Source organism: Sphingomonas sp. SRI_018 (assembly GCF_057586275.1).
In genome coordinates this window covers 1-53111 of record NZ_JBYCZO010000003.1, presented here as the reverse complement: position 1 = coordinate 53111, position 53111 = coordinate 1, and the positions used below count along the sequence as shown (strand labels likewise).

The window sequence follows — 53111 nt, the reverse complement described above, 5'->3', positions numbered from 1 at the left end:
TGAGCTCACTCGCGTGCTGGCCGTTGAGCTCGGTGAAGACCTTCCGCTCCTGCCGCCCTGGCAGATAGGGGCACGGCGAGGGCGCGGTGACGAAGAAACGCGGAAAACGAAAAGGTGCAGTCACCGATCCAAACCCCGGACCCAACGCCCGATGCGTTGTTCGGAAGCTACTATGATACGGAGGAATCGTGATGAAAAGGCGCTTTACCACGAAAGAGGGTTAACAAGGCGCCGAAGGGAAGGTGGGCGCGCGAAACGGGGAACTGGCGCGCCCGCCATAATGTGCCCGAATCGCGATTCGGGCGGAAGAGTCGCGGGACTCGTTTCGTCGCGGATATGATTCGGTCCGACTCATATTTCCGACCGTCATCCCGACGAAAGCCGGGATCTCGTGCCATGAGCCGTTCGCCTGCCGATGGAGATCCCGGCCTTCGCCGGGATGACGGCAGGCAATTCTCAGGCGAGCTCGACCAGGCTCACCTCGTAATGCGCCTGCCGGAGTGCCGCGATCAGCCGGTCGAGATGCGTGCGGTCGCGCGTCTCGCATTCGATGTCGGTGATCAGCCCCTTGGCTGGCAGCGAGGTGAAGACGCGCTGGTGATAGACCTCGATGATGTTGACGCCTTCCTGGTCGAAGATGCGTGCGACATGATAGAGCGCGCCCGGCCGGTCCTGCAGCCGGATGCGCAGGCGCGCGAGCCGCCCCGAGCGGGCGAGGTCGCGCAGCAGTACGTTGGCGAGCAGGCGCGTGTCGATGTTGCCCCCGCACAGCACGATGCCGATCGTACGCCCGCGGAAGCGGCTGCCGAACGCGAGCAGCGCGGCGAGCCCTGCGGCGCCGGCGCCTTCGACCACGGTCTTCTCGATCTGGAGCAGCAGGCTCAGCGCCTCCTCCAGCCGCCGTTCGTTGACGAGCAGCACGTCGTCGACCAGCGCCTCGACGAACTGCGAGGTGATCACCCCAGGCTCCTTGACCGCGATGCCCTCGGCCAGCGTGTCGCCGCCGCACGCCATGCTGGTGCCGTGGAGGCGGTTGTACATCGAGGGATAGAGCTCGGCCTCGACGCCGATCATCTGGACCTCGCGCGGCGCCGCACGGGCCGCCACCGCCATGCCGGAGATCAGCCCGCCGCCGCCGATAGGCACGATCAGCGTGTCGATCTCGGGCGCGTCCTCGAGCATCTCGAGCGCGACGGTTCCTTGCCCCGCGATGATGCGCGGGTCGTCGAAGGGGTGGACGAAGGTATAGCCGCGCTCCGCTTCCAGCCTGCGGGCATGGGCATAGGCATCGTCGAAGCTCTCGCCTTCCAGGATCACCGTCGCGCCGTGGCTCTGCGTCTGCATCACCTTCACCGTCGGTGTCGGCTTGGGCATGACGATCGTCACCGGCACGCCGAGCCGGGCGCCGTGATAGGCGAGGCCCTGGGCATGATTGCCGGCCGAGGCGGCGATGACGCCCTTCGCCCGCGCGTCCGCATCGAGCTGGAGCAGCGTGTTGAGCGCGCCGCGTTCCTTGTAGGCGGCGGTGAACTGGAGGTTCTCGAACTTGAGGTAGACGGTCGCGCCCGTGAGGTCGCTCAGTGTCTTGCTGTGCAGCGTCGGCGTGCGCACCACCGCGCCCCGAATCCGCATCGCAGCCGCCCGGACATCCTCGATGGTGACGGGAAGCGGTTCGGAGCTGCGGACGGGACGAGTAGCCATCGGAGCCGCCTAGACCATCTGGCGCCGCGGGGGAATGCCGCTTATGCGGCCCATATGGCCGACATCGCATATCTCGGGCTGGGCGTGATGGGCGCTCCGATGGCCCGCCACCTCGCCGCCGCCGGGCACAATGTCACCGTCTACAACCGCACCCGCGCCAGGGCGGAAGCCTGGGTCGCCGAGCATGGCGGTACCCTGGCCGCGACGCCGGCGGAAGCCGCCAGGGGCAAGCAGGTGGTGGTGAGCTGCGTCGGGCGGGACGCGGACCTCGAGGAGGTGACGCTCGGCCCCGACGGCGCCTTCGCGGCGATGGCGCCGGGCGCGCTGTTCGTCGATCACACCACCGTCTCGGCGATCATCGCCCGCCGGCTCGCCGAAGAGGGCGCGGCGCGAGGGCTGCTCGTCGTCGACGCGCCCGTTTCGGGCGGTCAGGCGGGGGCGGAGAATGGCGCGCTCTCGATCATGTGCGGCGGCTCGGACGAGGCGATGGCGGCGGCGCGGCCGATCATCGACGCCTATGCCTCCCGCATCGTCCATGTCGGCGGTCCGGGTGCGGGACAGACCACCAAGATGGTCAACCAGATCGCGATCGCCGGAGTGCTGGCGGGCCTCAGCGAGGCGCTCCGCTTCGCCCAGGCGGCCGAGCTCGATCTCGACAAGGTGTTCGAGGCGGTCTCGGGCGGCGCGGCGCAGAGCTGGCAGATGGTCAACCGCTGGAAGACGATGGGCGAGGACAAGTTCGACTTCGGCTTCGCGATCGACTGGATGCGCAAGGACCTGGGGCTGGCGCTGGAGGAGGCGCGAGTGAACGGCGCGCTGCTGCCGGTCGCGGCGCTGGTCGACCAATTCTACGCCGAGGTGCAGCACATGGGCGGCGGCCGCCAGGACACCAGCGCGCTGGTGCGGCGGATTGCGCGGTAAAGCACGGAACCGTCATGCCGGACTTGTTCCGGCATCCACTGCTCCGCAAGGACCAGCGTTGAGGTCCCGGCTGGAACCGTGAAGCCAGCATCTGACCGCCCAGTGGACCCCGGAACAAGTCCGGGGTGACGAACAGTGGATCAATCTGTTCTTGCCCTTACCGCGCCGCGAAGGCGCTCCGATACTCCGGCTTCACCGCACGCAGCAGCGCCGGCGTGACCGGCAGCGTCACGTCGTACGATCCTTCGGCATAGGGCCCTGCGACATAGGGGCCGACCAGCAGGCCGATCCGGTCGACCGTCTGCCGGTTCGTCGATCCCAGGATCAGCGTCGCCTCCTCGACCTTGGGGCATTGGCTGAACGGATCGTCGGAGGAGCGATCCACCGCTTCGCCGCGCCGCTTCGCGCGCTCGGCGTCGATCCGCCTGCAGAAGGCATTCCCGATCGCCGTCTGGATCGCCGCCTTCGAGGTGAACAGCTCCGCCGGGTCGAGGCGGCGGTCGGCGGTCTTGTCCCACACCAACGAGCGGAAGCCCGGATTGCCGTGCGCGCCTCCGGAAAATTCGTAGATCTCCGCCGAAAGGCTCAGCAGGCGCGGCGTTTCGGTCACCACCTTCCATTCGGTGCTCGAATCATAGGGATTGAAACTGAAATCGCCGCTCTTGCTCTGCTCGCGGGCGTCGGCGCTGTCCTTGGCGAGGGTGGTGCGAAGCTCGTCCCGATCCTTTTCGAGCCATAGGCGGAGCGGCACGATCGCCGCCGCGGCGGCGGGATAGCTGTAGGTGAAGCTGTAATCCTCGGTCTTGAGCGTGGTCTCGCTCGCCGCAGCGGTCGGCGTGGGTGTCGGAGCCGGCGTCGCGGCTGTGACGTTGGCGGGCGTGGCGGCCACATTCGCGACACTTTCCGCGCTCGCGGCATTGCCGCCCGCAGGCGCTTTCCCGCCGCACGCCGTCAGTGCCAATCCGGCCAGGATCAGGGTCATCGAATGGGTTGCTCGCATCGCTCTCTCGTCAAACTCTCGCCAAATCGCCGGCTTCACCATATGGCGGAGCCATGCAGGTCTCCAGCCGCTTCGTGCATTCGACCGGATCGCGCAAATGGGGCGCGTCCTTCCTTGCCGCTCTCTCCCTCCTCGCCGCAGTGCCGGTCCATGCCGACGCGCTGGTCGACAATGTCGACGGCGTCACGCTCGACAAGGACGGACATCAGGTCCGCTTCACCGGCATTCTGATGTCGCCCGACGGCAAGGTGGTGCGGCTCCTCCAGAAGTTCGACAAGCGCCCCGACAAGCTCGACTGGCGCGCCGACATGAAGGGCCGCGTCGCCATCCCCGGCATGATCGACGCGCACGGCCATGTCATGGACCTCGGCAAGCGCGCGATGGAGCTCGACCTGTTCAGCTCGACCTCGCTCGCCGACGCGCAGCAGCGCGTCCGCGCCTATGCCGCCGCCAATTCGACGCGCGCCTGGATCGTCGGTGGCGGCTGGAATCAGGAGGTGTGGGGTCTCGGCCGTTTCCCCACCGCCGCCGATCTCGATGCCGCGGTCGCCGACAAGCCGGTGTATCTGGAGCGCGCGGACGGTCACGCCGGCTGGGCGAACGGCGCGGCGATGCGCGAGGCGGGCATCACCGCCAAGACCCCCAATCCGCCCGGCGGCCGGATCGAGCGCTTGCCGAACGGCCAGCCCTCCGGCGTGTTCGTCGACGCCGCCAAGGCGCTGATCGAGGCCAAGCTGCCGCCGCCGACCCCGCTCGACCGCAACATGGCGTTCCTGAAGGCGCAGGAGGCGCTGCTCAGCCTCGGCATCACCGCCACCGCCGACATGGGCACCAGCCTGGACGACTGGCTGGTCTATCGCCGCATGGGCGATGCCGGATATCTGCGCATCCGCATCATGTCCTACGGCAGCGGGGTGGAGACCGCGCTCAAGGTCGGCGGCACCGGGCCGACGCCCTGGCTCTACGGCGATCGGCTGCGGATGGGCGGGATCAAGCTCTATGCCGACGGCGCGCTCGGCTCGCGCGGGGCGTGGCTCAAGGCGCCCTATGCCGACGCGCCGGGCAACACCGGCCTCAATTTCCTCAAGGACGACCAGCTGCTCAACATGATGAGCCGCGGCGCGATGGACGGCTTCCAGATCGCGGTCCATGCGATCGGCGACCGCGCCAACCAGCAGGTGCTCGACGCGATCGAGGAGCTGTCGAACACCTACAAGGGCGACCGCCGCTGGCGCATCGAGCATGCCCAGATCGTCGACCCGCTCGACCTCCCTAAGTTCGGCAAGCACGGCACCATCGCCTCGATGCAGCCGGTGCACGAGGCGAGCGACTGGCGGATGGCCGAGACGCGGCTGGGGCCGCAGCGGCTCGGCGGGGCCTATGCCTGGGCTTCGATCCAGAAGACGGGCGCGCGGCTGGCGTTCGGTTCGGACTATCCGGTCGAGAGCCCCAATCCCTTCGTCGGCTGGGCGGTCGCGATCACGCGGGAGGATGCCAAGGGCGAGCCGGCGGGTGGCTGGCGTCCCGAAGAGAAGCTGAGCCGAGAGGCGGCGTGGAAGGCCTTCACCTCCGACGCGGCCTATGCCGGCTTCGCCGAGGACCGCTTCGGTACGCTCGCACCGGGAATGCGCGCCGACTTCATCATCGTCGACCGCGATCCGACGCTCGCCGGCCCCGCCGAGCTGCGCGCGATCAAGGTGCTCGAAACCTGGGTCGGCGGGGAGAAGGTGTGGGAGCGGAAATGATTCCACTTCCGGAGGCGATTCGCCTGAAATTTACTTTTCGTTAATCTTTCACCGACAAAATTTGTTTGCGGTAATCGCGTCCGAACCGGAGCCAATGGTGGCCCCCGGGGTACGCGGTCACCACGTGGATCGGCCGTGTTCGAGAATCTGAGGAACAGCGCGCCCGGCGGCATTGCTGCCGATGGTCATGGTGCGTCCGCCCCGGAACGGCGCGGCGATCGCCGGCACGTCACCGTGCTGCGCGTGGCGAAGGTGGTGCGCACGCACGGCGACGAGCTGTGCGTCATCCGCAACATCTCCTCGGGCGGCGTCATGGCCCATTTCTACTCGCCGGCGCGTGTCGGCGAGGAAGTGGTCATCGAGTTCAAGTCGGGCCGCAAGCTCAGCGGCATCGTCCGCTGGACGCGCGGCGAAGTCGCCGGCGTCGAGTTCGACGAGAAGCTGGAGATCGTGCGCTTCCTGGCCGGGGAGGACGACGTCGCCGGCCAGTTCGAGCCGCGCGCACCCCGGCTCGGCGTGGGCCTGCCGGCGATGATGCGCAGCGGCGTCCGCGTCTATCCCGTGCAGGTGTGCGACATCTCCCAAGGCGGCCTCAAGTTCCGTGCGCTGCCGACCACCGAGCAGGGACAGAAGCTGGTGTTCCGCGTCGCTGGCCTGCCGCCGCTCACCGGCATCGTCCGCTGGCGCGACGAGGAGCACGCCGGCGTCGCCTTCGAGATGCCGCTTCCGCTCGAGACGCTCGCCAAATGGGCGGCGGAGACCGAGCGCTCGCAATAGCGGCCGTCGGCGGATCGCGCGATTTCGGAGCCTTGCTTAAGGTTCCGGCAGGGTACGAAACCGAGTTTTGCGAGCCAGGCTCCGGCTGACCGCCGGCAGCGCGGAGCCACGGGAAAGGCTTCGCGGATGGACGAGCTACGCCAGGACCGTCGAGTGGCGCTGTTCAGCGGCCCCGGACGCGTGCCTGCGCTGTGCGATCGTCGCGCCGACCAGCGCTATGCCACCATATTCCGCGCCGCCCGCATCGTCTGCGGCGGCCGCGAGGGGCTCTGCCTGATCCGCAACATCTCGGCCGGTGGAGCAATGGCACGCCTCTATGCGCCGATCGCGGTGGGAGAGGAGGTGGCGATCGAGCTCAAGGCGGGACCGACGATCCCCGGCCACATTCGCTGGGTCCGGGGCAGGGATGCCGGCATTCAATTCACTGAGCATATCGACGTCGAGCGGCTGCTCGCGGGCGCGGCCCAGCCGCCGGACGGCCCGGTGCCGCGCCAGCCACGCCTGGCGGTCAGCGCACCGGCATTGATCCGCTGCGGAATCGTCTATCGGCCGGTGCTGGTGCACGACATCTCGCAAGGCGGCGCCAAGGTGGATGCCGCCGAATGGGCCGCGGTCGACGACCCGGTGGTGCTCCGTATCGCCGGCCTGCCGATCCTCGAAGGCGTCGTCCGCTGGTGCGACGGCCGCCGCGCGGGCGTGCGCTTCGACCGCCCGCTCGCGCTGGAGACGCTCGCGCGCTGGGCGGCCGAATATCCGGTCGGGGCCTGAACGGGAAGGGCCGCCGCTTCGGTGAAGAAGCGACGGCCCTTTTGAAGCGTCCTTGCGGAGAATGCGATCAGGCGACCTGCGTGTCCGGCATCGCCACCACCTGATCCTCCGGATCGCGCAGCACATAGCCGCGGCCCCAGACGGTCTCGATGTAGTTCTCGCCGTCGGTCGCCATGCTGAGCTTCTTGCGCAGCTTGCAGATGAAGACGTCGATGATCTTGAGCTCCGGCTCGTCCATGCCGCCGTAGAGATGGTTGAGGAACATCTCCTTGGTGAGCGTGGTACCCTTGCGGAGCGACAGCAGCTCCAGCATCGCATATTCCTTGCCGGTCAGGTGCACGCGGGCGCCGTCGACCTCGACGGTCTTGGCGTCCAGGTTCACCGCCAGCTTGCCGGTGCGGATCACCGACTGCGAATGGCCCTTCGACCGGCGCACCACGGCATGGATGCGCGCGATCAGCTCCTCGCGGTGGAACGGCTTGGTGACATAGTCGTCGGCGCCGAAGCCGAACGAGCGCACCTTGCTGTCCATCTCGCTGACGCCCGACAGGATCAGCACCGGCGTCTGCACGCGCGCGACGCGCAGCTTCTTGAGCACGTCATAGCCGTGCATGTCCGGCAGGTTGAGGTCGAGCAGGATGATGTCGTAGTCGTAGAGCTTGCCGAGATCCAAGCCTTCCTCGCCCAGATCGGTCGTGTAGACGTTGAAGCCCTCGGTGTTGAGCATGAGCTCGATCGCCTTCGCGGTCGTCGGCTCGTCTTCGATCAGCAGCACGCGCATCCGTTGGTCCCCTTGCCCGGACGACAACGGCCCCCCTCGGCCGCTGCGCATTGAGGCGAAGCATTAACCTAAGCGTGTCTGAAGGCAAAAGGTTAATTTCCCCCTAACCGGAGTTAACCGGCGAGTCGCGGGGTGCTGAGCGGGGCGGCGCACAATGTCCTGAACACCGTCGCGAAATGCTCGATCAGCGCCTCGACGCGCGCCGGGCGGAGCGCGCTCGGCGGCGTCAGCAGGTGGAGCGCGATGCCCATCGTCGCCCACTCCGGCAGGATCTCGACCAGCGTCCCGCGCGCAAGGTCTTCGTCGACGATGAAATCCGGCAGCCGCGCGATGCCGAGGCCCGCGCGCAGGGTCGGCAGCATCGCGTCGCCGCTGTCGGTGAGAAGGGGGCCGTGCGGGCGCACCGCCGCCTCCTCCCCATCGGCCTTGCGGAAATGCCACAGGTTGGGCTGGGCGAGATTGGCGTAGCGCAGGCACAGATGCTCGCCGAGTTCGGCGGGGTGGCGCGGCGTGCCGTGCTTCTCGAGATAGGAGGGCGCCACCACCGTCCGCCCCGCGATCGGCGCCAGCCGGCGGGCGCGTAGCGAACTGTCGGGCAGGTCGGCGATGCGCAGCGCGATGTCGAATCCCTCGGCGACGATATCGACCTTGGCGTCGGACAGGCGAAGATCGATCTCCACCGCCGGATAGGCCGCGAGGAAATCGGCGACCGCCTTGGCCACATAGCGGATGCCGAACGCCAGCGGCGCCGCCACGCGGATCAGCCCGGCCGGCGCGGTTGCCGCATCGTGCGCCGCCTCCTCGGCCGCCTGCGCCTCGGCGAGGATGCGCTGGGCGCGTTCGGCGAGCGCCTTGCCGCTCTCGGTCAGCGACAGCCGGCGCGAGGTGCGGTGGAACAATGTCGTGCCGAGCGACGCCTCCAGTCGTGCCACCGCCTTGGAGACGGTCGCCTTGCTGACGCCGATCGCCTCGGCCGCGGCGCTGAACGAGCGGTGCTCGACCACACAGGCGAACACCGCCCAGGCTTCGAAATCGGGAAGGCGCATCCGAAGAGGCTAGCGCAGAAACAATCTGTTTCCAACGTTTCCATTTACGCGATCCAGGCCTCGCCTATCTTGCCGGCAACCAACGGAGATTTGCGATGACCACCACCACAGCGGCCAGGATCGAACGGCGTCCGTTCGAGAGCTTGGGCCATGCCGATCATGGTTGGCTCAACGCCCGCCATCACTTCAGCTTCGCCAATTATTACGATCCCAAGCGCGAGAGTTGGGGCGCGATCCGCGTATGGAACGACGACGAGATCGCCCCGAACTCCGGTTTCCCGCCGCACCCGCACCGCGACATGGAGATCATCACCTATGTCCGGAAGGGCGCGATCACCCATCAGGATTCGATGGGCAACCAGGGCCGCACCAGTGCGGGCGACGTCCAGGTGATGAGCGCGGGCACGGGCGTGCGCCATGCCGAATATAATCTGGAAGGCGAGACGACGACGCTGTTCCAGATCTGGATCGAACCGAAGCGCGCGGGCGGCCAGCCCTCCTGGGGCGCCAAGCCTTTCCCCAAGGGCGATCGCTCCGGCCGGTTCGTGACGCTTGCTTCGGGCTTCGCCGACGATGAGGGCGCGCTGCCGATCCGGGCCGATGCCCGCGTGCTCGGCGCGACGCTCAAGGCTGGCGAGAGCGTGACCCACAGCGTCGGCGAGGGGCGCCATGCCTATCTCGTCCCCGCCGTGGGCGCGATCGAGATCGAGGGAACCCGCTTCGAGGCCCGCGACGGCGCGGCGCTCTCGGGCGGCCAGACCGTCACCATCACCGCGATCGAGGACACCGAGATCGTCCTGGTCGACGCCGAATAATCCGCAATGCCGTCGTGCCCGGCCGGTGCCGGCACGGCGGCTCTTTTCCAAGGGAGCACGTCACATGCCCAAGGTCCTGGTTCTCTATTATTCCTCTTACGGCCACATCGAGCAGATGGCTGAAGCGATCGCCGAGGGCGCGCGCGGCGCCGGCGCCGAGGTCGACATCAAGCGCGTGCCGGAAACGGCGCCGCAGGCGGTGGTCGAGGCGGCGCACTTCAAGACCGACAGCCCCCATCCGGTGATCGCGGGTCCCGACGTGCTCAAGGACTATGACGCGATCATCGTCGGCGCGCCGACCCGCTTCGGCCGCATGGCGAGCCAGATGGCGGCGTTCTGGGATACCGCCGGCGGCCTGTGGGCAACCGGCGCGCTGCACGGCAAGGTCGCCGGCGCCTTCACCTCGACCGCGACCCAGCACGGCGGGCAGGAGACGACGCTGTTCAGCATCATCACCAACCTGCTGCACTTCGGTCTCACCATTGTCGGCCTCGACTATGGCCACGCCGGACAGATGGACATCAGCGAGATCGTCGGCGGCGCCCCCTATGGCGCGACCACCGTCGCGGGCGGCGACGGCAGCCGCCAGCCGAGCGCCAAGGACCTCGACGGCGCCCGCTACCAGGGCCGCCGCATCGCCGAGGTCGCGGCCAAGCTGACCGCGTAACCTGCTCCCGCCCGGTCCCGTACCCTCGCGGGACCGGGAATCGGGGAGGTCCGGCTCCCCCCTCCGCAGGGCCTCCCCGAACCCCTCCCGCTTGCGGGAGGGGTTATGTATAGCGGGCCGATGCTAGCGGACCGCATCCTCTTCCTCGATGGCGAGGCGATCGTGCTCGACAAGCCTGCGGGCCTGCCGGTCGACCGCCCGCGCGATCGCTCGCCCAGTATCGAATCGATGGCGGACGAGCTGACCTTCGGCTTCCGCCGCCTGCCGGTCGCGGTGCACCGGCTCGACCGCGACACTTCCGGTTGCCTGCTGCTCGCGCGCAATCCGGGTGCGGTGAAGCGCTTCGGCCAGGCGTTCGAGGCGGGGCAGGTGACGAAGCGCTATCTCGCGGTGCTGGAGGGCGTGCCGGAAAGTGGGGAGGGTGTGATCGACCTGCCGCTCGCCAAGGTGAGTACGCGCGAGGCCGGCTGGCGAATGACGGGCAGTCCCAACGGCAAGAAGGCCGTGACGCGCTGGCGCACGGTCACCGTCCGCGATGATCGCGCGCTGGTCGAGTTCCTGCCCGAGACGGGCCGCACCCACCAGCTCCGCGTCCATGCCGCGGAGGGGCTGGGGCTGCCGATCGTCGGGGACCGCGTCTACGGCCGCGACGGTCCCTACTTGCTGCTCCACGCCGCGGAGATTCGCCTACCCCGACCGGGCAAGCCCGACGTCCATGCCGAGGCGCCCTTGCCGGCCCGTTTCGAGGGCTTCGCCGATGGTGGCTGAGGACCGCATCGCCGACGCGATCGTCGAGGAGAAGTTCCTCGCCGCCTCCGGCCCCGGCGGGCAGAACGTCAACAAGGTCGCGACCGCGGTGCAGCTGCGCGTCGACGTGTTCCGCCTCGGCCTGCCGCCCCATGCCTATCAGCGCCTGAAGCAGCTCGCCGGCACCCGCATGACCGCGGGCGGCGAGCTGGTCATCACCGCGCGCCGCTTCCGCACCCAGGACGCCAACCGCGAGGACGCCCGTGCCCGCCTCGCCGAGCTGATCGCCGAAGCGCACGTCCGCCAGGCCAAGCGGGTGAAGACCAAGCCCAGCAAGGCCGCGAAGGCGCGCCGCGTCGACGAGAAGAAGGGGCGCAGCGCGGTGAAGGCGGGGCGGGGAAAGGTGCGGCTGGATTAGCCCTAAAATTCGTCATGCCGGACTTGTTCCGGCATCCACGGCGCCGCACATGCAACGCTCGATCCGTGAGCAGTGCGCCTGCGGTAGATGGACCCCGGCAAGGCCGGGTGACGGGAAGAACAAGCAATGTACGAATTCGCCATTGCCGCCGGCAGCAAGACCGAGCTCTACCGCGATCTCGAAACCGCGCTCGACGCACTCACCGCGGACGAGCCGGATGCGATCGCCAACATGGCCAATGCCGCCGCGCTGATCTGGCAGTATCTGCCCGACCTCAACTGGGCCGGCTTCTATCGCGCGATCGATGGCGAGCTGGTGCTGGGTCCGTTCCAGGGCAAGCCCGCCTGCATCCGCATCCCCCTGGGCAAGGGCGTGTGCGGCACCGCCGCCGCGGCGCGCGAGACGCAGCTGGTGGAGGACGTCCACGCCTTCCCCGGCCATATCGCCTGCGATGCCGCCAGCCGTTCCGAGCTGGTGGTGCCGATCGTCCACCAGGGCGAGCTGCTGGGTGTCCTGGATCTGGACAGTCCGTCGCCCGCGCGCTTCGATGCCGGCGACGCGGCCGGCTGCGAGGCGCTGGTGCGCCTGCTCGCACCCCGGATGGTCTGACCCTAAACGGGACAGTCGTTAACCATCCATCGCCGTCGCCCCTGCGGCGGCGATGGCTTACACTCCGGCCAGGGATTAACCGTGGCTGCCGGGTGGGGAGGCTGGCGCCAGCAGGGGAGACGCTTTGACGATGCGTGCCTATTGGATCGCAGCCGCCGCAGTCGCCGCAATCGCCGTCGCCGCGCCCGCCGAGGCGCAGCGGGCGCCACGCGGCCAGTGGAGCGGTCCGCCGCGGACGACGCCGATGCCGGCGCGGCCGCAGGGCTGGCACGGCGGCAACTGGAACCGGCCGCGCCCGATGCCGGGGCACCACCGCTGGGGCGGTCGCGTCAACGGCCGCTGGTATGCCGGCGTCTATGCGCCCGGCGGCTGGGGGGCCTATCGCCGGCCGGTGCGCGGCTGGGTGCTGCCGCGCTACTGGTTCGCGCCGACCTTCTACGTCACCGACTTCGCGACCTATGGCCTCGGCGCGCCGCCCTATGGCTACAACTGGGTGCGCTATTACGACGATGCCGTGCTCGTCGACGGCTATGGCCGCGTCCAGGACAGCGTCGGCGGGATCGACTGGGACCGCTACGACGGCGACCAGGCCTATCCCGACGAGGGCTATGCCTATGACGAGGGTTATGCCGAACCCGGTGCACCCTATCCGCCGCCTCGGCCTCCCGAGCGTCGCGACGATGGCGTCGGCGGTGCGGTGATCGGCGGCGTGGTGGGCGGCGTCGCCGGCAATGTGATCGCAGGACATGGCGACAAGCTCGGCGGCACGCTGCTGGGGGCCGGGGTCGGCGCGCTCGCGGGTGGCCTGATCGACAAGGCCGAGGACGATCATCGTCGGCGCCGCGACCTGCCACCGCCACCGCCACCGCCTTATGGCGCACCTTATCCCGAGCCAGGCTATCCCGGGGGGGCGTATCCGCCTCCGCCGGTGGTGTACGCACCGCCGGCGGAGGTGGTGCAGCCGGCGCCCTATTACGGCGGACATCATGTCTACGCCGGCGGCGCCCAGCCCTACACGACGGTGGTGCCCGGTCCCTATGGCAGCGTCACCACGGTGACGGTGATCCCGGCGGTGACGACCACCACGACCACCACCGAATATGTCTATGAGGCCGCGCCGGTGCGCACCTACCGCAAGGTCGTGCGCAGAGCCGCTTGCAAGTGCAAGTACCTGCGACGTTGATCCGTTAGAGGGCGGGCCGTTTTCTCCTTTCCGGCCCAGCCCCACCGCCGGGCGCGCTCAGGGGGCAGCGCGCCCGGCGAACGTCACCAGGCTCTCGGCCCCACCCTCCGCCACCGCCGACACGCCGACGAACACGTCGTCGACGATCACGTCCTTGAGCTTGGTTCCCGTCTCGCCGCCCGCGACGTCGACGGCACGTTGCCAGTCCTGCGCATCGTTGCGGCGGATATGGACGCGGTAGCGCGCGGCGCCCGCGACCGGCTTCCATCGGACATCGGTATCGCTCGACAGCGCGCCGCCGATCACCACCTCCTCCGGTGCCGAAGGGGCTCCCGCCAGCCGCGCGATCGTCGCGACGTTGATCGCGGTCACCTTGGCCAGATAGGGGAAATCCATCTTGTCGAAGGTATCGCCATAAGCGATGCCGTTCTCGGTGCGCAGGTTCTGGTGCTGCTGGGTGTAGTTCTCGATCCCCACCGAAAAGCGCACCGCCGGATAGCCGAGCTTCAGGAACGGCTCATGATCGCCGCCGCGCCCGAAGCGGTCGGGCCGGCGGACCAGGAACGCGTCGAGCCCGCCCGGCAAGGTCGCCGCGACTCCGTCGATCGCCTTGGCCAGCGCGCGGCTGGGGCCGTCGTCCTCGCCGCCGTTGCCGCGCCGGGCGCGCTGGGCGGGCAGGTCCTCCGACGTCCTGATGCCTTCGGAGAAGACGCGCACCCGGTCCGCGACTCGCTGGCCGTTCTGGCCGATGGTGTTGCCGACGATGTCGTTGTTGAGCACCGCGTCGACCTTCCATCCGCGCGCCTTGGCCGTCTCGGCGAGCAATTGCCCACCGAACAGGCCCTGCTCCTCGCCGGAGAGCGCGGCGTAGATGATCGTCGCGCGGAATTTCTCCTTGGAGAGGATGCGCGCCGCCTCCAGCACCAGCGCGACGCCCGAGGCATCGTCGTTGGCGCCAGGCGCGTCGCTGGTGGCATCCATCACGTCGCTGACGCGGCTGTCGATATGGCCCTGGACGATGACGACGCGCCCGGGCTCGCTGCCCTGCTGCACGCCGAGCACGTCGACGATGTTGACCCCGTTCGGCGCGCGGGGGCCGGTGAAGACCTTCTCGATAGTCTCCACATGCAGGCAGCCGCCGCACGCCTTGCCGATCCGCTCGAACTCGCCTGCCGCCCAGCGCCGCGCGGCGCCGATCCCGCGCCTGGGATCGGTGGGGGATGAGAGCGTGTGGCGCGTGCCGAAGCTCACCAGCTTCTCGACGGAGGCCTTGAGCCGTTCCGGACTCGGCGCCTCGCGCGCGGCGGCGGGGAAAGGAAGGAGCGCGGCGGCGACGAGGACGATCCGCATGGCCTCAGCTCACCCGGTCGATGGCTTCGCGGTCCAGCGAGCCGGGGATGATCATCAGTGGCACCGGCAGCTTGCCGGCATCCGCCCCAGCGAAATGGGTGACGAGCGGCCCCGGCGCCCCGCTCGCGGCGGCGCCCAGCACCAGTGCGGCGATGTCGGGCGTGCTGGCGATCATCTCGCGCACGATCTTGGGCCCGTCGCCCTGCTTGACCACGATCGAAGGCACCACCCCCGATTCGTCGAGCAATGTCCCCGCGGCGCCGGCGACCAGCGCCTCGGCATGAAGTCGCGCCTCTTCCTCGATCGTCGCCTGGACGCCGCCCCATTGCACGAACTCGGCCGGCGGGATCAGCGCCAGGATCAGCACGTTGCCCCCGGTCTTGACCGCGCGCCGCGCCGCGAACCGCAACGCCGCCTCGGCTTCCGGGCTGTCGTCGACCACCACCAGATAGGTGCGCATGATCCTTCTCCCCCGTCTCAGGCGTTACGTGGCGCGGGTCGACTGTTCGCGCAAGTCTTGACCCGGAGCGGGTCGGGCGCAAAGGAGGCCTCGCCCCCAGGAGAAAGAAGAGTCACTCATGGCGATCGAACTCAAGATGCCCGCTTTGTCCCCGACCATGGAGGAGGGCACGCTTGCCAAGTGGCTCGTCAAGGAAGGCGACACGGTCAAGTCCGGCGACATCATGGCCGAGATCGAGACCGACAAGGCGACGATGGAGTTCGAGGCGGTCGACGAGGGTACGATCGCCAAGATCGTCGTCCCGGAGGGGACCGACGGCGTGAAGGTCGGCGCGGTGATCGCGATCCTGGCCGAGGAAGGCGAGGATGCCTCCGCCGCGGCATCGGCCTCGCCCGCGCCGGCGGCTGCTCCCGCCAAGGAGGAGGCCAAGGCGCCCGAACCCAAGGCCGAGGAGGCTCCGAAGCCGGCTCCTGCCGTAACCGAATCGAAGCCGGCACCCGCTCCCGCCGCGTCGGGCGACCGCGTGAAGGCCAGTCCGCTCGCCCGCCGTATCGCCGCGGACAAGGGCATCGACCTCGCCGCCATCGCCGGCTCCGGCCCCAACGGCCGCATCGTCAAGGCCGACGTCGAGGGGGCCAAGCCCGGCGCCGCTCCCGTCGCCAAGCCCGCCGAGGCGCCGGCCGCTGCCGCCGCGACTCCCGCCGCCGCGCCTGCCGAGCACAAGCCGGTCTGGTATGACGAGACCATCCCGCACGAGGTCGAGAAGCTCTCCAACATCCGCAAGACGATCGCGCGCCGCCTGACCGAGGCCAAGCAGACGATCCCGCACATCTACCTGACGGTGGACATCCGCCTCGATGCGCTGCTCAAGCTGCGCGGCGAGCTCAACAAGGCGCTCGAGCCGCGCGGGGTGAAGCTGTCGGTTAACGACCTGCTGATCAAGGCGCTCGGCGTCGCGCTGGTTCAGGTGCCGAAGTGCAACGTCACCTTCCTCGGCAACGAGATGGTCAGCTACCAGCGCGCCGACGTCTCGGTCGCGGTGTCGACGCCGTCGGGCCTCATCACCCCGATCATCCGCGACGCCGCCAATGCCGGCCTTGCCTCCATCTCGACGCAGATGAAGGAGCTCGCCGGCCGCGCGAAGGAAGGCAAGCTCAAGCCCGAGGAATATCAGGGCGGCACCGCCAGCCTGTCCAACATGGGCATGTACGGCATCAAGCAGTTCGAGGCGGTGATCAACCCGCCGCAGGGCATGATCATGGCGATCGGCGCCGGCGAGAAGCGGCCGTACATCGTCGACGACGCGCTCGGCGTCGCCACCGTCATGTCGGCGACCGGCAGCTTCGACCATCGCGCGATCGACGGCGCCGACGGGGCCGAGCTGATGAAGGTGTTCAAGGAGCTGGTCGAGGCTCCGCTGGCGTTCGTCGCCTGAGACGGCGTCCGGTGCCGGTCCTCCGTACCCTCATCGAGCTTCTCCACATCGCCGCGGGGCTGATGGCGACCGCGCTGATCACCGCGGTCGGCGCCTGGGCCTATCCGCTCGGGGGCGACACTATCCGTCTGGTCGGCTGGTGCGCCGGCGTCGCGGTGGTGTTGATGGGCATCGGCCCGCTGCGCCGTGCCTGGACGATCGACCGCGGAGGCCGCGACGATGACCGCAAGTGACTCCGCCGCGCCGCCGTTGGACGAGCCGACGATTCGCGTGGTCGCGATGCCGGCCGACGCCAACCCCTACGGCGACATCTTCGGCGGCTGGCTGCTGAGCCAGATGGACCTTGCCGCCGGATCGGTCGCCAGCCGCCATTGCGGCGGCCGCGCGGTCACGATCGCGCTCGACGGCATGGAGTTCCTCAACCCGGTGTTCGTCGGCGACGAGGTGTCGGTATTCGCCCGGCTGGTGAAGACCGGCCGCACCTCGATGACGATCGACGTCGAAGCCTGGCGCCGCCACCGCCACGAGCGCAACCATCACAAGGTGACGCAGGCGCACTTCACCTTCGTCGCCATCGACGCCGATCGCCGCCCCCGCGAGGTGCCGCCGTTGGCGGACGCCGGCGCGTAACCACATTCCTCCCGAAAGGACCTCCCCAGTGGCTGATACCTACGATCTCATCGTCCTCGGCTCCGGCCCCGGCGGCTATGTCGCGGCGATCCGGGCGGCGCAGCTCGGGCTCAAGACGGCGATCGTCGAGCGCGAGCTGCTGGGCGGCATCTGCCTCAACTGGGGCTGTATCCCGACCAAGGCGCTGCTGCGCTCGGCCGAGATCTTCCACTATATGCAGCACGCCAAGGATTACGGCTTGGTCGCTGACAAGATCAGTGCCGACCTGGAGGCGGTGGTGAAGCGCTCGCGCGGGGTCGCCAAGCAGCTCAATCAGGGCGTCACGCACCTGATGAAGAAGAACAAGATCGACGTCCACATGGGCGAGGGCAAGCTGACCGGAAAGGGCAAGCTCTCCGTCACCAAGGACGGCAAGACCACCGAGCTCACCGCCAAGAACATCATCGTCGCCACCGGCGCCCGCGCGCGCGACCTGCCGTTCGCCAAGGCCGACGGCAAACGCATCTGGACCTACCGCCATGCGCTGACGCCCGCCGAGATGCCGTCCAAGCTGCTGGTGATCGGCTCCGGCGCGATCGGGATCGAGTTCGCGAGCTTCTACAAGGACCTTGGTGCCGACGTGACCGTGGTCGAGATGCTCGACCGCCTGGTCCCGGTCGAGGACGCTGACGTCTCCGCCTTCCTCGAGAAGCAGCTCAAGAAGCAGGGCATGACGATCATGACCGGCGCCGGCGTCGAGAAGCTCGACGTGACCGACAAGGGCGTGAAGGCATCGATCAAGGGCAAGGACGGTAAGGTAACCGAGGGCGAGTTCAGCCATGTCATCGTCGCGATCGGCATCGTCCCCAACACCGAGAACATCGGCCTGGAGGCGCTCGGCGTGAAGACCGAGCGCGGCCACATCGTCACCGACGGCGCCTGCAAGACCAATGTCGACGGCCTCTACGCGATCGGCGACGTGACCGCGCCGCCATGGCTCGCGCACAAGGCCAGCCACGAGGGCGTGATCGCCGTCGAGTCGATCGCCGGCAAGCACCCGCACGCGATGGACCCGAAGAACATCCCCGGCTGCACCTATTGCCGCCCGCAGATCGCATCGGTCGGCCTCACCGAGGCCAAGGCCAAGGAAGCGGGCTATGAGGTCAAGGTCGGCCAGTTCCCCTTCATCGGCAACGGCAAGGCGATCGCGCTCGGCGAGGCCGAAGGTTTCGTGAAGACGGTGTTCGACGCCAAGACCGGCGAGCTGCTCGGCGCACACATGATCGGCGCCGAAGTGACCGAACTGATCCAGGGCTACACCATCGGTAAGACCGGCGAGTTGACCGAGGCCGAGCTGATCGAGACGGTGTTCCCGCACCCGACGCTCAGCGAGATGATGCACGAGGGCGTGCTCGCGGCCTATGGGCGCGTGTTGCATATCTGAGGGAATCCCGATCCTCCCCGGCACGGGGAGGGGGGCGTAGCGGCGATCAGCGACCTGCCGGGGGCAGGTCGCAGCCGCGGAGCCGGCTTGCGGAGCAAGCCGTGGCCGCAGGCTGGTGGAGAGGGTTAGCCTCCTCGGTGTCGCTTGCGGGGAGCCGCCTCCTTCGGCGGTTCCCCTCCCCGTGCCGGGGAGGAGCTAAGCGATCGACCGCGCGAACTCCGCCAGCAGTGGCTGATACTGTTCCATCGGCGGGAACTTCTCGAAGCTGTGTGCAGCGTCCACCCGCGCCCAGGGCAGCGCCTCGCTGGTGTAGTTCTCGATGAACGGCGTGAACCAGCTCGGATCGTCGAGCATGGTCGCGCGGACGTTGACGAAGCCGGTCGCCGGCTCGAAGGTCGTGAACAGCCAGCTCTTGCAGCGATCGCAATGCTGGTGGTGCAGCCGTTCGCCGTGGAGGCCGCCGATCGCCGTCTCGCCCTCGGTCACGGCGAAACCGTCCTGGGGCACCGCCAGCGTGGTCGAATAGGCGCTCGCCGTCATCCGCTGGCAGCCGGTGCAGTGGCAGACGGCGGTGAACAGCGGCGGCATGCTCACGCGGAAGCGGACCGCGCCGCAGCGGCAGCCGCCGTCCCAGGGGAGAGCAGGGAGTGGCATCGCGAACTCCTTCGGTTGCCGATTTGGACTAGCAGCCCGCGCGCCGCTCGGCCAAGCTGATTGCGTGACAAGGAGGATGTCGATGAAATCACCGTTCGCTGCCGTTGCCGCGCTCGTCCTCGTCGCCGGCTGCACGCCCGGGACCGAGAACGCGACCGAAGCCGCCAACGACAGCCCGATCGCCAACATCATCGCGCCCAGGCCCGAGCCGTCCAAGTCGCCCGACCAGACGTTCGTCGACAGCGTGGCGTCGCTCAACGCCTATATCGCGGGCGCGGGCTCGCTCGCCGAGCAGAAGGGGGCGAGTGCCAGGGTCAAGGCGTTCGGCAAGAAGCTGATGCTCGACCGCACCCAGTCGACGATGAAGCTCAAGCTCGCCGCTGCCACACAGCCGGACCTGCTGATCGACGCGTCGCTCGACGACGAGCAGAACGACAACATCGCGACGCTGCAGAAGGCGAACGGCGCCGCGTTCGACACGGCGCTCAAGGCGCAGATGGTCGTCGCGCTGACCAAGCTCGAGGCCCTGCTCAAGGAACGCTACCTCGCGAACGAAGGCGATCCCGAGCTCAAGAGCTTCGCGAGCTACGGCGCGCCGCCCGTCCGGGCCAATCTCGCTGCCGCCAAGGCGCTCTGAACCGTCAGGCGACGAGCTGCGTCTCTTCGATCTCTGCCTTGGCCGTGCTCGCCAGCAGCGCCGGCGCGGCGGGCGTCAGCGTGAGCGAGGTCACGCGGCGCAGCGCGCCGTCGATCTGGCCGCCGTTCTCGATGGTGATCGTCTCATATTCGATGTCGCCGGCGATTCGCGCCGTGCGCTCGACGAGGAGCTGGCGGACACGCACCGCACCCTCGATGCTGCCGCCGATGCGTGCGGTTTCGGCAGTGACGCCGCCGTGGATCGCGCTATCGGTGCCCTGGGTCAGCGCGCCGCACACGACGTCGCCTTCGACTCGCCCGTCGACATGCAGGTCGGCCGCCGCGACGATGTTGCCGGTGACCGTCACGTCCGGGCCGATCACGGAGAACAGGCCGCTGCCCGCCGCGGCGCGCTTGCCGTTCCCGTTTGCAGGCTGCGAGGAAGACGGCGCAGACTCGCGGCCGCGGTTCGACGAATTGAACATGTGGCTCACCCCCGTTCGGCAATCGATGCCGAGTCTCCTTCTAGCAGGCGGCGGGGTTCGGCGGCAGTCGGGAATCGACGAAGCGAGCAGGGCGGTACGCGGCTCTCGCGCGCCCATTGACCGCTCACCGCGCCATCGCTATAGGCCCGCTCCGTTCCGCGTGGGGAATGCCGGCTTTCGGCCGCGCTTTCGTTCATCCGCGGGGCAAGCAATGAACGTTGTCGGACGTTGGGCCCGGGGGGCTGCTTTGGCTTCCCCTGGCCTTTGCCGTTTGCGGCACCGACAAAGTAACCGCCGGACTGTTCCGGCAAGATAAGGTGAAGGGCTTCATGCCGACGATCAACCAGCTGGTCCGCAAGGGCCGCGACCCGCAGAAGGCCAAGTCGAAGGTCCCTGCGATGGAACAGAACCCGCAGAAGCGCGGCGTCTGCACGCGCGTCTATACCACGACCCCGAAGAAGCCGAACTCGGCGCTGCGCAAGGTGGCCAAGGTCCGCCTGACCAACCAGCGCGAGGTCATCAGCTACATTCCGGGCGAGGGCCACAACCTGCAGGAGCACTCGGTGGTGCTGATCCGCGGCGGCCGTGTGCGCGACCTTCCCGGTGTGCGCTACCACGTTCTGCGCGGCGTGCTCGACACGCAGGGCGTCAAGGATCGCCGGCAGTCGCGCTCGAAGTACGGCGCCAAGCGTCCGAAGTAATCACAGCCAGAGTAAGCGCCGGACGGGTTCCGGGTTCGCTGAAGATCAAGAAGGAAATCTGAGATGGCTCGTCGTCGTCGTCCCGAGAAGCGGGAAATCCTGCCTGATCCCAAGTTCGGGGATGAGGTGCTTTCGAAGTTCATGAACAGCGTGATGCTCGACGGCAAGAAGTCCGTCGCGGAGAACATCGTCTATGGTGCGCTCGACACCGTCGAGGCGCGCGCCAAGAAGGATCCGCTGGGCGTGTTCCATGATGCGCTCAACAATGTGAAGCCGGGCATCGAGGTCCGCAGCCGCCGCGTCGGCGGTGCGACCTACCAGGTGCCGGTCGAGGTCCGTCCGGAGCGCGCGCAGGCGCTCGCGATCCGCTGGCTGATCGCCGCGGCGCGCAACCGCAGCGAGCACACCATGGCGGCGCGCCTGTCGGGCGAGCTGCTCGACGCCTCGAACAATCGCGGCAACGCGGTGAAGAAGCGCGAGGACACGCACCGCATGGCCGAGGCGAACCGCGCCTTCAGCCACTACCGCTGGTAATCTCTGCCACCCGTCGGCCCCGGCCGGCGGGTAGCGCTGGTAATTTTCTTACCTACATATGGGGAGCCCGGATCGTCCGGCTCCCCACATCGCTAAGGAACTCAGGTCATGGCCCGCAGCCATCCGCTCGAACGCTATCGTAACATCGGCATCATGGCGCACATCGATGCCGGCAAGACGACGACGACCGAGCGCATCCTCTACTACACCGGCAAGTCCTACAAGATCGGCGAGGTCCATGAGGGCACCGCGACGATGGACTGGATGGAGCAGGAGCAGGAGCGCGGGATCACGATCACGTCCGCGGCGACCACCTGCAAGTGGCGCGCCGAAGAGGGCAAGGGCGAAGAGCACCTGATCAACATCATCGACACGCCCGGCCACGTCGACTTCACCATCGAGGTCGAGCGTTCGCTGCGCGTGCTCGACGGCGCGGTCGCCTGCTTCGACGGCGTCGCCGGCGTCGAGCCGCAGTCGGAGACGGTGTGGCGCCAGGCCGAGAAGTATCACGTGCCGCGCATGTGCTTCGTCAACAAGCTCGACCGCACCGGCGCGAGCTTCGAGCGCTGCGTCGAGATGATCAAGGACCGCCTCGGCGCGCGTCCGGCGGTGCTGTATCTCCCGATCGGCATCGAGGGCGGCTTCAAGGGCCTGGTCGACCTGGTCGAGAACCGCGCGATCATCTGGCTCGAGGAGAGCCTGGGCGCGAAGTTCGAATATCAGGACATCCCGGACGACATGAAGGATGCCGCCGCGGCTGCGCGCAACGAGCTCATCGAGCTCGCCGTCGAGCAGGACGATGCGGTGATGGAGAAGTTCTTCGAGGGCGAGGAGCCCGACGCGAAGACGCTCAAGAAGCTGATCCGCAAGGGTACGCTCAACTTCTCGTTCGTGCCGGTGCTGTGCGGCTCGGCGTTCAAGAACAAGGGCGTTCAGCCCCTGCTCGACGCCGTGGTCGACTTCCTGCCGAGCCCGCTCGACATCCCGGACGTGCAGGGCGTGAAGCTCGACGGCGAGACCCCGGATTCGCGTCCGGCCGCCGACAATGCGCCGTTGTCGCTGCTCGCGTTCAAGATCATGAACGATCCGTTCGTCGGCTCGCTCACCTTCGCCCGCATCTATTCGGGCACCCTCACCAAGGGTCAGTATCTGAACTCGGTGAAGGACAAGAAGGAGAAGATCGGCCGTATGCTCCTCATGCACGCGAACTCGCGTGAGGACATCGAGGAAGCGCGCGCCGGCGACATCGTCGCGATCGCGGGCCTCAAGGAGACCACGACCGGCGACACGCTGTGCGATCCGGCCAATCCGATCATCCTCGAGCGGATGGAATTCCCCGAGCCGGTGATCGAGCTCAGCGTGGAGCCGAAGACCAAGGCCGACCAGGAGAAGATGGGCATTGCGCTCAACCGCCTGGCCGCCGAGGACCCGTCGTTCCGCGTCTCGACAGACCACGAATCGGGCCAGACCATCATCAAGGGGATGGGCGAGCTCCACCTCGAGATCCTGGTCGACCGCATGAAGCGCGAGTTCAAGGTCGAGGCCAACGTCGGCGCGCCGCAGGTCGCCTATCGCGAATATCTCGCGAAGCAGGTCGACATCGACTACACCCACAAGAAGCAGTCGGGCGGCTCGGGCCAGTTCGGCCGCGTCAAGGTGACGGTGATCCCCGGCGAGCGTGGCTCGGGCTTCCAGTTCTTCGACGAGATCAAGGGCGGCAACATCCCGCGCGAGTATATCCCGTCGGTGGAGAAGGGCTTCCGCGAGACCGCGGAGACCGGTCACCTGATCGGCTTCCCGATCATCGACTTCGAGGTGCACCTGACCGACGGTGCCTATCACGACGTCGACTCGTCGGCGCTGGCGTTCGAGATCTGCGCCCGCGGCGCGATGCGCGAGGCGGCGGCGAAGGCGGGCATCAAGCTGCTCGAGCCGATCATGAAGGTCGAGGTGGTGACGCCGGAGGATTACCTCGGCGACGTCATCGGCGACATGAACTCGCGCCGTGGCCAGATCCAGGGCACCGACACGCGCGGCAACGCGCAGGCGGTGACCGCGATGGTGCCGCTCGCGAACATGTTCGGCTATGTGAACCAGCTCCGCTCGTTCACCCAGGGGCGCGCGAACTACTCGATGCAGTTCTCGCACTATGACGAAGTGCCGCAGAATGTTGCGGACGAGGTCAAGGCGAAGCTGGCGTAACCGCAAACATGCCGCTATGGGGCCGCGTTCTCGCGAGTCCCATCAGCGGTCCGGGAAATTTGATCAGAAGGTAGGGAAACAATGGCGAAGGCAAAGTTTGAGCGGACCAAGCCGCACCTCAACATCGGCACCATCGGCCACGTCGATCACGGCAAGACGTCGCTGACCGCCGCGATCACGAAGGTCCTGGCCGAGACGGGCGGCGCGACGTTCGTCGACTACGCCAACATCGACAAGGCGCCGGAAGAGCGCGAGCGCGGCATCACCATCTCGACCGCGCACGTCGAGTACGAGACCGACAAGCGCCACTATGCGCACGTCGACTGCCCGGGCCACGCCGACTACGTCAAGAACATGATTACCGGTGCCGCCCAGATGGACGGCGCGATCCTGGTCGTGTCGGCGACCGACGGCCCGATGCCGCAGACCCGCGAGCATATCCTGCTCGCCCGTCAGGTCGGCGTGCCGGCGATGGTCGTGTTCATGAACAAGGTCGACCTGGTCGACGATCCCGAGATCCTCGAGCTCGTCGAGCTCGAGATCCGCGAGCTGCTCAGCTCGTACGAGTTCCCGGGCGACGACATTCCGATCATCAAGGGTTCGGCGGTCAAGGCGCTCGACGGCAGCAACGACGAGATCGGCAAGAAGGCCGTGCTCGAGCTGATGGCGCAGGTCGACGAGTACATCCCGCAGCCGGAGCGTCCGCTCGACAAGCCGTTCATGATGCCGATCGAGGACGTGTTCTCGATCTCGGGCCGCGGCACCGTGGTGACCGGCCGCGTCGAGACCGGCATCGTCAAGGTCGGCGAGGAAGTCGAGATCGTCGGCATCACCGACACCCGCAAGACCACCGTCACCGGCGTCGAGATGTTCCGCAAGCTGCTCGATTCGGGCGAGGCCGGCGACAACATCGGTGCGCTGCTGCGCGGCATCGGCCGTGACGAGGTCGAGCGTGGCCAGGTTCTGGCCAAGCCGGGCTCGATCACCCCGCACACCGACTTCCAGTCGGAAGTGTACGTGCTGTCGAAGGAGGAGGGTGGCCGTCACACGCCGTTCTTCGCCAACTATCGTCCGCAGTTCTACTTCCGTACCACGGACGTCACCGGCACCGTCGAGCTGCCGGCCGGCACCGAGATGGTCATGCCGGGCGACAACGTCGCGCTGGGCGTCAAGCTGATCGCCCCGATCGCGATGGACGTCGGCCAGCGCTTCACCATTCGCGAGGGTGGCCGCACCGTCGGTGCGGGTGTCGTCAGCGGCATCTCGAAGTAAGCTGAAAATAAAAGCGCCGCCCGGCACTCCGAAAGAGTGTCGGGCGGTTGCTTTTTTACGGGGGCACCTGTAAGGGCCCGCCTCCAGTTTGAGTTTGAACCAGCAAGAGCCCCGGCAGCGGGGCCCGCTCTTTCGCATCGGTAGGGACATGGAAACGCAGAATATCCGCATTCGCCTGAAGGCGTTCGATCACCGCGTGCTCGATCAGGCGACCGGCGAGATCGCCGACACCGCCCGCCGCACCGGCGCGCTCATCCGTGGCCCCATCCCGCTTCCGACGAAGATCGAGAAGTTCACGGTCAACCGTGGTCCCCACATCGACAAGAAGTCGCGCGAGCAGTTCGAGGTGCGCACCTACAAGCGCATGCTCGACATCGTGCAGCCGACCGCCAACACGGTCGATGCGCTGATGAAGCTCGACCTCGCGGCCGGCGTTGACGTCGAGATCAAGCTCGCGTAAGGCGCCGCCTCACACGAGATTCGTGTCGCGGCCATGAGTCGCTGACGCTCCCTTCCTCGACTGGCCCTGGGCCGACGTAAGGAAGGACCGAGGGACCAAACCCCTCACAGACATAGAGATACCGCCGGAGTTCGCTCCGGGCTGCGTCTCCCGTCGCGTTCCTTGTCATGAGGAACATTCAGCCCGGACGGGGGCGCGCATCATTTTTGGGCTGAGGTTGGGTCCCATCGAAGTAATACTTCGATGGGTGCCCGTCACGCACCCGCGGAATCATCCGTCGGGTGCCTCTGTATGGGAGCAATGGATCATGCGCACTGGCGTGATCGCGAAGAAGATGGGGATGACCCGCCTGTTCCAGGACGATGGCCGCCATGTGCCGGTCACCGTCCTGCAGCTCGAGGCGTTGCAGGTCGTCGCCCGCCGCGAAATTGATCGCGACGGCTATACCGCCGTCCAGCTTGGCGCGGGCAGCGCCAAGGCCAAGAACGTCGCCAAGCCGCAGCGCGGCCACTTCGGCAAGGCCGAGGTCGAGCCCAAGGCGAAGGTCGTCGAATTCCGCGTGACCGAGGACAACCTCCTCGACGTCGGCGCCGAGATTTCGGCCGATCACTTCGTCGCCGGCCAGCTAGTCGACGTCCAGGGCGTGACCCAGGGCAAGGGCTTCGCCGGCGCGATGAAGCGCTGGGGCTTCGGCGGTCTGCGCGCGACCCACGGCGTGTCGGTCTCGCACCGTTCGCATGGTTCGACCGGCAACCGCCAGGATCCGGGCCGCGTCTTCAAGAACAAGAAGATGGCCGGCCACATGGGCGCGCGCAATCGCACCCAGCAGAACCTCGAGATCGTCTCGACCGACGTCGAGCGCGGCCTGATCTTCGTCAAGGGCTCGGTGCCCGGCTCGAAGGGCGGCTGGCTGCTCGTCAAGGACGCGGTCAAGGTCCCGGCCCACAAGGACGCGCCGTATCCGGCGGGCCTGAAGGCCGTCGCCAACAACAACCAGGCTCCGGCCGAGACGCCCGCGGAAGCGCCGGCGGCTCCCGAGGCCACCGAAGGCCAGGAGGGCTGAACGTGAAGGTCAAGGTTCAATCCTTCGACGCCAAGGCGAAGGCCGCGGACATCGAGCTCGCCGACGAGGTGTTCGGCCTCGATCCGCGCGCCGACATCCTGCACCGCGTCGTCACCTGGCAGCTCGAGAAGCGCCGCGGCACCGCCCGCGGCACCCGCGAGCGTTCGGACGTCGCGCGTTCGGGCAAGAAGTACGGCCGCCAGAAGGGCGGCGGCACCGCCCGTCACGGCGATCGCCGCGCGCCGGTGTTCATCGGCGGCGGTAAGGCGCACGGCGCCCGCGTCCGCGACTTCAATCCGTCGCTGAACAAGAAGATTCGCGCGCTGGGCCTCAAGATGGCGCTGTCGAGCCACGCCAAGGCGGGCTCGCTGATCGTCCTCGACAGCCTGACCGTGAAGGACAGCAAGGCCAAGACGCTGAAGGGCGATCTCGCCAAGCTCGGCTTCGGCAAGACCGCGCTGGTGATCGACGGCGACGCCGTCGAGACCAGCTTCGCGCAGGCCGCGGGCAACCTGTCGCAGATCAACGTGCTGCCGGCGATCGGCGCCAACGTCTACGACATCCTGAAGCACGACACGCTGGTGCTGACCCGCGCTGCCGTCGAGAAGCTGGAGGCGCGCTTCAATGGCTAAGGCATCGAAGAAGGCGGCGGTCGACAACCGCCACTACGACGTGATCGTCGCGCCGCACATCACCGAGAAGGCGACTCTGGTCTCGGAGGCGAACGCGGTGGTGTTCAAGGTCGCGAACGATGCGACCAAGCCCGAGATCAAGGCGGCCGTCGAGGCGCTGTTCAACGTCAAGGTGACCGGCGTCAACACGATCGTCCAGAAGGGCAAGACCAAGAAGTGGAAGGGCGCGCCCTACCGCCGCTCGGACATCAAGAAAGCGATCGTGACGCTCGCCGAAGGCGATCAGATCGACGTGACGACGGGAATCTGAGGCGATGGCACTCAAGCATTACAATCCGACGAGCCCCGCACGTCGCGGTCTGATCCTCGTCGACCGTTCGGGCCTCTACAAGGGCCGTCCGGTCAAGGCGCTGACCGAAGGCAAGACCAAGACGGGCGGCCGCAACAACAAGGGGCATGTCACGTCGCGCGGCATCGCGGGCGGCCACAAGCAGCGCTATCGCATCGTCGATTTCAAGCGCCGCCTGTGGGACGTCGTCGGCACGGTCGAGCGGATCGAGTACGACCCGAACCGCACCGCCTTCATCGCGCTGGTCAACTATGGCGCCGACGAGAACGGCAAGGACCGCCTGGCCTACATCCTCGCGCCGCAGCGCCTGGGCGTCGGCGACAAGGTGATCGCCGGCCGCAAGACCGACGTGAAGCCGGGCAACGCCATGGAATTGGGCCAGATGCCGGTCGGCACCATCGTCCACAATGTGGAGATGAAGCCGGGCAAGGGCGGTCAGATCGCGCGTTCGGCGGGCACCTATGTGCAGGTCGTCGGCCGTGACCGCGGCATGGTGATCGTCCGCCTGAACTCGGGCGAGCAGCGCTATATCCATGCGAACTGCATGGCGACGGTCGGTGCGGTGTCGAACCCCGACAACCAGAACCAGAACCTTGGCAAGGCCGGCCGCAACCGCTGGCTCGGCAAGCGTCCGCTGACCCGCGGCGTCGCCAAGAACCCGGTCGACCACCCGCACGGCGGTGGTGAGGGCCGGACCTCGGGCGGCCGTCATCCGGTCACCCCGTGGGGCAAGCCGACCAAGGGTGCGCGCACCCGTCACAACAAGGCGACGGACAAGATGATCATCCGTTCGCGTCACGCGAGGAAGAAGTAATGGCTCGCTCCGTCTGGAAGGGTCCGTTCGTGGACCTCAGCCTTCTCAAGAAGGCGGAAGCCGCTCAGGACGCCGGCACCCGCGCCGGTCCGATCAAGACCTGGTCGCGCCGCTCGACGATCCTGCCGCAGTTCGTCGGCCTGACGTTCAACGTCTACAACGGCCGCAAGCACGTGCCGGTGTCGGTCAACGAGGACATGGTGGGCATGAAGCTCGGCGAGTTCGCGCCGACCCGCTTCTTCCCCGGCCACGCCGCCGACAAGAAGGGTAAGCGCTGATGTCGAAGGATAAGGCTCCCCGCCGCGTTGCCGACAACGAGGCGCTCTCGGTCGGCACGCAGATCCGCGGTTCGGCGCAGAAGCTCAACCTGGTTGCCGGGCTCATCCGCGGCAAGAAGGCGGGCGACGCGATGAACATCCTCGCCTTCTCGAAGAAGGCGATGGCCGAGGACGCGCGCAAGGTGCTCGCCTCCGCGATCGCCAATGCCGAGAACAACCACAACCTCGACGTCGACGCGCTCGTCGTCGCCGAGGCGTCGGTCGGCAAGTCGATCACGATGAAGCGCTTCGCGACCCGCGGCCGTGGCAAGTCCACTCGCATCCTGAAGCCGTTCAGCCGTCTGCGCATCGTCGTGCGCGAGCAGGAAGAAGCATAATGGGTCACAAGAGCAACCCGATCGGTCTGCGTCTCCAGATCAACCGCACCTGGGACAGCCGCTGGTTCGCGGAAGGCCATGACTATGGCCGTCTGCTGCTGGAGGACCTCAAGATCCGCCAGTACATCGTCAAGACGCTGCCGCAGGCCGCGATCTCGAAGGTGGTGATCGAGCGTCCGGCCAAGCTGTGCCGCATCTCGATCTACGCGGCGCGCCCCGGCGTGATCATCGGCAAGAAGGGCTCGGATATCGAGAAGCTGCGCAAGACGCTCGGCGCGATGACCAGCTCGGACGTGTCGCTGAACATCGTCGAGATCCGCAAGCCCGAGATCGACGCCAAGCTCGTCGCGCAGGGCATCGCCGATCAGCTCGAGCGCCGTATCGCCTTCCGCCGCGCGATGAAGCGCGCGGTGCAGTCGGCGATGCGCCTGGGTGCCGACGGCATCCGCGTCGCCTGCGGCGGCCGTCTCGGCGGCGCGGAGATCGCGCGGTCGGAAGGGTATCGCGAAGGCCGGGTGCCGCTGCACACGCTGCGCGCCAACCTCGACTATGCCGAGGCCGAGGCGCACACCGCCTATGGCGTGTGCGGCGTCAAGGTGTGGATTTTCAAGGGCGAGATCCTGGGTCACGATCCGCTCGCCCAGGACCGTCTGATGGTGGAGGCGCAGACCTCCGGCGTGCGCCCCGCGCGCGACGACCGCGATCGCAGGAACTAAGCCATGCTGCAACCGAAGAAGACCAAGTTCCGCAAGCAGTTCAAGGGCCGCATCCATGGCGACGCCAAGGGCGGCACCGCGCTGAACTTCGGCTCCTATGGGCTGAAGGCGATGGAGCCGGAGCGGATCACCGCGCGCCAGATCGAGGCGGCCCGCCGCGCGATCACGCGTCACATCAAGCGTCAGGGGCGGTTGTGGATCCGCATCTTCCCGGACGTCGCGGTGTCGTCGAAGCCGGCCGAGGTCCGCATGGGCTCGGGCAAGGGCGCGCCGGAATTCTGGGCGGCGCGCGTCAAGCCGGGCCGCATCCTGTTCGAGCTGGACGGCGTGCCCGGCCCGCTCGCGGCGGAAGCGTTCGAGCGTGCGGCGATGAAGCTGCCGATCAAGACCAAGGTCGTGGCGCGTCTCGGCGACACGTCGCACCTGGAGGGTTGATAGAGATGACCAAGGCAACCGATCTTCGGGCGAAGACCGACGATCAGCTCACCGAGGAGCTGGGCAACCTCAAGCGCGAGGCGTTCAACCTCCGCTTCCAGGCGGCGACCAGCCAGCTCGAGAAGCCGAGCCGCGTGCGCGAGGTCCGTCGCGACATCGCCCGTATCAAGACGCTGCAGTCCGAGCGCTCGCGCTCGGCTGCCAAGTAAGGAGTCCCGAGACATGCCGAAGCGCGTGCTGACCGGGGTGATCGTGTCGGACAAGGCCGACAAGACGGTGGTGGTGAACGTCGAGCGCAAGGTGAAGCACCCGCTCTACGGCAAGATCATCCGCCGCTCGAAGAAGTATCACGCCCATGACGAGGCGAACGAGTTCAAGGCCGGCGAGACGGTGCGGATCGAAGAGACCGCCCCGATCTCCAAGCAGAAGACCTGGAAGGTGATCGAGCGGGTCAACACCCACACGACGCCCGAGATGATCGCGGCGGACGCTTAAGTCCGCATTGGAACGAAGGCGCGTCCCGGTCGGAATCGGGCGCAGTTGAGAAGGAACCGGATCGATGATCCAGATGCAGTCCAATCTCGACGTCGCTGACAACAGCGGCGCGAAGCGGGTGCAGTGCATCAAGGTGCTGGGCGGCTCGAAGCGCCGCACCGCCGGCGTGGGCGACGTCATCGTCGTCAGCGTCAAGGAGGCGGTGCCGAGGGGTCGCGTCAAGAAGGGCGACGTCCACCGCGCGGTGATCGTTCGCACGTCGAAGGACATCCGCCGCGCCGACGGCTCGGTGATCCGCTTCGACGGCAACGCCGCCGTCCTGGTGAACAAGAACGAGGAGCCGATCGGCACCCGTATCTTCGGCCCGGTGGTCCGCGAGCTGCGCTCGAAGGGCTATATGAAGATCATTTCGCTCGCGCCCGAGGTGCTGTGATGGCTGCTGCCAAGATCAAGAAGGGCGACCAGGTCATCGTCCTGTCCGGCAAGGACAAGGGCAAGACCGGCGAGGTCGTCAAGTCGCTGCCGAAGGACGGCAAGGTCGTCGTGTCGGGCGTCAACGTCGCCGTGCGTCACCGCAAGCCCTCGCAGGCCAACCCGCAGGGCGGCCTCGAGCGTTCGGAAGCGCCGCTCCACGTCTCCAAGGTCGCGCATGTGACCAAGGACGGCAAGCCGACGCGCGTCCGCTTCGAGGTGAAGGACGGCAAGAAGGTCCGCGTGGCCGTCAAGACCGGGGAGGTCATCAATGGCTGACAACTACACCCCGCGCATGCGTAAGCTGTACGACGACCGCATCGCCAAGGCGATGACGGAGAAGTTCGGCTACAAGAATGTGATGGAAGTGCCCAGGATCGAGAAGATCGTGCTCAACATGGGCGTGGGCGAGGCGACGCAGGACAAGAAGAAGGTCGAGCAGGCAGCGTCCGAGATGGAGCTGATCGCCGGTCAGAAGCCCGTCGTGACGCGCGCGAAGAAGTCGATCGCGCAGTTCAAGCTGCGCGAGGGCATGCCGATCGGCGCGAAGGTCACCCTCCGCCGCGAGCGCATGTACGAGTTCCTCGACCGCCTCGTCACGATCGCGCTTCCCCGCGTCCGCGACTTCCGCGGCCTCAATCCCAAGTCGTTCGACGGCCGGGGCAATTATGCGATGGGTCTCAAGGAGCAGCTGGTGTTCCCGGAGATCAACTATGACCGGATCGACAAGGTCCGCGGCATGGACATCATCGTCACCACCACCGCGAAGACCGACGAAGAGGCTCGCGAGCTGCTGCGCCTGTTCGGCTTCCCGTTCATCGGCATGACCGGTGAGCAGGCCCAGGCTGCGTAAGAGAAAGAGAGCTTAAGTCCATGGCGAAACTGAGTTCGATCAACAAGAACGAGCGTCGCAAGAAGCTGGTGAAGAAGTACGCCGGCCGTTATGCGAAGCTGAAGGCGCAGGCGAACGACGAGAGCCTCGGCGAGACCGAGCGCCTCATCGCGCGGCTCAAGATGGCGGAGATCCCGAGGAACGGGAACCCGACGCGCATCCGCAACCGCTGCGAACTCACCGGCCGTCCGCGCGGCTATTACCGCAAGTTCCGTCTCGCCCGCGTCATGCTGCGCGATCTGGCCAACAAGGGCCTGATCCCCGGCATCACCAAGTCGAGCTGGTAAGGGTAAAAAGATGGCAGTGACCGATCCCCTGGGTGACATGCTCACCCGCATCCGCAACGGCCAGCGCGCGCGCAAGGACTCCGTCCTGACGCCGGCGTCGAAGCTGCGCGCCCGCGTGCTCGACGTGCTCCAGCGCGAGGGCTATATCCGCGGCTACAGCGACGAGCAGATGGGCCCCGCCGCGGGCATCCGCATCGAGCTCAAGTATTTCGAGGGCCAGCCGGCGATCAAGCACGTCGCGCGTGTCTCGAAGCCGGGCCGCCGCGTCTATTCGGGCTCGCAGGAGCTTCCGCGCGTGCGCAACGGCCTGGGCATCACCATCGTCTCGACGCCGAAGGGCGTGCTCTCCGACGCGGAAGCGCGCGAGCAGAACGTCGGCGGCGAAGTGCTGGCGGAGGTGTTCTGATGAGCCGCATCGGCAAGAGGCCGGTTTCGGTCCCGGCGGGCGTCACCGCCACGATCGAGGGTGGCCAGCTCAACGTGAAGGGGCCGAAGGGTACGCTTTCGCTCCAGCTGCGTGACGAGATCAGCTACACGGTCGAAAGCGACGGGATCGTCGTCAAGCCGGCGAACGACACCAAGCAGGCGCGCGCCTTCTGGGGCATGCAGCGCACGCTGGTGCAGAACCTGGTGACCGGCGTGACCGAGGGCTTCTCGAAGCGCCTCGAGATCACCGGCGTCGGCTATCGCGCCAACGCGCAGGGCAAGAAGCTCAAGCTTCAGCTCGGCTACAGCCACGACGTCGATCTCGACGTGCCGGAAGGGCTCGAGGTCAAGACCCCGGATCAGACCACGGTCGAGATCTCGGGCAGCGACAAGCAGAAGGTCGGCCAGTTCGCCGCCGAAGTGCGTCGCTGGCGCAAGCCGGAGCCGTACAAGGGCAAGGGCATCAAGTACGCGGGCGAGTATATCTTCCGCAAGGAAGGGAAGAAGAAGTAATGACCAAGGGTCTCTCTCTCTTCGAGAAGCGGCGTCGCCGCAACCGCACCGCGCTCCGCGCGCGTGGCGGCGGCCGTCCGCGGCTGTCGGTGCATCGCTCGGGCAAGCACATCTACGCCCAGGTCATCGACGATGCCGAGGGCAAGACGATCGCGGCGGCGTCGACGCTCGGCGCCGACAAGACCGGCGCGACCATCGAGGCGGCCAAGGCCGTCGGCGCGAAGGTCGCCGAGGCGGCCAAGAAGGCAGGCGTCACCCAGGTCGTGTTCGACCGTGGCGGCTTCCTGTTCCACGGTCGCGTCAAGGCGCTGGCGGAAGCCGCGCGCGAGAATGGATTGGAGTTCTAAGGCATGGCTGACGAGAACACCCAGGTCGAGGGCGCGCCCGTCGAGGCCGGTGCCCCCGCTCCCGAGGGCGGTCGCGGTCCCCGTGGCGGCCGTGGCCGTGGCGGCGGTGACCGTGGCGGCGGTGACCGTGGCGGCCGTGGCGGCCGCGACGGCGGCCGTGGCCGGCGCGACGATCGTCGCGGCAGCGGCGAGGACGGTGGCGAGGAGCTGATCGAGAAGCTCGTCCACATCAACCGCGTCTCCAAGACGGTGAAGGGCGGCAAGCGCTTCGGCTTCGCGGCACTGGTCGTCGTCGGCGACGGCAAGGGCCGCGTGGGCTTCGGCCACGGCAAGGCGCGCGAGGTGCCCGAGGCGATCTCGAAGGCGACCGCTTCGGCCAAGAAGAAGATGGTTCGTGTGCCGCTCAAGGAAGGTCGCACGCTGCACCATGACGGCCGCGGCCACTTCGGCGCGGGTCGCGTCTACGTCCGTTCGGCTCCGGCCGGTACCGGCATCATCGCGGGCGGCCCGATGCGCGCCGTCTTCGAGAGCCTGGGCGTGGCGGACGTGGTGACCAAGTCGATCGGCACGTCGAACCCGTACAACATGATCCGCGCGACCTTCGAGGCGCTCGGCGAGCAGACCTCGCCCAAGAGCGTCGCGCAGCGCCGCGGCAAGAAGATCGCCGACCTGCTCGGCCGCGGTGGTTCGCAGACCGCCGAGGCGGATGCGGCCGCGATCGCGGAGTAATCTGAGATGGCAGCGAAGAAGGAAGCCGCGGCCGGCACGGTGAAGATCACCCAGACCGGCTCGCCGATCCGCCGGACCAAGGATCAGCGCGCGACGCTGATCGGTCTGGGCCTCAACAAGATGCACAAGACGGTCGAGCTCAAGGACACTCCCGAGGTCCGCGGCATGATCCGCAAGGTGCAGCATATGGTGAGCGTGGAGGGTTAACCTCCTAAACCCCTCCCCTTCAGGGGAGGGGCTTTAGTTTTTTCAGCGCGACAAAAGCGAAAGCGAGTGCACAGACATGAAACTCAACGATCTCCGTGACAACAAGGGCGCCCGTCAGGGCCGCGTGCGCGTCGGCCGCGGCATCGGCTCGGGCCTGGGCAAGACCGCCGGCCGCGGCCAGAAGGGCCAGAAGAGCCGCGAGGGCGTCTCGATCAAGGGCTTCGAGGGCGGCCAGATGCCGCTCCACATGCGCCTGCCGAAGCGCGGCTTCAACAACATCTTTGCCAAGGACTATGCCGAGGTGAACCTGGGCGCGATCCAGAAGGCGGTCGATAACGGCAAGCTGACCGGCACCGACATCGACCAGGCCGCGCTCAATGCGGCGGGCCTGACCCGCGGCGGCAAGGACGGCGTCCGTCTGCTCGGCAAGGGCGAGCTCAAGGCCAAGCTGAACTTCACCGTCGCCGGCGCGTCCAAGTCGGCGCGCGAGGCGGTCGAGAAGGCCGGCGGCACGGTGACGATCCCCGAGATCGTCCCCGCCGCCGAGAAGGCCGCCGCCAAGAAGAACACCGGCCGCGCCGGCAAGAAGCGGGCGGCGAAGTAAGCGTTATATCGCTTCCCCGGCGAAGGCCGGGGCCCAGCTTCGGGCCGCTCGCAACTGGGCCCCGGCCTTCGCCGGGGAAGCAATGGAGCTTGAGAGGTTAGACAACCTTCCAAGCGTGACTATATGAGCGGCGGCGGGCGGGTTTCGCGCTCGTCGCCGTTTCAGTTTCCAGGACCGCAGACACGATGGCATCCGCAGCCGACAGCCTCGCCAGCAGCATCAACCTGGCCAAGTTCAGCCAGGCGACCGATCTCAAGAAGCGCCTGTGGTTCACGCTCGGCGCGCTGATCGTGTTCCGCATGCTGAGCTACGTCCCGCTGCCGGGCATCGACCCGACCGCGCTCGGCCTGCTCAGCCAGCAGACCCAGGGCGGCGTGCTCGACTTCTTCAACACCTTCTCGGGCGGCGCTCTCACCCGCATGAGCCTGGTCGCGCTCGGCGTGATGCCCTACATCACCGCCTCGATCGTCGTGCAGCTCGCGACCTCGCTGTCGCCGACGCTCGCCGCGATCAAGAAGGAAGGCGAGAGCGGCCGCAAGAAGCTCAACCAGTACACCCGCTATGGCACCGTCGCGCTGACGGCGGTGCAGGGCTATTTCATCGCGGTGGGCCTGGAGGCGTTCGGCGCCAGCCAGGGCGTGCAGGCGGTGATCGCGCCGGGCATGCTGTTCCGCATCGCCGCGGTGATCTCGCTGATCGGCGGCACCATGTTCCTGATGTGGCTGGGCGAGCAGATCACCAGTCGCGGCATCGGCAACGGCATCAGCCTCATCATCATGGCCGGCATCGTCGCGCACCTCCCGACCACCCTCGTCCAGCTGTTCGAGGGCGGCCGCACCGGCACGATCGATACCTTCAAGCTGGTCGGCATCATCGTCGCGGTGGTCGGCCTGGTGCTGTTCATCTGCTTCATGGAGCGCGCCCAGCGCCGCATTCTGATCCAGTATCCCAAGCGCCAGACGCAGCGCGGCGTCCAGGCCGAGCGCAGCCACCTGCCGCTCAAGCTCAACACCGCCGGCGTGATCCCGCCGATCTTCGCCTCGTCGCTGCTGCTGCTGCCGCTGACGATCACCCAGTTCGCCGGCCAGCACGCTGCGGGCGAGAGCCGCCTCGGCGACTTCGTGATCACGCTGAACCAGTATCTCCAGCACGGCAGCCCGATCTACATGGTGCTGTACGGGCTCGGCATCGTCTTCTTCTCGTTCTTCTACACCGCGGTTGTCTTCAATCCCGAAGAGACGGCCGACAATCTCAAGCGCTACGGCGGCTTCATCCCCGGCATCCGCCCGGGCAAGAACACCGAAGCCTATTTCGATTACGTGTTGACCCGCATCACCGTGATCGGCGCGGCCTATCTCGCGGTGATCTGCCTGCTGCCCGAGTATCTGGTGTCGGCGCTGTCGATTCCCTTCTATCTCGGCGGCACCAGCCTGCTGATCGTCGTCAACGTGACGATGGACACGGTGACGCAGATCCAGTCGCACCTGCTGGCGCACCAATATGGCGACCTCATCAAGAAGGCGAAGCTGAAGGGCGGCCGACTGCGCTAAACGCAGCGCCTATCCAGGGAGACAGCGTTGAACATCATCCTGCTGGGACCGCCGGGGGCGGGCAAGGGGACCCAGGCGAGCCGCCTCGAGGCCGATCGCGGCATGGTCCAGCTCTCGACCGGCGACATGCTGCGCGCCGCGGTCAAGGCCGGCACGCCGACAGGCGTCAAGGCCAAGGCGGTGATGGAGGCCGGCGAGCTCGTCTCCGACGAGATCGTCTCGGGCATCATCGGCGAGCGGCTCGACATGCCGGATACGGCGAAGGGCGCGATCTTCGACGGCTATCCCCGCACCGCCGCCCAGGCCGAGTCGCTGGACGAACTGCTCGCCGAGCGCGGCCGTAAGCTCGACCATGTCATCGAGCTGACCGTCGACGAGGACGCGCTGGTCGAGCGCATCACCGGCCGCTTCACCTGCGCCAATTGCGGCGAGGGCTACCACGACAAGTTCAAGCAGCCGAAGGTCCCCGGCACCTGCGACGTCTGCGGCCACCACGAGTTCAAGCGCCGCCCCGACGACAATGCCGAAACGGTCCGCACCCGCATGGCCGAGTACCGCGCCAAGACCGCGCCGATCCTGCCGATCTACGAGGCACGCGGGATCGTCAGCCGCGTCGACGGCATGGCCGACATCGCCCATGTGACCGAGGCGATCGAGGCGATCCTGGACGGGAAAGCCTGAACAACTAGCCGTCATGCCGGACTTGTTCCGGCATCCACGCGTCAACAGGCCATGAAGCCGGTGGTACAGTGGACCCCGGACCAAGTCCGGGGTGACGTTGTATGTAGGGCGGGCTACTCTGTTCCTCTCAAATGGGAGGGGATCGATGAAGCACCTGTTCGCACTGGCGGCCCTGCTCGCCGCCACGCCCGCCGCGGCGGAGGTCACCGCCTCCGCCCCCGCCAGCTTCGTCGTCGAGCACACGCTCACCATCGATGCCCCGATCGCCACCGCCTGGGAGACCCTGCGCGCGCCGCAGAAATGGTGGGATCCGGAGCACACCTATTCCGGCGACAGCGCCAATCTCTACATGGACGCACAGGCGACCGGCTGCTTCTGCGAGCGATTGCCCGACAAGGGCAGCATCGAGCACGCCCATATCGTCTACGTCGCCCCCGGCCGCATGATCCGTATGGTTGGCGCGCTCGGCCCGCTCCAGGCGGAGGCGGTGGCGGCGACGCTCAGCTTCAAGCTCGACGGCGAGGGCGCCAACGCGACCAAGGTTACGCTCACCTATGTCGTCGGCGGCTACATGCGCCAGGGCGGCGAGACGCTGGCGCCGCTGGTCGACAAGGTGCTCGGCACTCAGCTCGCCCGCCTCAAGGCCGCCGCCGAGACGCCGCCTGCGCCCGAGCCGACCAAAACCAAGAAATAGCCGCGCCGCTGTCGAACATGACGCGATTTTCATCTCCCCGTCACCTCGCCGTGAGGTGAGGGGGGCTAGTCCTTCCCTCGACCCGGCGGCCCCTGCCGGGCCGGAGAGTTGAAGGAGAAATCGCCATGACCCGCCTGCTGCTGTCGACTGCCGTCCTTGCGCTGATCGCCGCCCCCTCGCTCGCCGAGGCGAAGAAGGCCGCGCCGGCCCCGGCCAAGCACCACCATGTCGTGAAGAAGGCCAAGACCAAGACCACGACGACCACGACCGCTCCGGCTCAGACCAAGGCGCAGTAATCATGGGTTCCCTCGGGGAGGCCCCTGCTCCCCGAGGGGGCGCGGCCGGCGGAGAGACTCCCCTCTCGCCGGCCGCTTCCGCTGCGGTGGACAGCGGTGCTATCCAGCGTCGGATGACGCGCAAGATCCTGGTCGTCGAGGACGACGCCTCCACCGCCGCCTATCTCGCCAAGGGACTTGGCGAGGCCGGCTATGCGGTCGAGGTCGCGAACGACGCGCGCGACGGCTTGTTCCTCGCCAGCGAAGGCACGTTCGACGTGCTGGTGGTCGACCGGATGCTCCCGGGCTTCGACGGTCTCGCGATGATCGGCGCCGCCCGCGCCGCCGGCATCACCGCGCCCGCGCTGGTGCTGTCCGCGCTGGGATCGGTCGACGACCGCGTCGGCGGTCTCAAGGCCGGCGCCGACGACTATCTCACCAAGCCCTTTTCCTTCGCCGAGCTGCTTGCCCGCGTCGAGGCGCTGCTGCGCCGCGCCGATGCCCGCAGCGCCGGCGCCCAGACGGCACGGCTCAGCGTCGGCGACCTTGAGATCGACCTGCTCGCCCGCACCGTCACCCGCGCCGGCCGCGCGATCCCGCTCGGCGCGCGCGAGTTCAGCCTGCTCGAGTACCTCGCCCGCAACGCCGGCCAGGTGGTGACGCGCACGATGATGCTCGAGAAGATCTGGAACTATCACTTCGATCCCGGATCGAACGTCGTCGACGTCCACATCGCGCGCCTCCGCCGCAAGATCGACGAGGGCTTCCCGACGCCGCTCCTCCACACGGTACGGGGCGCTGGGTACAAGCTCGCTGCCGCCTGATCGTCCACACTCGTCATGCCGGACTTGTTCCGGCATCCACGGTGCAGCAAGCTGACAGGCCATAGGATAAGCGGCACGGTGGACCCCGGCCCAAGGCCGGGGTGACGGAGTAGGGATGACACTGTCACAGCAAAGCCGCGCAGGAAGCTGGAGATGAGACTCTCCACCACCGCCCGCATGGCGCTCGCGGCGATCCTGCTGGCGCTGGTGTCGGGGCTCGTCCCGGTCGCCTTCCTCTGGCACGCCACCCACGACGACGCGATCGAGGAGCTGCGCCGCGACACCGTCGAGCAGTCGGAATCGCTTGCCGCCGTTGAGCGCCGCGCCGGCGAGGCCGCGCTTCGCGTCGCGATCGAGCAGGCCCGCGCCGCCGACGACGGCTCGCTCGTCGCCGCGATCGTCGACCGCAGGGGCACCCGGCTCGCCGGCGCCGGCCCCGACCGCTTCGACATCACGCTGACCGACCCCGCCTTCCGCATCGAGCGCCTCGCCGCCGACGGCCCCTGGTCGCAGCGGGAGGCCGGCTTCATCGCCCGCCGCATCGGCGCCGGCTGGCTGGTGAGCGGCCGCCAGCTCGACGATTGGGAGACCGCCCAACGCACCATCGAGCGCGCGCTGTTCCTGTCGATGCTGTTCTCCTTCCTGCTCGGCATCGCCGGCGGCCTGGTGCTGACCCGTTACGTCACGCGGCGCATCGACGCCGTCGCGACTACCGCCGATGCCGTCGCGGCCGGCGACCTTGCCCGGCGGGTCGTGGTGGCGGAGGGGCGGGGCGACGCCTTCGATCGCCTCGGCGGGCGGGTCAACGCGATGCTCGACAAGATCGAGCGGCTGATGGGCGAGCTGCGCATCGTCACCGACAGCGTCGCCCACGACCTGCGCTCCCCGATCGCGCGCCTGCGCGCCCGCGCCGAGGCTGCCCTCGCCGCGGAGGACCCGGCCCAGCGCGACGCCGCACTCGCCGGCCTCGTCACCGAGACCGAGATCGTGACGCGGATGCTCGCCGTGCTGCTGGAGATCAGCCGCTCCGAAGCCGCCACCCGCACCAGCTTCGCCGAGGCCGCTCCCGCCGAGCTGCTCACTGCGCTCGCCGAGCTCTACGAGCCGTTGGCGGAGGAGGATGGCGTGACGCTTCACCTCGCGCTCGACGCCGATCCGTCGCCGATGCCGCTCCATCGCGAGCTGCTGTCGCAGGCACTGGCGAATCTCGTCGACAACGCGCTGCGCCATGCCGGCGATAGCGGCGAGATCGTGCTGAGGCTGACGGCGGGGGAGGGGGAGATCCGTTTCCAGGTCGAGGATCGCGGCCCCGGCATCCCCGCCGAACAGCAGGCCGAGGCCCGCCGCCGCTTCGGCCGTCTCGACCCCGCCCGCAGCAAGCCCGGCGCCGGCCTCGGCCTCGCGCTGGTCGAGGCGGTGGCGAGGCTTCACGGCGGCCGACTCGACCTCGGCGACAACGGACCCGGCCTGATCGCCGCGATCGTGCTGCCGAGGGGCTAGAGTCTGTCCGTCACAGATTGAATCGTCATTCCCGCGAAGGCGGAAACCCATGTCGCTGAAGCTGAAGAGTCTCATCTCGGCCAGCCGGAATGGATTCCCGCCTACGCGGGAATGACGTCGGTTCAAAGCGATGGCGCGTTGACCGCCAGCTGCGCGTCGAAAGCGCGCTGATAGGCCGGGCGTGCTTCGCCGCGGGCGACATAGGCAGCCAGATTGGCATATTCGTCCAGGATTCCCGACATTCTCAGCCGGAGCAGGACCGACACCATCAGGAGGTCGCCCGCGCTGAACGTGCCGTCGAGCCAATCGGCGGAACCCAGGCGAGCCGAAAGCTTGTCCAGCCGGGCGCGGACTCGATCCATCACCAACGGCAGGCGCTCCCCCGCCCACGGCTTGTCGCCCTCGAATACTCGGGCGGTCACGAGTTCCAGGATCGGTGGCTCCACGGTGTTGAGCGCCGCGAACATCCAGGTGATCGCGCGCGCCCGGGCATCCGGTTCTTCCGGCAGGAGGCCGCCATGCCGCTCCGCGATATGGAAGACGATCGCCCCCGTCTCGAAGATCGAGAGATCGCCTTCCTCATAGGTCGGGATCTGGCCAAAAGGATGGAGGGCCAGGTGCGCCGGTTCCTTCATCCCCGCGAAGGACACGAGACGAACCTCGTAAGGCTGCCCCGCTTCCTCGAGCGCCCAGCGAACGCGCGTATCGCGCGCCAGGCCCTTCCCACCGTCGGGCGATCGTTCAAAGGCTGTGATGGTGATCGTCATCGTGTCCGTCTCCCTGCTTGAGCCGCTCCCTTTTGGCGTCTCACCTTGGCGACGAACGAGCTTTCCGGAAATCGACACGCTCGGCGACATTTTTATCGCTGTCCAGATCGCCGGTTCAGATCATCTTGCGCCTGAGCGGCTTGGCATCGGACCGCCCGCTGGCGCATCACCCCGGTCATGGACCTGCTCACCCTGTTCGGCCTCGCCGCCGTCACCGCCATGCTCGTCTGCTATGCGCTGGAGACGCGGTCTCCCTGGTGGACGCTCGCCTTCGCCGGCGCCTGCCTCATGGGATCGGCCTATGGTTTCCTCCAAGGCGCCTGGCCGTTCGGGCTGGTCGAGCTGGTGTGGTCCGGCGTCGCCTTGCGCAAATGGCTGGGCCTGCACGCCGCTCCGGCACCGCCCGCTTGACTCGCCCCGCCCGCGCGCCTATCTGCGCCTCATTCCGAAACACCGGTTGACCCGGCGGCGCGTTCGTGCGCTCGCCGGAATTTCGCGTTTCGGATGGCAACGCGATGAGATGGGGCCAGCCAGCCATGCCGGCCCCGTGGAGCTGGGAGAACATCTTTCATGGCACGTATTGCGGGCGTCAACATCCCGACCAACAAGCGCGTGGTGATCGCGCTTCAGTATATCCACGGCATTGGTCCGGCCAAGGCCAAGGAAATCACCGAGAAGCTGAACATCGCGCCCGAGCGCCGCGTCCAGGACCTGACCGACCAGGAGGTCCTTCAGATCCGCGAGACGATCGACGCCGGCTACACCGTGGAGGGTGACCTCCGCCGTGAGACCGCGATGAACATCAAGCGGCTGATGGACCTCGCCTGCTACCGCGGCCTGCGTCACCGCAAGGGCCTGCCGGTCCGCGGCCAGCGCACGCACACCAATGCGCGCACCCGCAAGGGCAAGGCCAAGCCGATCGCCGGTAAAAAGAAGTGAGGTTGAGCCGCTGAACGCGGCTCCCTTTCCGCTACTCGAGGTCAGGATTTTCCAATGGCACAAGCACCGCAGCGTCTTCGCCGTCGCGAACGCAAGAACATCACCGCCGGCGTCGCCCATGTGAACGCCAGCTTCAACAACACCATGATCACCATCACCGACGCGCAGGGCAATGCGATCTCCTGGTCGTCGGCCGGTATGATGGGCTTCAAGGGCTCGCGCAAGTCGACCCCTTACGCCGCCCAGGTCGCCGCCGAGGACGCGGGCCGCAAGGCCGCCGAGCACGGCGTCCGCACGCTGGAGGTCGAGGTCAAGGGTCCGGGTTCGGGCCGCGAGTCGGCGCTGCGCGCGCTGCAGGCGGTGGGCTTCCAGATCACCTCGATCCGCGACGTGACCTCGATCCCGCACAACGGCGTCCGCCCGTCCAAGCGTCGTCGCGTCTAAGTCATCCGTCGCCGGCGCGCGGTTGATCGCGCTGCGCCGGCATCCTCACCGGCCGGAGCTTATGGCCAGAAGCTCCCGCCCAAAACCATAGGGGAAGCCCGTGTCCGTCAACGCAAAGAATTGGCAGGAACTCAAGAAGCCGACCGGTCTCGAGAAGAAGCCGGGCGGCGACGGCAAGCGCAAGGCGACCTTCGTCGCCGAGCCGCTCGAGCGTGGCTTCGGCCTGACGCTCGGCAATGCGCTGCGCCGCGTCCTGCTCTCGTCGCTCCAGGGTGCCGCCGTCACCTCGATCAAGATCGAGAACGTGCTGCACGAATTCTCGTCGCTCGCCGGCGTGCGCGAGGACGTGACCGACATCGTCCTGAACGTCAAGCAGCTCGCGATCCGGATGCAGGGTGAGGGGCCGAAGCGCCTCCAGCTCGCCGCGACCGGCCCGGGCGAGGTCAAGGCCGGCGACATCGCCGTGTCGGGCGACATCGAGGTGATGAACCCCGATCTCGTCATCTGCCACCTCGACGACGGCGCGACGCTCAACATGGAGCTGACCGCCGATACCGGTAAGGGCTATGTCCCCGCGGCGTCGAACCGTCCGGCGGACGCGCCGATCGGCCTGATCCCGGTCGACGCGCTCTACTCGCCGGTGCGCCAGGTCTCGTACAAGGTCGAGAACACCCGCGTCGGCCAGGAGCTCGACTACGACAAGCTCACGCTGACCGTCGAGACCGACGGCACGGTGACTCCGGAGGACGCGATCGCCTATGCCGGCCGCATCCTGCAGGACCAGCTGGCGCTGTTCGTCCACTTCGACGATTCGGCGGTCACCCGTGCCGCCCCGGTCGGCGTCGCCGCTCCGGCGGCGGGCGCGGAGCCGGCCGGCGACACCGCGACGATCAACCGTTTCCTCCTGAAGAAGGTCGACGAGCTCGAGCTGTCGGTGCGTTCGGCCAACTGCCTCAAGAACGACAACATCATCTACATCGGCGATCTGGTCCAGAAGACCGAGGCCGAGATGCTGCGCACGCCGAACTTCGGCCGCAAGTCCTTGAACGAGATCAAGGAAGTGCTCTCGAGCATGGGCCTGCGCCTCGGCATGGAAATCCCCGGCTGGCCGCCTGAGAACATCGAAGAGATGGCCAAGAAGCTGGAGCAGGAGATCCTGGGCTAAGTCATTCCTCCCCGAGCTCGCTCGGGGAGGATTTGAAGACGGCGATGGTGACGGCCTTATGGTCACCTGGTCTCGGGTTCCGTAAGACGGCCCGTTAACGAACTGAAGGAAAAGAAAAATGCGTCATCGTGTCGGCGGCCGTAAGCTGCAGCGCACCTCGGCCCACCGCGCCGCCCTGTTCCGCAACATGGCGGCCGCGCTCATCAAGCATGAGCAGATCACCACCACGCTCGCCAAGGCGAAGGAGCTTCGCCCCTATGTCGAGAAGCTGGTGACGCTCGCCAAGAAGGGCGGCCTCTCCAACCGCCGCCTCGCGCACGCACGCCTGCTCGACGACGCGCAGCTCACCAAGCTGTTCGACGTCCTCGCGGCGCGCTACGCCGACCGCAACGGCGGCTACACCCGCATCATCAAGGCCGGCATCCGCGCCTCGGACGCCTCGCCGATGGCGATCATCGAGTTCGTCGACCGCGACGTCTCCGCCAAGGGCCAGGATTCGGGTCCGGTGCTGGGCGACGAGGACTTCGACGAGGCGGCGTAAGCCCTTCGGCAATTTCGGACTTGTGAAGAAGGTCGCGGCCGATAGGCTGCGGCCTTCTTTTCTTGTCTGGGGACCTTGATGCGCCGCGCCCTGCTCCTAGCTCTGCCGCTCCTTTGCCTTTCCGTTCCATCGCCAGCCCAGGACGCCATGCCCGCCATCCACTATCCCGAGACGCGCCGCGTCGATCAGGTCGACGAGCAGTTCGGCGTCAAGGTCGCCGATCCCTATCGCTGGCTCGAGAACGACGTCCGCACCGATCCCGCGGTACGCCAGTGGGTGACGGAGGAGAACAAGGTCACCGACGCCTATCTCGCCACGCTCCCGGGCCGTGACGTCTTCCGCCGGCGGCTGAAGGCGCTCTACGATTACGAGCGCTTCGGCCTGCCGGTGAAGAAGGGCGGCCGCTATTTCTACAGCCACAATTCCGGGCTGCAGAACCAGGCGGTGCTCTACGTCCGCGATCGGCTAGACGGCGAAGGCAGGGTGCTGATCGACCCCAACACATGGTCGAAGGACGGCGCCACCGCGCTCGGCGAATGGGTGCCGAGCGAGGACGGCCGCTATGTCCTCTATTCGATCCAGGACGGCGGCACCGACTGGCGCACCGTCAAGGTGCTCGACGTCGCCACCGGCCAGCCCGCCGCCGACACGGTCGAGTGGGTCAAATTCTCCAACCTCTCCTGGGCGAAGGACGGCTCCGGCTTCTATTACTCCCGCTTCGCCGCGCCGGCGGAGGGTGCCAAGTTCCAGGCGCTGAACGAGAACCAGCAGGTCTATTTCCACAAGATCGGCACGCTCCAGTCGGCCGACAGGCTGGTCTACGCGACGCCAGACCATCCCAAGTACGGCCACAGCGCGCAGGTGACCGACGACGGCAAATGGCTGGTCATCACCACTGCCGAGGGCACCGACAACCGCTACGAGATCACGGTCGTCGATCTGACCGCGCCCAATCCCACGCCGCGCACCATCTTCGAGGGGCTGGAGAACGAGTGGAGCTACATCGGCAACCAGGGTGGCAACTTCTTCTGGGCAACCAACAAGGACGCGCCGCGCCTGCGCGTCGTCTCGACCAATCTCTACGCCCGCTCGGCGGTCCCGCCGCTCCATGAGGTGGTACCGGAGGACAAGGCGGTGCTCGACGGCGCCTCGCTGGTCGGCGGCAAGCTGATGCTGAGCTACCTCGCCGACGTGAAGACCGAGGTCCGCCGCTACACGCTCGACGGCAAGCCCGACGGCACGGTCGCGCTGCCCGGCATCGGCTCGGCGGGCGGCTTCGGCGGCGATCCCGACGATCCCGAGACCTTCTTCGCCTTCACCAGCTTCACCACGCCCTCGACCATCTACCGCTACGACGTCGCCAGCGGGAAGGCGGATGTGTGGGCGGCGCCGAAGGTCGCGTTCAACCCCGTCGACTATGAGGTCGCCCAGCATTTCTACACGTCGAAGGACGGCACCCGCGTGCCGATCTTCGTGTTCCACAAGAAGGGTCTCGACCTGAAGGGCGGCGCGCCGACCATCCTCTACGGCTATGGCGGCTTCAACATCTCGCTGACCCCGGCCTTCTCGCCCAAACAGATGGCGTGGGTCGAGCAGGGCGGCGTGTTCGCGGTCGCCAACCTGCGCGGCGGCGGCGAGTACGGCAAGGCGTGGCACGACGCCGGTCGCCTCGCCAACAAGCAGAACGTGTTCGACGACATGATCGCCGCCGGCGAGTTCCTGATCGCCCAGGGCATCACCACCAAGGACAAGCTCGCGATCCAGGGCGGCTCCAACGGCGGCCTGCTGGTCGGCGCCGTGGTCAACCAGCGCCCGGACCTGTTCGCGGCGGCGCTGCCCGCTGTCGGCGTGATGGACATGCTGCGCTTCGATCGCTGGACGGCCGGCCGCTACTGGGTCGACGACTACGGCTATCCGTCGAAGGAGGCCGACTTCCGCACGCTCTACAAATACTCGCCCTATCACAACATCCGCGCTGGCGTGACCTATCCGGCGATCCTGGCGACCACTGCCGACACCGACGACCGCGTCGTGCCGGGGCACACCTTCAAATATGTTGCCGCGCTCCAGGCCGCCGACATCGGCCCCAAGCCGCACCTTGCCCGCATCGAGACCCGCGCCGGCCACGGTTCCGGCAAGCCGACCGACAAGATCATCGAGGAGACCGCCGACCTCTGGGCCTTCGCGGCGAAGTGGACGGGGCTGGAGGTGAAGTAATCGACAGTCCCTCTCCCATTGGGAGAGGGAAGGAGCAGCGAAGCTGCGGGAGGGTGAGGGTGACTGCGGCCAGCGATGGTCACCCTCACCCTCCCACCGGCTTCGCCGGCGGGCCCCTCCCTCTCCCGACGGGTGAGGGGATTTTTGCCCGCTTTACAGCCGCGCCGCGCATCCTTAACCGCCGCACATGGACGCCCGCTCTGATTCCATCCTGATCGTCGACTTCGGCAGCCAAGTCACCCAGCTCATCGCGCGCCGCGTACGCGAGGCCGGGGTCTACAGCGAGATCGCCCCCTTCACCGCCGCCGAGGCCGCGTTCGAGCGGATGGCGCCCAAGGGTGTCATCCTCTCCGGCAGCCCCGCCTCGGTGCTCGACGAAGGGAGCCCGCGCATCCCGCAGCCGATCCTCGACGCAGGCCTGCCGATCCTCGGCATCTGCTACGGCCAGCAGGCGCTGACGCACCAGCTCGGCGGCGAGGTGGTGCTCGGCGACAGCGGCGAGTTCGGCCGCGCCTTCATCGAGATCGTCGACGGCTGCGCGCTGTTCGATGGCCTCTGGGCCGAGGGCGAGACCCACCAGGTATGGATGAGCCACGGCGACAAGGTGACCAGCCTCGCCCCCGGCTTCCGTCCGGTGGCGCAGAGCCCCGGCGCCCCCTTCGCGGTGATCGCCGACGACGCGCGCCGCATCTACGCGATGCAGTTCCACCCGGAGGTGGTCCATACCCCCGACGGCGGCAAGCTGCTCGCCAACTTCGTCCGCCACGTCTGCGGCCTCGCCGGCGACTGGACGATGGCCGAGTTCCGCCAGACCAAGATCGCCGAGATCCGCGAGCAGGTGGGCAAGGGCCGCGTGATCTGCGGCCTTTCCGGCGGCGTCGATTCCGCGGTGGCGGCGGTGCTGATCCACGAGGCGATCGGCGACCAGCTCACCTGCGTGTTCGTCGACCACGGCCTGATGCGCGCCGGCGAGGCCGAGCAGGTGGTGAGCCTGTTCCGCAACAGCTACAACATCCCGCTGGTGCACGTGGACGCGGAGACGCTGTTCCTGTCGGGCCTCGCGGGCGTCACCGATCCCGAAGCCAAGCGCAAGTTCATCGGCAAGACCTTCATCGACGTGTTCGAGGGCGAAGCGAAGAAGATCGGCGGCGCCGATTTCCTCGCGCAAGGCACGCTCTACCCGGACGTGATCGAAAGCGTCAGCTTCACCGGCGGCCCCTCGGTGACGATCAAGAGCCACCACAATGTCGGCGGCCTGCCCGAGCGCATGAACATGAAGCTGGTCGAGCCCTTGCGCGAGTTGTTCAAGGACGAGGTCCGCGAGCTCGGCCGCGAGCTCGGCCTGCCCGAGGCGTTCGTCGGCCGCCATCCGTTCCCCGGCCCCGGCCTCGCGATCCGCATCCCCGGCGAGGTGACCAAGGAGCGTTGCGACATCCTGCGCAAGGCCGATGCGATCTACCTCGAGGAGATCCGCAACGCCGGCCTCTACGACGCGATCTGGCAGGCCTTCGCGGTGCTGCTGCCGGTGCGCAGCGTCGGCGTGATGGGCGACGGGCGAACCTACGACAGCGTGCTGGCCCTGCGCGCGGTGACCTCCACTGACGGCATGACCGCCGACGCCTACCAGTTCCCGGGCGACTTCCTGTCGCGGGTGGCGACCCGGATCGTCAACGAGGTGAAGGGCATCAACCGGGTGACCTACGACTATACGTCGAAGCCGCCCGGGACGATCGAGTGGGAATAGGGGACGGCATGCTCTGGAGGGCTATCGTCAACCCTTTCATTCCATCTCGCGATCGAGGTCGGCGAAGACGCCGGCCGTCCGCCAGAGCTCGCGATTGCCGACGACGTAGAGAGCCTCCTTCGCGCGTGTGACCGCCACGTTGAGGAGGTTTGGTTCGCGTCCCGCCCAGGTTCGAGCGCCTTGCTGGTCCGGATTGGGGGCGCCGAGGACGAAGATCACCGCTTCGGCCTCGCGGCCCTGGACAGTGTGGATCGTACCGACGCGCTCGAATACCCAGCGATCGATGTCTGGAACCGCGGCGGCCAGTGCCTGGCTGTCGCGGAGAACGCGGCGAAGTCCGTCGGCCACCTGGACGAAGGGCGTCACGATATAGAGATCAGGGGCAACACCGGCTGCGAGGATTTGCTCGAACAGCTGGAGGACGACATCGCCCTCGGCCGGGGACCATTTGTCCGCCCCGGAGCCGGCGACATGCAGCCAGCGCGAGGGGCCGAGCAGATCGCGGATGGCCGAAGGCTTGGACTGCTTGGCTTGCACCATCAGATTTTCGTACGCCACGCGGTTGGCGATCTCGAACATCGGCGCCGAGCATCGGCGATGGACGAGCAGCGGCACGCCAACCGTGCGGCTGCCGATCCGCGTGCCGAACTCGGCGAACCACGAGCTCGCATCGTCTGCCAGTGTCTGGACCGAAGCCGAGGGCGCCGCGAACCGCAGCGGGTCGACCCCAAAGGCCTCGCAGATGGCGGCGGTCAGCCTTTCGGGGAGCAATACCACCGGCGGCACCTGGATCGTGTCGCCGACGACAATCGCCCGGTTGGCCCTCAGAATCGCGCCGACAGCCTGCTGCGGCGCTGCCTGTCCGGCCTCATCGATCAGAAGCCATCCAAGTGACGCGGGCGGCAGGCGGCCGAGCATCGCGTGCACCGAGGCAAATGTCGTCGACACCGCGGGAACGACGAGGAACAGGCTTGACCAGAGATCGGGGATCAGCGCGTCCTTGTCGGGGCTGCCGAGACCCTTGCCGTCAAGAACCTGCAGTGCGGCGCTGAGATTGTGCCGCAGGGGCTTGGCCGCGGCGTCGATGAAAGCGCGATGCAGATCGATTGCCGCGATGAACAGCGCATCGCGCTGCCGATGTTCCACTTCGGTGAACCAGGGAGCTGTTTGCTGCACTTCGTCCGCTTCGCGCGCGAACAGGCCGTCGTCGACCGGCATTGCGTCACGCGTTTGGAGCTCTGTCCTGAGGGCGTGCAGCAGGGGTTGAAGGGCGGCCTGGAAGTCGGCCGCCTTTGCATCCGCCCCGAACTGGAGCCAAGGGGACCGAGCCAACCGCAGGCGCCTGTCGCCCGGGTCCAGCACCCTGGCGCGGTCCGCCGCGCGCACCGCTTCGCTGAAGGCGTCGGCGAGGGGGCGATGCGCGGCGCGCCAGTCGCGATAGGATCGGAACCGAAGCAGCCGGGCGATCCACCCTGGCCGCTGTTCGCCATGTGCCTTGATCGCGGCAAATCTGCGCTCGACCATGGGTAGCAGGCGATTGCGCTGCCAGAGCAGATCAACCGCGGCGCGGAGGGCCTCGACGTCCTTGGACAATTCGAGGAATCGCCGGCGCGCGCTTTGCCAGCGGTGGAGCGCCGACCGGCGCTCCACCGGCGGACGGAGCTCCGAGACGATGCGTGGCGGCCGCTTCTTGCCATCTGGGCCGTCGATCTCGGGCCGGCGGCCGTCAAGCGCCTTGAAATAGCCGAACAGTCCGGTGTCCTCGGTCCACCAGAACTTGTCCTTGAACTGATAGCGGTTGTTCGCGTTGCCAAGCACCGCCGCGATGGCGCCCCAGCTCTCGGCATCGAGCAGTCCGTCGGACATCGGCTTAAAGTAGCGAAGCTCCGGCGCGTCTTCGGCGATCGCGGAGAGTGCCGGAAGCTCGCGGCTGACATTCTCGACCGCCTTGTTGTTCGACGACGCGATCAGCATCTCGAAGCCCTTCAGCCGGTCATCGAGCTTGTAGAGATGGATCCAGGCGCCACCCATGTTGAGCCGCTCGCCCGAATTGCCGAACGCCTTCTCGGGATCGTCGTACAGCGCCATCACGGCGGCGCGCTGGGTGATCAGACCCGCCACCACGTCGCGCAGCAGGGTTGTCTTGCCGGTGCCGGGCGGGCCGTTGACTGCCAGGATCTCGCCGTGGCCTTGCCCGACCGCCAGATTGACCGCGGCCTGTTGCATCAGGACCAGCGGATGTCGGCCCGGCCCGGGCCAGCGGCCGAGCGGGAAGCGCGCCGGAGCGACTGAGTCCTCGATCGCTTTCTCATCCGTAAGCAGGTCGCGACGTTCTCCCGGAGGCAGAAGGCCGAGGAAGCGCTTCAGCGCATCCGGGGCGGTGCCCCGGCGCAGCAACTCGCCCGCCTCGGCGAGGTCTTCCAGATAGAAGCTGTTGAGGAGCAGGGGCTCGGGCGGCTCGTTCTGCCGCATCGGTACCGGGGTGCGGACGACAAACGAAGGCGGCTGCGTGGTGCTTAAGTCCAGTCCGAAGTCATCGACCAGCCATTGATAGGCCCCGCGGATCGCGGCGAGATCGAGCGGCTTCACCTTGCCGTCCGCGCCTTCGCGGCAAAGGCGGCCGCGCAGCTTCTGCTCGATGGCCGGACCGACCTCGGCCCAATCGCCCAGCCTTGCGGGATCGCCGGACAGCGCCTGCGGCAAGCCCCATGCGAAGCTGGAAATCACAGCGCATTTGTCTTCGACCGGACGGCCTTCGCGATCGACGGTCACAATGGCCAACGGCGTCTCACCCCCGGCGTTCGGGCGTTCGGGCCGGACGTCGGAAAAGCGTTCGAGCAGCTGGGCATAGGCCGGCTGCATCGGCAGGGTGCCCAGCACGATCTGGAAGTAGAGTCGCTTGCCGGGCGGACCCTTGGCGGGGCCATGATCCCAGGGCAGGCCGCGCTCGAATCGGGCGATACGCCGCATGTCGCCGCCGGCGAGATCGGCCGGTTTGCGGAAGGCGGCGGGAGACAGGACTTCGAGTACCGTCCAGGCACGCACGATGTTGACGGGATCGTTCGGCGCGCCGAGCAGGCGCTCGACGGGCCTGACAATCCTTGGCGCGGGCTCGGGCGCCGGTGCGGCAGGCTTCGTGGTCGGGCGTCTCGGCGTGGCTGGCTGCGGCCGGGAGGCAGCGAGTTGCTTGGCGAGCGCCTGGCGTAGGGTAGCCGCCCGCATCGTCCTGCGATGGTCGAGTTCGGCCAGGATCGCGCGCCTGACCGCGAGCGAGGTGTCCGGTGCGCCGGCCAGTTGCTCCAGATCCGCAATACCTCGCTGGGCATATGGGCGGCGCGTGGTCATGCGGACCCGGCCGGGCGGCCTCGTTCACACTCGGAATTCAACGAAATGGCCCCTTCGATTCATCTCCTTCATGCAACGTGGGATGGTGAGCGGGCAAGTTATCCGAGAAATAGCTGAAGCCTTTGAGCGGCGCTCTCTTACCTATGCCGCATATCGGCCATCACTTAAGCGCCGGGCCATGCCCAGACCGGCAAGTGCATCGAGAAGCGGGCGGATGGTCGCGGGGCGCTTGCCTTTGAAATTGCGGGCGATGTCCTGTGGTCCGAGCGGTCGAGCCGCCCCCGCCAGGACAGCCTGCACGATACCGATCTGCTCCGGCAGGCTGCTCGGCCAGGGGATGACGTTGCCGGCGGGTGCCGCCGGCACATCGCCCAGGTCGAGCGTTTCCGTCATTGGCGCGCGGTAGCCGGGATCCTGGAATTCAGGTCGGAGATAGCGGATCAGGCCGCGCGCTTCCTCGGCGGCGCGCTCCGCGTTGAGCGCTGCCAATCGGGAGAGGATCGTCTCGTCATCCAATGTGCCGGCACGATGTTCGTCGCCCCAGCCATACGCATCTGCCACGGCGGTATCGATCGTGTCGTGATGCTGGCGGATCAGGGTTACCAACCCCCGGTCATGAATGGCGCGTTCGGCGTCGGTGAGCGGTCGGCCTTCCCGCAGCGCCTCCAGCACGTTGTAGAGCTTGGTAAGGGTCAGATCGGGATATTCGGCAAGCACGCGCTTGCGCAGCGCATCGAGCGCCTCGGCTTCGATGCGGATACGCTCCTTGATGGTCTCGGGTATATCGGCGGGGAAGGGGAAGGGATCGAAGCAGCGCGATTTACTGTATCGGGGATCATCGCCCATCCCGAGCCGCCCACCGCTTCCAATCGCCCATGGGACGTGGAAGCGGCTCGAGAGAATACCCAGGGCATAGGCATCGGCCGATGCGATGCAAACGAGCATATTGTCGGGCAGGAGACTGATCGGAAGAAACTGGAAGACGCGATGTTTGGCGGTTTCGACGGTGACGATGTAGCGATCGAGACGCGCAAGCGCCCTGCGAAGTTCCGGACGGGTTTTCCCGAAGAGCCACCATTCTTCAGCGTATTTGCGGGCGTCCGCTGTCCTGCTGTGTGCAGCTTGGCCTTCCCGCTGCGGGCGCACTGCCGATAGTAAGTGCTGATAAATTGCCGGATAACGCTCGCGGACTTGATCTTCGGTCAGCCCGTAGAGATCGATCGCCCAGACGCCGCGCGGGCGCGCGGCGAGATCGCGGCCATTGCGATAGGGAAAGATGACGTTCGTCTCGGTCGAAAGGCCAAGCCGAATGGCTGCTGGCTGCTGGCTGCTGGCTGCTGGCTGCTGGCTGCTGGCTGCTGGCTGCTGGC

General features: G+C 67.5%; 65 protein-coding genes (1 of these 65 running past the window's edge). 53 read left to right on the top strand and 12 right to left on the bottom strand.

Going from position 1 to position 53111, the window contains the following annotated elements:
• Positions 1-124, bottom strand: the start of a protein-coding gene (locus AC2YHA_RS15745) for an arginyltransferase (RefSeq protein ID WP_487402364.1). It extends 659 nt beyond the left edge of the window; the window shows 124 of its 783 coding nt (coding positions 1-124); it begins with the start codon at positions 122-124; its stop codon lies beyond the left edge, outside the window.
• A gap of 332 nt (positions 125-456) precedes the next feature.
• On the bottom strand, positions 457-1701 hold the full coding sequence (locus AC2YHA_RS15740) for a threonine ammonia-lyase (RefSeq protein ID WP_487402363.1): 1245 nt from the start codon (positions 1699-1701) through the stop codon (positions 457-459).
• Between the two features lie 54 nt (positions 1702-1755).
• Here AC2YHA_RS15740 and AC2YHA_RS15735 point away from each other — a divergent pair, with 54 nt between their 5' ends.
• Positions 1756-2622: an NAD(P)-dependent oxidoreductase gene (locus AC2YHA_RS15735; protein ID WP_487402362.1), complete on the top strand. Its 867-nt coding sequence runs from the start codon at positions 1756-1758 to the stop codon at positions 2620-2622.
• A gap of 157 nt (positions 2623-2779) precedes the next feature.
• Here the strand turns inward: AC2YHA_RS15735 and AC2YHA_RS15730 are convergent, their stop codons facing one another.
• On the bottom strand, positions 2780-3604 hold the full coding sequence (locus AC2YHA_RS15730) for a DUF4163 domain-containing protein (protein WP_487402361.1): 825 nt from the start codon (positions 3602-3604) through the stop codon (positions 2780-2782).
• 71 nt (positions 3605-3675) lie between these two features.
• On the opposite strand from AC2YHA_RS15730, the gene AC2YHA_RS15725 reads away from it, so the two are divergent.
• The 3 genes from AC2YHA_RS15725 (at position 3676) to AC2YHA_RS15715 (ending at position 6912) form a co-directional block, all read left to right on the top strand.
• A complete protein-coding gene (locus tag AC2YHA_RS15725; RefSeq protein ID WP_487402360.1) occupies positions 3676-5367 on the top strand; it encodes an amidohydrolase in 1692 nt (563 codons plus the stop codon).
• Between the two features lie 135 nt (positions 5368-5502).
• A complete protein-coding gene (locus AC2YHA_RS15720; protein WP_487402359.1) occupies positions 5503-6144 on the top strand; it encodes a PilZ domain-containing protein in 642 nt (213 codons plus the stop codon).
• Between the two features lie 126 nt (positions 6145-6270).
• A complete protein-coding gene (locus AC2YHA_RS15715; protein WP_487402358.1) occupies positions 6271-6912 on the top strand; it encodes a PilZ domain-containing protein in 642 nt (213 codons plus the stop codon).
• Positions 6913-6979: 67 nt separating this feature from the next.
• Here the strand turns inward: AC2YHA_RS15715 and ctrA are convergent, their stop codons facing one another.
• Together ctrA and AC2YHA_RS15705 are read right to left on the bottom strand one after the other, a co-directional pair.
• Positions 6980-7693, bottom strand: a complete 714-nt coding sequence (gene ctrA / locus AC2YHA_RS15710) for a response regulator transcription factor CtrA (protein WP_487402357.1) — start codon at positions 7691-7693, stop codon at positions 6980-6982.
• Positions 7694-7806: 113 nt separating this feature from the next.
• Entirely contained in the window at positions 7807-8739 is a 933-nt protein-coding gene (locus AC2YHA_RS15705) for a LysR family transcriptional regulator (protein WP_487402356.1), read from the bottom strand.
• A 95-nt stretch (positions 8740-8834) separates the two neighbouring features.
• On the opposite strand from AC2YHA_RS15705, the gene AC2YHA_RS15700 reads away from it, so the two are divergent.
• The 6 genes from AC2YHA_RS15700 to AC2YHA_RS15675 all read left to right on the top strand — a co-directional run bounded on the left by AC2YHA_RS15700 (position 8835) and on the right by AC2YHA_RS15675 (position 13178).
• The gene (locus AC2YHA_RS15700; RefSeq protein ID WP_487402355.1) at positions 8835-9554 is read left to right on the top strand and encodes a pirin family protein; all 720 of its coding nucleotides are present in this window, start codon (positions 8835-8837) and stop codon (positions 9552-9554) included.
• Positions 9555-9618: 64 nt separating this feature from the next.
• Positions 9619-10221 (top strand): NAD(P)H:quinone oxidoreductase, encoded by a 603-nt coding sequence (gene wrbA, locus AC2YHA_RS15695; RefSeq protein WP_487402354.1) that lies wholly within the window; start codon positions 9619-9621, stop codon positions 10219-10221.
• A gap of 120 nt (positions 10222-10341) precedes the next feature.
• The gene (locus tag AC2YHA_RS15690) at positions 10342-10989 is read left to right on the top strand and encodes an RluA family pseudouridine synthase (RefSeq protein ID WP_487402353.1); all 648 of its coding nucleotides are present in this window, start codon (positions 10342-10344) and stop codon (positions 10987-10989) included.
• Positions 10979-11386 carry an alternative ribosome rescue aminoacyl-tRNA hydrolase ArfB gene (arfB, locus tag AC2YHA_RS15685; RefSeq protein ID WP_487402352.1) on the top strand — a complete coding sequence of 136 codons (408 nt, stop codon included), beginning with the start codon at positions 10979-10981 and terminating at the stop codon, positions 11384-11386. The genes AC2YHA_RS15690 and arfB overlap by 11 nt, the downstream gene beginning before the upstream one ends.
• Before the next feature lie 126 nt (positions 11387-11512).
• Positions 11513-11995 (top strand): GAF domain-containing protein, encoded by a 483-nt coding sequence (locus AC2YHA_RS15680; RefSeq protein WP_487402351.1) that lies wholly within the window; start codon positions 11513-11515, stop codon positions 11993-11995.
• 130 nt (positions 11996-12125) lie between these two features.
• A complete protein-coding gene (locus AC2YHA_RS15675) occupies positions 12126-13178 on the top strand; it encodes an RcnB family protein (RefSeq protein WP_487402350.1) in 1053 nt (350 codons plus the stop codon).
• 57 nt (positions 13179-13235) lie between these two features.
• Here AC2YHA_RS15675 and AC2YHA_RS15670 read toward each other — a convergent pair whose 3' ends face one another.
• On the bottom strand, positions 13236-14528 hold the full coding sequence (locus AC2YHA_RS15670) for a M28 family metallopeptidase (protein ID WP_487402349.1): 1293 nt from the start codon (positions 14526-14528) through the stop codon (positions 13236-13238).
• A gap of 4 nt (positions 14529-14532) precedes the next feature.
• Positions 14533-14988: a universal stress protein gene (locus AC2YHA_RS15665; protein ID WP_487402348.1), complete on the bottom strand. Its 456-nt coding sequence runs from the start codon at positions 14986-14988 to the stop codon at positions 14533-14535.
• 118 nt (positions 14989-15106) lie between these two features.
• On the opposite strand from AC2YHA_RS15665, the gene AC2YHA_RS15660 reads away from it, so the two are divergent.
• The 4 genes from AC2YHA_RS15660 to lpdA are packed head-to-tail and all read left to right on the top strand — an operon-like array spanning position 15107 to position 18476.
• Positions 15107-16423, top strand: coding sequence for a pyruvate dehydrogenase complex dihydrolipoamide acetyltransferase (locus AC2YHA_RS15660; protein ID WP_487402347.1), 1317 nt, complete (start codon positions 15107-15109; stop codon positions 16421-16423).
• A gap of 11 nt (positions 16424-16434) precedes the next feature.
• The gene (locus AC2YHA_RS15655; RefSeq protein WP_233783934.1) at positions 16435-16656 is read left to right on the top strand and encodes a hypothetical protein; all 222 of its coding nucleotides are present in this window, start codon (positions 16435-16437) and stop codon (positions 16654-16656) included.
• Positions 16643-17053, top strand: a complete 411-nt coding sequence (locus tag AC2YHA_RS15650; RefSeq protein WP_233783933.1) for an acyl-CoA thioesterase — start codon at positions 16643-16645, stop codon at positions 17051-17053. Before AC2YHA_RS15655 ends, AC2YHA_RS15650 begins: the two co-directional genes overlap by 14 nt.
• Positions 17054-17081: 28 nt before the next feature.
• The gene (lpdA, locus tag AC2YHA_RS15645; protein ID WP_487402346.1) at positions 17082-18476 is read left to right on the top strand and encodes a dihydrolipoyl dehydrogenase; all 1395 of its coding nucleotides are present in this window, start codon (positions 17082-17084) and stop codon (positions 18474-18476) included.
• Positions 18477-18671: 195 nt separating this feature from the next.
• Here the strand turns inward: lpdA and AC2YHA_RS15640 are convergent, their stop codons facing one another.
• On the bottom strand, positions 18672-19130 hold the full coding sequence (locus AC2YHA_RS15640; protein ID WP_487402345.1) for a GFA family protein: 459 nt from the start codon (positions 19128-19130) through the stop codon (positions 18672-18674).
• 82 nt (positions 19131-19212) lie between these two features.
• Here AC2YHA_RS15640 and AC2YHA_RS15635 point away from each other — a divergent pair, with 82 nt between their 5' ends.
• Entirely contained in the window at positions 19213-19767 is a 555-nt protein-coding gene (locus tag AC2YHA_RS15635; RefSeq protein WP_487402344.1) for a DUF4142 domain-containing protein, read from the top strand.
• Positions 19768-19771: 4 nt separating this feature from the next.
• On the opposite strand, the gene AC2YHA_RS15630 is transcribed toward AC2YHA_RS15635, so the two are convergent.
• The gene (locus tag AC2YHA_RS15630) at positions 19772-20251 is read right to left on the bottom strand and encodes a bactofilin family protein (RefSeq protein WP_487402343.1); all 480 of its coding nucleotides are present in this window, start codon (positions 20249-20251) and stop codon (positions 19772-19774) included.
• 329 nt (positions 20252-20580) lie between these two features.
• On the opposite strand from AC2YHA_RS15630, the gene rpsL reads away from it, so the two are divergent.
• The 31 genes from rpsL to AC2YHA_RS15475 all read left to right on the top strand — a co-directional run bounded on the left by rpsL (position 20581) and on the right by AC2YHA_RS15475 (position 40579).
• Positions 20581-20952, top strand: a complete 372-nt coding sequence (gene rpsL / locus AC2YHA_RS15625) for a 30S ribosomal protein S12 (RefSeq protein WP_019516007.1) — start codon at positions 20581-20583, stop codon at positions 20950-20952.
• 63 nt (positions 20953-21015) lie between these two features.
• On the top strand, positions 21016-21486 hold the full coding sequence (rpsG, locus tag AC2YHA_RS15620; protein ID WP_233783927.1) for a 30S ribosomal protein S7: 471 nt from the start codon (positions 21016-21018) through the stop codon (positions 21484-21486).
• A gap of 108 nt (positions 21487-21594) precedes the next feature.
• Positions 21595-23688, top strand: a complete 2094-nt coding sequence (fusA, locus tag AC2YHA_RS15615) for an elongation factor G (RefSeq protein WP_233783926.1) — start codon at positions 21595-21597, stop codon at positions 23686-23688.
• Positions 23689-23769: 81 nt separating this feature from the next.
• Positions 23770-24960, top strand: coding sequence for an elongation factor Tu (tuf, locus tag AC2YHA_RS15610; protein WP_233783925.1), 1191 nt, complete (start codon positions 23770-23772; stop codon positions 24958-24960).
• Positions 24961-25108: 148 nt separating this feature from the next.
• Entirely contained in the window at positions 25109-25420 is a 312-nt protein-coding gene (gene rpsJ, locus AC2YHA_RS15605) for a 30S ribosomal protein S10 (RefSeq protein WP_233783924.1), read from the top strand.
• Positions 25421-25727: 307 nt separating this feature from the next.
• Complete coding sequence (rplC, locus tag AC2YHA_RS15600; protein ID WP_487402342.1) at positions 25728-26483, top strand: 50S ribosomal protein L3; 756 nt, start codon at positions 25728-25730, stop codon at positions 26481-26483.
• Positions 26484-26485: 2 nt separating this feature from the next.
• The gene (gene rplD / locus AC2YHA_RS15595; RefSeq protein WP_487402341.1) at positions 26486-27115 is read left to right on the top strand and encodes a 50S ribosomal protein L4; all 630 of its coding nucleotides are present in this window, start codon (positions 26486-26488) and stop codon (positions 27113-27115) included.
• Positions 27108-27425 (top strand): 50S ribosomal protein L23, encoded by a 318-nt coding sequence (locus AC2YHA_RS15590; RefSeq protein WP_233783921.1) that lies wholly within the window; start codon positions 27108-27110, stop codon positions 27423-27425. Before rplD ends, AC2YHA_RS15590 begins: the two co-directional genes overlap by 8 nt.
• A gap of 4 nt (positions 27426-27429) precedes the next feature.
• A complete protein-coding gene (gene rplB, locus AC2YHA_RS15585; RefSeq protein WP_233783920.1) occupies positions 27430-28278 on the top strand; it encodes a 50S ribosomal protein L2 in 849 nt (282 codons plus the stop codon).
• Positions 28278-28556, top strand: a complete 279-nt coding sequence (gene rpsS / locus AC2YHA_RS15580; RefSeq protein ID WP_233783919.1) for a 30S ribosomal protein S19 — start codon at positions 28278-28280, stop codon at positions 28554-28556. The genes rplB and rpsS overlap by 1 nt, the downstream gene beginning before the upstream one ends.
• A complete protein-coding gene (gene rplV, locus AC2YHA_RS15575) occupies positions 28556-28933 on the top strand; it encodes a 50S ribosomal protein L22 (protein WP_233783918.1) in 378 nt (125 codons plus the stop codon). The genes rpsS and rplV overlap by 1 nt, the downstream gene beginning before the upstream one ends.
• Entirely contained in the window at positions 28933-29649 is a 717-nt protein-coding gene (gene rpsC, locus AC2YHA_RS15570; protein WP_233783917.1) for a 30S ribosomal protein S3, read from the top strand. Before rplV ends, rpsC begins: the two co-directional genes overlap by 1 nt.
• A gap of 3 nt (positions 29650-29652) precedes the next feature.
• Positions 29653-30084, top strand: coding sequence for a 50S ribosomal protein L16 (gene rplP / locus AC2YHA_RS15565; RefSeq protein WP_233783916.1), 432 nt, complete (start codon positions 29653-29655; stop codon positions 30082-30084).
• Between the two features lie 5 nt (positions 30085-30089).
• On the top strand, positions 30090-30293 hold the full coding sequence (gene rpmC, locus AC2YHA_RS15560; protein ID WP_233783915.1) for a 50S ribosomal protein L29: 204 nt from the start codon (positions 30090-30092) through the stop codon (positions 30291-30293).
• A gap of 13 nt (positions 30294-30306) precedes the next feature.
• The gene (rpsQ, locus tag AC2YHA_RS15555; RefSeq protein WP_233783914.1) at positions 30307-30579 is read left to right on the top strand and encodes a 30S ribosomal protein S17; all 273 of its coding nucleotides are present in this window, start codon (positions 30307-30309) and stop codon (positions 30577-30579) included.
• Positions 30580-30643: 64 nt separating this feature from the next.
• A complete protein-coding gene (gene rplN / locus AC2YHA_RS15550) occupies positions 30644-31012 on the top strand; it encodes a 50S ribosomal protein L14 (RefSeq protein ID WP_233783913.1) in 369 nt (122 codons plus the stop codon).
• Positions 31012-31329, top strand: coding sequence for a 50S ribosomal protein L24 (gene rplX, locus AC2YHA_RS15545; protein WP_233783912.1), 318 nt, complete (start codon positions 31012-31014; stop codon positions 31327-31329). Before rplN ends, rplX begins: the two co-directional genes overlap by 1 nt.
• A complete protein-coding gene (gene rplE / locus AC2YHA_RS15540; RefSeq protein ID WP_233783911.1) occupies positions 31322-31903 on the top strand; it encodes a 50S ribosomal protein L5 in 582 nt (193 codons plus the stop codon). Before rplX ends, rplE begins: the two co-directional genes overlap by 8 nt.
• A gap of 20 nt (positions 31904-31923) precedes the next feature.
• Entirely contained in the window at positions 31924-32229 is a 306-nt protein-coding gene (gene rpsN, locus AC2YHA_RS15535; RefSeq protein ID WP_233783910.1) for a 30S ribosomal protein S14, read from the top strand.
• Between the two features lie 10 nt (positions 32230-32239).
• Entirely contained in the window at positions 32240-32635 is a 396-nt protein-coding gene (gene rpsH / locus AC2YHA_RS15530; protein ID WP_233783909.1) for a 30S ribosomal protein S8, read from the top strand.
• Complete coding sequence (gene rplF / locus AC2YHA_RS15525) at positions 32635-33168, top strand: 50S ribosomal protein L6 (RefSeq protein WP_233783908.1); 534 nt, start codon at positions 32635-32637, stop codon at positions 33166-33168. The genes rpsH and rplF overlap by 1 nt, the downstream gene beginning before the upstream one ends.
• Positions 33168-33515 carry a 50S ribosomal protein L18 gene (rplR, locus tag AC2YHA_RS15520; RefSeq protein WP_233783907.1) on the top strand — a complete coding sequence of 116 codons (348 nt, stop codon included), beginning with the start codon at positions 33168-33170 and terminating at the stop codon, positions 33513-33515. The genes rplF and rplR overlap by 1 nt, the downstream gene beginning before the upstream one ends.
• A 3-nt stretch (positions 33516-33518) precedes the next feature.
• Positions 33519-34244 carry a 30S ribosomal protein S5 gene (gene rpsE, locus AC2YHA_RS15515; protein WP_487402340.1) on the top strand — a complete coding sequence of 242 codons (726 nt, stop codon included), beginning with the start codon at positions 33519-33521 and terminating at the stop codon, positions 34242-34244.
• 6 nt (positions 34245-34250) lie between these two features.
• Entirely contained in the window at positions 34251-34451 is a 201-nt protein-coding gene (gene rpmD, locus AC2YHA_RS15510; protein WP_436813128.1) for a 50S ribosomal protein L30, read from the top strand.
• Positions 34452-34527: 76 nt separating this feature from the next.
• Complete coding sequence (gene rplO, locus AC2YHA_RS15505; RefSeq protein WP_233783904.1) at positions 34528-35055, top strand: 50S ribosomal protein L15; 528 nt, start codon at positions 34528-34530, stop codon at positions 35053-35055.
• A 185-nt stretch (positions 35056-35240) separates the two neighbouring features.
• Positions 35241-36605 (top strand): preprotein translocase subunit SecY, encoded by a 1365-nt coding sequence (gene secY, locus AC2YHA_RS15500; protein ID WP_487402339.1) that lies wholly within the window; start codon positions 35241-35243, stop codon positions 36603-36605.
• Positions 36606-36632: 27 nt separating this feature from the next.
• Positions 36633-37286 (top strand): adenylate kinase, encoded by a 654-nt coding sequence (locus AC2YHA_RS15495; protein ID WP_487402338.1) that lies wholly within the window; start codon positions 36633-36635, stop codon positions 37284-37286.
• A gap of 145 nt (positions 37287-37431) precedes the next feature.
• The gene (locus AC2YHA_RS15490) at positions 37432-37980 is read left to right on the top strand and encodes an SRPBCC family protein (protein WP_487402337.1); all 549 of its coding nucleotides are present in this window, start codon (positions 37432-37434) and stop codon (positions 37978-37980) included.
• A 125-nt stretch (positions 37981-38105) separates the two neighbouring features.
• A complete protein-coding gene (locus tag AC2YHA_RS15485; RefSeq protein WP_487402336.1) occupies positions 38106-38276 on the top strand; it encodes a hypothetical protein in 171 nt (56 codons plus the stop codon).
• A gap of 113 nt (positions 38277-38389) precedes the next feature.
• Positions 38390-39079 carry a winged helix-turn-helix domain-containing protein gene (locus AC2YHA_RS15480; protein WP_233783899.1) on the top strand — a complete coding sequence of 230 codons (690 nt, stop codon included), beginning with the start codon at positions 38390-38392 and terminating at the stop codon, positions 39077-39079.
• 153 nt (positions 39080-39232) lie between these two features.
• On the top strand, positions 39233-40579 hold the full coding sequence (locus AC2YHA_RS15475; RefSeq protein ID WP_233783898.1) for a sensor histidine kinase: 1347 nt from the start codon (positions 39233-39235) through the stop codon (positions 40577-40579).
• 122 nt (positions 40580-40701) lie between these two features.
• Here the strand turns inward: AC2YHA_RS15475 and AC2YHA_RS15470 are convergent, their stop codons facing one another.
• On the bottom strand, positions 40702-41346 hold the full coding sequence (locus AC2YHA_RS15470; RefSeq protein WP_233783897.1) for a glutathione S-transferase family protein: 645 nt from the start codon (positions 41344-41346) through the stop codon (positions 40702-40704).
• 177 nt (positions 41347-41523) lie between these two features.
• Here AC2YHA_RS15470 and AC2YHA_RS15465 point away from each other — a divergent pair, with 177 nt between their 5' ends.
• From AC2YHA_RS15465 to guaA, 7 genes are all read left to right on the top strand, one after another.
• Positions 41524-41757 (top strand): hypothetical protein, encoded by a 234-nt coding sequence (locus AC2YHA_RS15465; protein ID WP_487402335.1) that lies wholly within the window; start codon positions 41524-41526, stop codon positions 41755-41757.
• 159 nt (positions 41758-41916) lie between these two features.
• Positions 41917-42285, top strand: a complete 369-nt coding sequence (gene rpsM / locus AC2YHA_RS15460) for a 30S ribosomal protein S13 (RefSeq protein ID WP_487402334.1) — start codon at positions 41917-41919, stop codon at positions 42283-42285.
• Positions 42286-42339: 54 nt separating this feature from the next.
• Positions 42340-42729 (top strand): 30S ribosomal protein S11, encoded by a 390-nt coding sequence (rpsK, locus tag AC2YHA_RS15455; protein ID WP_066579261.1) that lies wholly within the window; start codon positions 42340-42342, stop codon positions 42727-42729.
• Positions 42730-42829: 100 nt separating this feature from the next.
• The gene (locus tag AC2YHA_RS15450; RefSeq protein ID WP_487402333.1) at positions 42830-43894 is read left to right on the top strand and encodes a DNA-directed RNA polymerase subunit alpha; all 1065 of its coding nucleotides are present in this window, start codon (positions 42830-42832) and stop codon (positions 43892-43894) included.
• Positions 43895-44012: 118 nt separating this feature from the next.
• On the top strand, positions 44013-44435 hold the full coding sequence (gene rplQ, locus AC2YHA_RS15445) for a 50S ribosomal protein L17 (RefSeq protein ID WP_233783893.1): 423 nt from the start codon (positions 44013-44015) through the stop codon (positions 44433-44435).
• A 78-nt stretch (positions 44436-44513) separates the two neighbouring features.
• Positions 44514-46652: a prolyl oligopeptidase family serine peptidase gene (locus AC2YHA_RS15440; protein ID WP_487402332.1), complete on the top strand. Its 2139-nt coding sequence runs from the start codon at positions 44514-44516 to the stop codon at positions 46650-46652.
• A 187-nt stretch (positions 46653-46839) separates the two neighbouring features.
• Positions 46840-48396 carry a glutamine-hydrolyzing GMP synthase gene (gene guaA, locus AC2YHA_RS15435; protein WP_487402331.1) on the top strand — a complete coding sequence of 519 codons (1557 nt, stop codon included), beginning with the start codon at positions 46840-46842 and terminating at the stop codon, positions 48394-48396.
• A gap of 36 nt (positions 48397-48432) precedes the next feature.
• Here the strand turns inward: guaA and AC2YHA_RS15430 are convergent, their stop codons facing one another.
• A complete protein-coding gene (locus AC2YHA_RS15430; RefSeq protein ID WP_487402330.1) occupies positions 48433-51741 on the bottom strand; it encodes a DEAD/DEAH box helicase in 3309 nt (1102 codons plus the stop codon).
• Positions 51742-51882: 141 nt separating this feature from the next.
• Positions 51883-53111 (bottom strand): type IIL restriction-modification enzyme MmeI (locus AC2YHA_RS15425; RefSeq protein ID WP_487402329.1); only part of this gene is annotated, 1229 nt, incomplete at its 5' end.

What these genes read in the sequence shown, in the direction of transcription:
- wrbA (WP_487402354.1), top strand. Translation starts at nt 9,619, where the DNA reads ATGCCCAAGGTCCTGGTTCTCTATTATTCCTCTTACGGCCACATCGAG.
- rpsJ (WP_233783924.1), top strand. Translation starts at nt 25,109, where the DNA reads ATGGAAACGCAGAATATCCGCATTCGCCTGAAGGCGTTCGATCACCGC.
- rplQ (WP_233783893.1), top strand. Translation starts at nt 44,013, where the DNA reads ATGCGTCATCGTGTCGGCGGCCGTAAGCTGCAGCGCACCTCGGCCCAC.
- AC2YHA_RS15590 (WP_233783921.1), top strand. Translation starts at nt 27,108, where the DNA reads ATGGCTAAGGCATCGAAGAAGGCGGCGGTCGACAACCGCCACTACGAC.
- rplC (WP_487402342.1), top strand. Translation starts at nt 25,728, where the DNA reads ATGCGCACTGGCGTGATCGCGAAGAAGATGGGGATGACCCGCCTGTTC.
- AC2YHA_RS15480 (WP_233783899.1), top strand. Translation starts at nt 38,390, where the DNA reads ATGACGCGCAAGATCCTGGTCGTCGAGGACGACGCCTCCACCGCCGCC.
- rplX (WP_233783912.1), top strand. Translation starts at nt 31,012, where the DNA reads ATGGCTGCTGCCAAGATCAAGAAGGGCGACCAGGTCATCGTCCTGTCC.
- AC2YHA_RS15440 (WP_487402332.1), top strand. Translation starts at nt 44,514, where the DNA reads ATGCGCCGCGCCCTGCTCCTAGCTCTGCCGCTCCTTTGCCTTTCCGTT.
- rpsS (WP_233783919.1), top strand. Translation starts at nt 28,278, where the DNA reads ATGGCTCGCTCCGTCTGGAAGGGTCCGTTCGTGGACCTCAGCCTTCTC.
- rplP (WP_233783916.1), top strand. Translation starts at nt 29,653, where the DNA reads ATGCTGCAACCGAAGAAGACCAAGTTCCGCAAGCAGTTCAAGGGCCGC.
- AC2YHA_RS15705 (WP_487402356.1), bottom strand. Translation starts at nt 8,739, where the DNA reads ATGCGCCTTCCCGATTTCGAAGCCTGGGCGGTGTTCGCCTGTGTGGTC.
- rplF (WP_233783908.1), top strand. Translation starts at nt 32,635, where the DNA reads ATGAGCCGCATCGGCAAGAGGCCGGTTTCGGTCCCGGCGGGCGTCACC.
- AC2YHA_RS15740 (WP_487402363.1), bottom strand. Translation starts at nt 1,701, where the DNA reads ATGGCTACTCGTCCCGTCCGCAGCTCCGAACCGCTTCCCGTCACCATC.
- AC2YHA_RS15650 (WP_233783933.1), top strand. Translation starts at nt 16,643, where the DNA reads ATGACCGCAAGTGACTCCGCCGCGCCGCCGTTGGACGAGCCGACGATT.
- AC2YHA_RS15730 (WP_487402361.1), bottom strand. Translation starts at nt 3,604, where the DNA reads ATGACCCTGATCCTGGCCGGATTGGCACTGACGGCGTGCGGCGGGAAA.
- AC2YHA_RS15690 (WP_487402353.1), top strand. Translation starts at nt 10,342, where the DNA reads ATGCTAGCGGACCGCATCCTCTTCCTCGATGGCGAGGCGATCGTGCTC.
- rplO (WP_233783904.1), top strand. Translation starts at nt 34,528, where the DNA reads ATGAAACTCAACGATCTCCGTGACAACAAGGGCGCCCGTCAGGGCCGC.
- AC2YHA_RS15665 (WP_487402348.1), bottom strand. Translation starts at nt 14,988, where the DNA reads ATGCGCACCTATCTGGTGGTGGTCGACGACAGCCCGGAAGCCGAGGCG.
- AC2YHA_RS15670 (WP_487402349.1), bottom strand. Translation starts at nt 14,528, where the DNA reads ATGCGGATCGTCCTCGTCGCCGCCGCGCTCCTTCCTTTCCCCGCCGCC.
- rplB (WP_233783920.1), top strand. Translation starts at nt 27,430, where the DNA reads ATGGCACTCAAGCATTACAATCCGACGAGCCCCGCACGTCGCGGTCTG.
- AC2YHA_RS15700 (WP_487402355.1), top strand. Translation starts at nt 8,835, where the DNA reads ATGACCACCACCACAGCGGCCAGGATCGAACGGCGTCCGTTCGAGAGC.
- AC2YHA_RS15675 (WP_487402350.1), top strand. Translation starts at nt 12,126, where the DNA reads ATGCGTGCCTATTGGATCGCAGCCGCCGCAGTCGCCGCAATCGCCGTC.
- rplR (WP_233783907.1), top strand. Translation starts at nt 33,168, where the DNA reads ATGACCAAGGGTCTCTCTCTCTTCGAGAAGCGGCGTCGCCGCAACCGC.
- guaA (WP_487402331.1), top strand. Translation starts at nt 46,840, where the DNA reads ATGGACGCCCGCTCTGATTCCATCCTGATCGTCGACTTCGGCAGCCAA.
- fusA (WP_233783926.1), top strand. Translation starts at nt 21,595, where the DNA reads ATGGCCCGCAGCCATCCGCTCGAACGCTATCGTAACATCGGCATCATG.
- rpsN (WP_233783910.1), top strand. Translation starts at nt 31,924, where the DNA reads ATGGCGAAACTGAGTTCGATCAACAAGAACGAGCGTCGCAAGAAGCTG.
- secY (WP_487402339.1), top strand. Translation starts at nt 35,241, where the DNA reads ATGGCATCCGCAGCCGACAGCCTCGCCAGCAGCATCAACCTGGCCAAG.
- arfB (WP_487402352.1), top strand. Translation starts at nt 10,979, where the DNA reads ATGGTGGCTGAGGACCGCATCGCCGACGCGATCGTCGAGGAGAAGTTC.
- rplN (WP_233783913.1), top strand. Translation starts at nt 30,644, where the DNA reads ATGATCCAGATGCAGTCCAATCTCGACGTCGCTGACAACAGCGGCGCG.
- AC2YHA_RS15485 (WP_487402336.1), top strand. Translation starts at nt 38,106, where the DNA reads ATGACCCGCCTGCTGCTGTCGACTGCCGTCCTTGCGCTGATCGCCGCC.
- AC2YHA_RS15475 (WP_233783898.1), top strand. Translation starts at nt 39,233, where the DNA reads ATGAGACTCTCCACCACCGCCCGCATGGCGCTCGCGGCGATCCTGCTG.
- AC2YHA_RS15715 (WP_487402358.1), top strand. Translation starts at nt 6,271, where the DNA reads ATGGACGAGCTACGCCAGGACCGTCGAGTGGCGCTGTTCAGCGGCCCC.
- AC2YHA_RS15465 (WP_487402335.1), top strand. Translation starts at nt 41,524, where the DNA reads ATGGACCTGCTCACCCTGTTCGGCCTCGCCGCCGTCACCGCCATGCTC.
- rpsL (WP_019516007.1), top strand. Translation starts at nt 20,581, where the DNA reads ATGCCGACGATCAACCAGCTGGTCCGCAAGGGCCGCGACCCGCAGAAG.
- rpsE (WP_487402340.1), top strand. Translation starts at nt 33,519, where the DNA reads ATGGCTGACGAGAACACCCAGGTCGAGGGCGCGCCCGTCGAGGCCGGT.
- rpsK (WP_066579261.1), top strand. Translation starts at nt 42,340, where the DNA reads ATGGCACAAGCACCGCAGCGTCTTCGCCGTCGCGAACGCAAGAACATC.
- rpsH (WP_233783909.1), top strand. Translation starts at nt 32,240, where the DNA reads ATGGCAGTGACCGATCCCCTGGGTGACATGCTCACCCGCATCCGCAAC.
- AC2YHA_RS15640 (WP_487402345.1), bottom strand. Translation starts at nt 19,130, where the DNA reads ATGCCACTCCCTGCTCTCCCCTGGGACGGCGGCTGCCGCTGCGGCGCG.
- AC2YHA_RS15680 (WP_487402351.1), top strand. Translation starts at nt 11,513, where the DNA reads ATGTACGAATTCGCCATTGCCGCCGGCAGCAAGACCGAGCTCTACCGC.
- AC2YHA_RS15660 (WP_487402347.1), top strand. Translation starts at nt 15,107, where the DNA reads ATGGCGATCGAACTCAAGATGCCCGCTTTGTCCCCGACCATGGAGGAG.
- AC2YHA_RS15630 (WP_487402343.1), bottom strand. Translation starts at nt 20,251, where the DNA reads ATGTTCAATTCGTCGAACCGCGGCCGCGAGTCTGCGCCGTCTTCCTCG.
- rplE (WP_233783911.1), top strand. Translation starts at nt 31,322, where the DNA reads ATGGCTGACAACTACACCCCGCGCATGCGTAAGCTGTACGACGACCGC.
- AC2YHA_RS15635 (WP_487402344.1), top strand. Translation starts at nt 19,213, where the DNA reads ATGAAATCACCGTTCGCTGCCGTTGCCGCGCTCGTCCTCGTCGCCGGC.
- rplV (WP_233783918.1), top strand. Translation starts at nt 28,556, where the DNA reads ATGTCGAAGGATAAGGCTCCCCGCCGCGTTGCCGACAACGAGGCGCTC.
- rpmD (WP_436813128.1), top strand. Translation starts at nt 34,251, where the DNA reads ATGGCAGCGAAGAAGGAAGCCGCGGCCGGCACGGTGAAGATCACCCAG.
- rpmC (WP_233783915.1), top strand. Translation starts at nt 30,090, where the DNA reads ATGACCAAGGCAACCGATCTTCGGGCGAAGACCGACGATCAGCTCACC.
- AC2YHA_RS15735 (WP_487402362.1), top strand. Translation starts at nt 1,756, where the DNA reads ATGGCCGACATCGCATATCTCGGGCTGGGCGTGATGGGCGCTCCGATG.
- rpsC (WP_233783917.1), top strand. Translation starts at nt 28,933, where the DNA reads ATGGGTCACAAGAGCAACCCGATCGGTCTGCGTCTCCAGATCAACCGC.
- AC2YHA_RS15430 (WP_487402330.1), bottom strand. Translation starts at nt 51,741, where the DNA reads ATGACCACGCGCCGCCCATATGCCCAGCGAGGTATTGCGGATCTGGAG.
- AC2YHA_RS15725 (WP_487402360.1), top strand. Translation starts at nt 3,676, where the DNA reads ATGCAGGTCTCCAGCCGCTTCGTGCATTCGACCGGATCGCGCAAATGG.
- rpsM (WP_487402334.1), top strand. Translation starts at nt 41,917, where the DNA reads ATGGCACGTATTGCGGGCGTCAACATCCCGACCAACAAGCGCGTGGTG.
- AC2YHA_RS15490 (WP_487402337.1), top strand. Translation starts at nt 37,432, where the DNA reads ATGAAGCACCTGTTCGCACTGGCGGCCCTGCTCGCCGCCACGCCCGCC.
- rpsG (WP_233783927.1), top strand. Translation starts at nt 21,016, where the DNA reads ATGGCTCGTCGTCGTCGTCCCGAGAAGCGGGAAATCCTGCCTGATCCC.
- ctrA (WP_487402357.1), bottom strand. Translation starts at nt 7,693, where the DNA reads ATGCGCGTGCTGCTGATCGAAGACGAGCCGACGACCGCGAAGGCGATC.
- AC2YHA_RS15470 (WP_233783897.1), bottom strand. Translation starts at nt 41,346, where the DNA reads ATGACGATCACCATCACAGCCTTTGAACGATCGCCCGACGGTGGGAAG.
- tuf (WP_233783925.1), top strand. Translation starts at nt 23,770, where the DNA reads ATGGCGAAGGCAAAGTTTGAGCGGACCAAGCCGCACCTCAACATCGGC.
- rpsQ (WP_233783914.1), top strand. Translation starts at nt 30,307, where the DNA reads ATGCCGAAGCGCGTGCTGACCGGGGTGATCGTGTCGGACAAGGCCGAC.